The organism is Pseudomonas fluorescens (assembly GCF_005938625.1).
GTDB lineage: Bacteria > Pseudomonadota > Gammaproteobacteria > Pseudomonadales > Pseudomonadaceae > Aquipseudomonas > Aquipseudomonas fluorescens_BD.
Window position 1 is genome coordinate 1 of the sequence record NZ_VCNJ01000035.1, and the last position, 48,207, is coordinate 48,207.

At 57.6% G+C, this 48,207-nt stretch carries 33 protein-coding genes and 7 pseudogenes; 10 read left to right on the forward strand and 30 right to left on the reverse strand.

Annotated features, from left to right (window positions below):
* Window positions 1-66: ESPR-type extended signal peptide-containing protein (locus FGA82_RS32950; protein WP_141128632.1), on the reverse strand; the 66-nt coding region annotated here is incomplete at its 3' end.
* A gap of 109 nt (window positions 67-175) precedes the next feature.
* On the reverse strand, window positions 176-1,942 hold the full coding sequence (locus FGA82_RS21220) for a ShlB/FhaC/HecB family hemolysin secretion/activation protein (protein WP_141128607.1): 1,767 nt from the start codon (window positions 1,940-1,942) through the stop codon (window positions 176-178).
* A 296-nt stretch (window positions 1,943-2,238) separates the two neighbouring features.
* On the opposite strand from FGA82_RS21220, the gene FGA82_RS21225 reads away from it, so the two are divergent.
* The 5 genes from FGA82_RS21225 to FGA82_RS21245 all read left to right on the forward strand — a co-directional run bounded on the left by FGA82_RS21225 (window position 2,239) and on the right by FGA82_RS21245 (window position 8,011).
* Complete coding sequence (locus FGA82_RS21225) at window positions 2,239-2,811, forward strand: fimbrial protein (protein WP_141128608.1); 573 nt, start codon at window positions 2,239-2,241, stop codon at window positions 2,809-2,811.
* Window positions 2,812-2,874: 63 nt separating this feature from the next.
* A complete protein-coding gene (locus tag FGA82_RS21230) occupies window positions 2,875-3,420 on the forward strand; it encodes a fimbrial protein (protein ID WP_141128609.1) in 546 nt (181 codons plus the stop codon).
* A gap of 29 nt (window positions 3,421-3,449) precedes the next feature.
* Entirely contained in the window at window positions 3,450-4,226 is a 777-nt protein-coding gene (locus FGA82_RS21235; RefSeq protein ID WP_212760543.1) for a fimbrial biogenesis chaperone, read from the forward strand.
* A gap of 105 nt (window positions 4,227-4,331) precedes the next feature.
* The gene (locus FGA82_RS21240) at window positions 4,332-6,824 is read left to right on the forward strand and encodes a fimbria/pilus outer membrane usher protein (RefSeq protein WP_171057323.1); all 2,493 of its coding nucleotides are present in this window, start codon (window positions 4,332-4,334) and stop codon (window positions 6,822-6,824) included.
* A gap of 5 nt (window positions 6,825-6,829) precedes the next feature.
* Window positions 6,830-8,011, forward strand: a complete 1,182-nt coding sequence (locus tag FGA82_RS21245) for a hypothetical protein (RefSeq protein ID WP_141128611.1) — start codon at window positions 6,830-6,832, stop codon at window positions 8,009-8,011.
* Window positions 8,012-8,205: 194 nt separating this feature from the next.
* Here the strand turns inward: FGA82_RS21245 and FGA82_RS21250 are convergent, their stop codons facing one another.
* From FGA82_RS21250 to FGA82_RS21310, 14 genes are all read right to left on the reverse strand, one after another.
* A complete protein-coding gene (locus FGA82_RS21250) occupies window positions 8,206-9,258 on the reverse strand; it encodes a hypothetical protein (protein WP_141128612.1) in 1,053 nt (350 codons plus the stop codon).
* 251 nt (window positions 9,259-9,509) lie between these two features.
* Complete coding sequence (locus tag FGA82_RS21255) at window positions 9,510-11,318, reverse strand: contractile injection system tape measure protein (RefSeq protein WP_283242336.1); 1,809 nt, start codon at window positions 11,316-11,318, stop codon at window positions 9,510-9,512.
* A 33-nt stretch (window positions 11,319-11,351) separates the two neighbouring features.
* Entirely contained in the window at window positions 11,352-12,563 is a 1,212-nt protein-coding gene (locus FGA82_RS21260; RefSeq protein ID WP_141128614.1) for a tail fiber protein, read from the reverse strand.
* Window positions 12,564-12,853: 290 nt separating this feature from the next.
* On the reverse strand, window positions 12,854-15,223 hold the full coding sequence (locus FGA82_RS21265; protein ID WP_141128615.1) for a hypothetical protein: 2,370 nt from the start codon (window positions 15,221-15,223) through the stop codon (window positions 12,854-12,856).
* 630 nt (window positions 15,224-15,853) lie between these two features.
* Window positions 15,854-18,517 (reverse strand): hypothetical protein, encoded by a 2,664-nt coding sequence (locus FGA82_RS21270; protein ID WP_141128616.1) that lies wholly within the window; start codon window positions 18,515-18,517, stop codon window positions 15,854-15,856.
* 35 nt (window positions 18,518-18,552) lie between these two features.
* The gene (locus FGA82_RS21275) at window positions 18,553-19,047 is read right to left on the reverse strand and encodes a hypothetical protein (RefSeq protein WP_212760544.1); all 495 of its coding nucleotides are present in this window, start codon (window positions 19,045-19,047) and stop codon (window positions 18,553-18,555) included.
* Window positions 19,044-19,475 carry a GPW/gp25 family protein gene (locus tag FGA82_RS21280; RefSeq protein WP_141128617.1) on the reverse strand — a complete coding sequence of 144 codons (432 nt, stop codon included), beginning with the start codon at window positions 19,473-19,475 and terminating at the stop codon, window positions 19,044-19,046. The genes FGA82_RS21275 and FGA82_RS21280 overlap by 4 nt, the downstream gene beginning before the upstream one ends.
* Before the next feature lie 135 nt (window positions 19,476-19,610).
* A complete protein-coding gene (vgrG, locus tag FGA82_RS21285) occupies window positions 19,611-21,296 on the reverse strand; it encodes a type VI secretion system tip protein VgrG (RefSeq protein ID WP_141128618.1) in 1,686 nt (561 codons plus the stop codon).
* A gap of 2 nt (window positions 21,297-21,298) precedes the next feature.
* Window positions 21,299-21,991, reverse strand: a complete 693-nt coding sequence (locus tag FGA82_RS21290; protein WP_212760545.1) for a hypothetical protein — start codon at window positions 21,989-21,991, stop codon at window positions 21,299-21,301.
* Window positions 21,988-22,161 carry a DUF5908 family protein gene (locus FGA82_RS32160; protein WP_171057324.1) on the reverse strand — a complete coding sequence of 58 codons (174 nt, stop codon included), beginning with the start codon at window positions 22,159-22,161 and terminating at the stop codon, window positions 21,988-21,990. Before FGA82_RS32160 ends, FGA82_RS21290 begins: the two co-directional genes overlap by 4 nt.
* Window positions 22,158-22,625 carry a phage tail protein gene (locus FGA82_RS21295; RefSeq protein WP_212760546.1) on the reverse strand — a complete coding sequence of 156 codons (468 nt, stop codon included), beginning with the start codon at window positions 22,623-22,625 and terminating at the stop codon, window positions 22,158-22,160. Before FGA82_RS21295 ends, FGA82_RS32160 begins: the two co-directional genes overlap by 4 nt.
* On the reverse strand, window positions 22,622-23,836 hold the full coding sequence (locus FGA82_RS21300; protein WP_212760547.1) for a phage tail sheath family protein: 1,215 nt from the start codon (window positions 23,834-23,836) through the stop codon (window positions 22,622-22,624). Before FGA82_RS21300 ends, FGA82_RS21295 begins: the two co-directional genes overlap by 4 nt.
* A gap of 205 nt (window positions 23,837-24,041) precedes the next feature.
* Window positions 24,042-25,124, reverse strand: coding sequence for a phage tail sheath family protein (locus FGA82_RS21305; RefSeq protein ID WP_141128620.1), 1,083 nt, complete (start codon window positions 25,122-25,124; stop codon window positions 24,042-24,044).
* 27 nt (window positions 25,125-25,151) lie between these two features.
* Window positions 25,152-25,601, reverse strand: coding sequence for a phage tail protein (locus tag FGA82_RS21310; RefSeq protein WP_141128621.1), 450 nt, complete (start codon window positions 25,599-25,601; stop codon window positions 25,152-25,154).
* Between the two features lie 335 nt (window positions 25,602-25,936).
* On the opposite strand from FGA82_RS21310, the gene FGA82_RS21315 reads away from it, so the two are divergent.
* Complete coding sequence (locus FGA82_RS21315) at window positions 25,937-28,102, forward strand: ATP-binding protein (protein ID WP_141128622.1); 2,166 nt, start codon at window positions 25,937-25,939, stop codon at window positions 28,100-28,102.
* 10 nt (window positions 28,103-28,112) lie between these two features.
* Entirely contained in the window at window positions 28,113-28,679 is a 567-nt protein-coding gene (locus FGA82_RS21320; RefSeq protein ID WP_141128623.1) for a Pvc16 family protein, read from the forward strand.
* Window positions 28,680-29,279: 600 nt separating this feature from the next.
* Here the strand turns inward: FGA82_RS21320 and FGA82_RS21325 are convergent.
* The 6 genes and pseudogenes from FGA82_RS21325 to FGA82_RS21350 all read right to left on the reverse strand — a co-directional run.
* Window positions 29,280-29,630: pseudogene (locus FGA82_RS21325) on the reverse strand (IS30 family transposase); the annotation flags it as partial.
* 5 nt (window positions 29,631-29,635) lie between these two features.
* The gene (locus FGA82_RS21330) at window positions 29,636-29,845 is read right to left on the reverse strand and encodes a TraR/DksA family transcriptional regulator (RefSeq protein WP_141128624.1); all 210 of its coding nucleotides are present in this window, start codon (window positions 29,843-29,845) and stop codon (window positions 29,636-29,638) included.
* Window positions 29,845-30,298, reverse strand: a pseudogene (locus FGA82_RS21335) (phage protein). Before FGA82_RS21335 ends, FGA82_RS21330 begins: the two are co-directional and overlap by 1 nt.
* Before the next feature lie 6 nt (window positions 30,299-30,304).
* Window positions 30,305-31,415, reverse strand: a pseudogene (locus tag FGA82_RS21340) (DUF2586 domain-containing protein).
* A gap of 11 nt (window positions 31,416-31,426) precedes the next feature.
* Window positions 31,427-32,109: pseudogene (locus FGA82_RS21345) on the reverse strand (phage virion morphogenesis protein).
* Window positions 32,096-32,260, reverse strand: a pseudogene (locus FGA82_RS21350) (phage tail protein); the annotation flags it as partial. The pseudogenes FGA82_RS21350 and FGA82_RS21345, both read right to left, overlap by 14 nt.
* Between FGA82_RS21350 and FGA82_RS21355 the strand changes: the two are divergent.
* The 3 genes and pseudogenes from FGA82_RS21355 to FGA82_RS21365 all read left to right on the forward strand — a co-directional run.
* Window positions 32,260-32,612, forward strand: a pseudogene (locus tag FGA82_RS21355) (bifunctional DNA primase/helicase); the annotation flags it as partial. The pseudogenes FGA82_RS21350 and FGA82_RS21355 sit on opposite strands and share 1 nt — an antisense overlap.
* 256 nt (window positions 32,613-32,868) lie before the next feature.
* On the forward strand, window positions 32,869-33,132 hold the full coding sequence (locus FGA82_RS21360; protein WP_141128625.1) for a CopG family ribbon-helix-helix protein: 264 nt from the start codon (window positions 32,869-32,871) through the stop codon (window positions 33,130-33,132).
* Entirely contained in the window at window positions 33,095-33,385 is a 291-nt protein-coding gene (locus FGA82_RS21365) for a type II toxin-antitoxin system RelE/ParE family toxin (protein WP_141128626.1), read from the forward strand. Before FGA82_RS21360 ends, FGA82_RS21365 begins: the two co-directional genes overlap by 38 nt.
* A 382-nt stretch (window positions 33,386-33,767) precedes the next feature.
* Here the strand turns inward: FGA82_RS21365 and FGA82_RS32500 are convergent.
* The 8 genes and pseudogenes from FGA82_RS32500 to FGA82_RS32165 all read right to left on the reverse strand — a co-directional run.
* Window positions 33,768-33,987: pseudogene (locus FGA82_RS32500) on the reverse strand (hypothetical protein).
* Between the two features lie 810 nt (window positions 33,988-34,797).
* Window positions 34,798-35,736, reverse strand: a complete 939-nt coding sequence (locus FGA82_RS21375) for an RHS repeat-associated core domain-containing protein (protein ID WP_141128627.1) — start codon at window positions 35,734-35,736, stop codon at window positions 34,798-34,800.
* A gap of 126 nt (window positions 35,737-35,862) precedes the next feature.
* Window positions 35,863-40,080 (reverse strand): hypothetical protein, encoded by a 4,218-nt coding sequence (locus tag FGA82_RS21380; protein WP_141128628.1) that lies wholly within the window; start codon window positions 40,078-40,080, stop codon window positions 35,863-35,865.
* An 818-nt stretch (window positions 40,081-40,898) separates the two neighbouring features.
* Window positions 40,899-43,016: a biotin/lipoyl-binding protein gene (locus FGA82_RS21385; RefSeq protein WP_141128629.1), complete on the reverse strand. Its 2,118-nt coding sequence runs from the start codon at window positions 43,014-43,016 to the stop codon at window positions 40,899-40,901.
* A gap of 1 nt (window position 43,017) precedes the next feature.
* On the reverse strand, window positions 43,018-44,352 hold the full coding sequence (locus FGA82_RS21390) for an efflux RND transporter periplasmic adaptor subunit (protein ID WP_141128630.1): 1,335 nt from the start codon (window positions 44,350-44,352) through the stop codon (window positions 43,018-43,020).
* A complete protein-coding gene (locus FGA82_RS21395) occupies window positions 44,336-45,265 on the reverse strand; it encodes an efflux RND transporter periplasmic adaptor subunit (protein WP_171057325.1) in 930 nt (309 codons plus the stop codon). The genes FGA82_RS21390 and FGA82_RS21395 overlap by 17 nt, the downstream gene beginning before the upstream one ends.
* 142 nt (window positions 45,266-45,407) lie before the next feature.
* On the reverse strand, window positions 45,408-46,925 hold the full coding sequence (locus FGA82_RS21400; protein ID WP_212760548.1) for a TolC family protein: 1,518 nt from the start codon (window positions 46,923-46,925) through the stop codon (window positions 45,408-45,410).
* 14 nt (window positions 46,926-46,939) lie between these two features.
* Window positions 46,940-48,207: Ig-like domain-containing protein (locus tag FGA82_RS32165; RefSeq protein ID WP_171057326.1), on the reverse strand; the 1,268-nt coding region annotated here is incomplete at its 5' end.

Genomic DNA, 48,207 nt, shown 5'->3' on the forward strand with positions numbered 1-48,207 from the left:
TTCGGCCACGGGTATTAAAAACCCGAGCACCTTGCTGAAGATCAGCCTATAACACTTTCTGTTCATAACACTCTCTTACGAAGTTAACGTAATTTTCTGGGGGGGGGGGGGGGGGGGGTATTAATTGAAACGTGGCATGCAAAACATCACATGCCGTGAATAAGAATTTCCTTTCCTAGATGGACAATCCAAGGCTTATATAGGTTATATAGGGCGAGGTGGAAGATTCGATATAACTGGGCACCACCAGGGGGCGTGCCAAGGTAAATCCAATATCAAACTTGCTCCACGAGGCGCGCGCCCCCAGGGCCGCACCCGCGATGGTTGCGGTTTTGGGGGTATCGCGCGACGACACCACTTCGTTGACATGACCTGCATCCAGGCCTATAAACGGCGTAACTTTTCCAAAACGGTTCTGAATGGGCATGCTCAAGGTGTTATTGATATACAGCCCGCGATCACCCCACACAGCCGGGCCGTTAAACCCGCGAACGGTATATTCGTCGCCGATCGACTGTTTAAAGGCGGAGATCATGCTGTCACTGGCGTATTGGCCTCCGAGGTGTGTTGAATACTCGAAGTTGTGATTATCAACACTGAACGGGCGTAACCAGGCGGTGTTGAACACCGCTTTTTTATAGTTAACCGCCTTCTGTTTATCAAACGCGCCGGGCGCACCGTCAAACGCAGATAGACCATGAGTCAGACTCAGGTCCGAATACAAAGAGCCTTCCAGCAGCTGGGTGACGCTCAGTGCTCCGAAGGTCAGGGAGTTGTAACGCTTGCTGTTGGCCTCCAGAAAAACATCATCAATGTGGTTGACGCTCTCTCGGCGCTCGAGCTCAGAAAACAACGAAAATTTGCTCGCCCCGTTACGCCACATCACCCGGGACAGTTTCGCCGAGTAGGTTTTCAAATCACCATCAATGTCGTAATGCCCGTAGTAACCAAAGGCCCGGTTCGAGTTGCTGACCTCGCTGTAACGAAGATCCAGTCGATTGGCACCAAAGGGTACGCTGTAACCGGCCCCGGCCGAATATTCAGAATTATGCCGGTCGTCCTGAAAGCGCCGGCTGCTGCCGTTGACACTCAGGGTATCGTTGCCCAGCAGCAGATCGCTCAGGGAGGCGGAAAAGCTGTATCGGTACCGGCCATTGCTCGGTGAATTGACACCGGAGTTGTCCATGTTCAGCGACATGATCGGCGCCGCAGACGCAGCGGTATGGATGTTGAGAAACGAATAACCCAGTTTGTCTGCGGGCACGACTTCAATGGTCGCGGACTTGGCACCGTCATTGAGGTTCTCAATGGCTTGGTCAAGATCAAAAATGTTTAACGGTTTGTCCACCACATCCAGCAGCGTCAACGCCGTCATGAGGCGTTCACGCACCGACTCAGGCTCATGGCCGTTGATTTGCCAGTCCTGCACCAGGCCCCAGTCCACACGCAACGCGATGACGCCTTGGTGCATGTTGCTAGGATTCAAACCGATGGTGGTCGTGGAAAACCCGTGCTGGGCATAGCGATTGGTCACGTCGCGGATCAGTGCGAACAAATCGCGCCGCCCCAACAAACGCCCCTGGTAGGACGCCAGAATGTCGGAGACATCGACTGCTTGGCGCGGGAATTTTCCGGTGTCGATATCAATCCGGTTAATCTGAAATTTGGCCCCTAGATCAGGTGACGTCTGCTCCTGCGCCGCAGGCTGTCGGGAACCAGCTTCCTTTTCGACCTGGCGACGATGCTCTTCAATCGAGCGATCAATTTGATCCCTGAGGCGGATCACGTTTTGCAAGTTTTGTTCGCGCGTACCGGCCGAGTTCGGTGGCAGATCAGCAGAAAGAGCACACAGTGGATTGACAATAAAGATTATTGAAAGCGCATACTGAACGACCGACTCCAAACGCTTGCTCGAACCGGATATTTTTAAATGACTGAACACGGCAAATACAATCCCACGAAGTTAATGGCAGCATGATTGCGCACCGTAAAACGGGCTGCGCTTGGAGTTTCTCACGCCATTAAGGCCAGAAAAGTATTACTCGCTCCACTCCTTTGGGCGAGAAATAACAATCTTTAAATTATTTGATACGCGGCAAAACTTTCTGATCTCGATTGCTCATCAACTGACAACTATTAACACTTGTTGATTTTATTTTTCCGGGGCGATTCTCGTAGGGTGACGGCGCTCGATCTTGAGCAGCGATCTTCCTTTATACGTATATACGAGACGTAACCATGATTGATGTAAGAAAAACAGTTTTGGCCCTGGGCTGCGTTCTGGCGACAGGTCTGGCGGCAAGCAGTGCGATGGCGGCCGACAATGGCACACTGACCTTTACCGGCGAAATCACCGATACCACCTGCGACGTGGCAGTCAACGGCGGCCTCGCCGACTCAACCATTGCCCTGCCTCGGGTATCCACCAAGAGCCTGGCAAAAGCTGGCGACGTCACCGGTCGTGTGTTTGTTCGCATGAACCTGTCCAATTGCAGCCTGGCCAGCCCCGCCACCTCTTCTAAAATTCATGCGTTCTGGCAAGCCGCGCCTGAGATCAACGCCAGTGGCCGTCTGAACAACACCGCCACCGCCGGCGCGGCGACCAACGTTGAAATCGAAATGTTGAACGACGCCTTGGCGACCATCGATCTGGGTAAGGCTGATGGTTTCCAAAACTCCACCACCGCCACCATTACCGGTGCAACGGGCGGTACCGCCGAGCTGACCCATTACGCTCAGTACCACGCCATCGGCGCTGCGACGCCAGGTCTGCTCACGTCGAAGCTTCAGTATGTGTTGAGCTACAACTGATTGCCTACTTAACACAAATGACATCACTCTTCGCAGTGATGTCATTTTTTTATCGAGCTTTGTATGAACTTGCATAAAACCGCGCGCCTGATGTCCGTGGCGTGCCTGCTGCTGACCAGTCAAGTTTATGCCGACGACATCGGTACCATTACGATTAATGGTGCCCTGAAGTCGCCCACCTGCGATGCCAAGATCAATAACGGAGCCGCTAATGGCACGATCACCCTGCCCAGCGTCACGACCTCGGCACTCGCTTCGGCCGCTCAAGTCGCGGGCAAGACACCCTTTTCTTTAAATTTAACCGGTTGTGATCCCGCCGGTAGCGTCTACCCCTACTTCCAGAACAATCAGGCGACGGTCAGCGCTAGTGGTCGCCTGCTTAATACCGCCATCCTGGCACCGGCGGCCTTTGTCGAACTTCAACTGCTCAATGCCAACGATGGGGTGGTGAATCTCAGTGGTGGCGCGGCGGCACAAAACGCCGGGAAGAGCAAAATCGATGTCACGGGTGCGGCTGCATTAAATTTTTCCATTGAATATTACGCCGTACAGCAAACCACGGCCGGTGCCGTGAGCAGCACCTTAACGTACGTCATTAGTTATATATAAACCGATCATTACGCTTGTTCGAGGTATTTATGTTCATTCATCAGGCCGGCTTTCACAGGCGCGGTATTCGCGCTGTTTTGACTTCCATTATGTTCTTGCTGTTTGCGGGCGCGGCGCACGCCTCGATCGTTATCGACGGTACGCGGGTGATTTATCCAGAACAATCGGCCGAAGTTTCCGTGCGCCTGACCAATAAAAGTGAACAGCCCAAGTTGATTCAAGCCTGGATTGACGATGGCAATGAAAAATCCAGTCCGGAACAAATTGACGTGCCTTTCGCCATTTTGACCCCGATCTTTCGAATGGAAGCCGGCAAGGGGCAAGTCTTGCGTATCCGTTATACCAAGACCAAACCGTTGCCCAAAGATCGGGAGTCGGTGTTTTGGTTGAATGTGCTGGAGATTCCGGCCAAACCCAAAACCGACACCACCACCGATAACTACCTGCAGTTCTCCTTTCGCACCCGCATCAAGTTGTTTCTTCGCCCCGACGGGCTGCCAGGCAGCGCGGCCCAAGCCCCGGAACAATTGACCTGGAAGTACAAGCCCGGCGCCCTGCAAGTCACCAACCCGACGGCCTTCAACGTTTCGATCAAGCGGGTCAAGGTCGGCAGGGCCGCAGAGGGCGGCAGTGCTGAAGGTTTTATGGTGGCCCCCTTTTCAACGACAAATATTGCCTTGGAGAAGGCCACCACCGAACAGGCCGATCCGCAACTGTTTGTTTACCCCGTGAATGATTTCGGGGGGACGCCCGAGCTTAAAAGCAGCGCCACCAAAACGCCCTTCGCAAGTGTTACTCAGCCGTGAAAAAACCTAATGAACCTCTCTGCATGCATTAAACGTAAGCGATGGATTTGCGCTGCTGTTTGGATCGCGTTTTCTCCTCTGGCCTTGAGTGATACAGGTGCCTTGGTGGCCGACGTGCAATTTGACAAGAACATGTTGTGGGGGTCTGAAAAAGATCGAAGCCAGGTCGACCTGAGTCGTTTCTCACGAGGTAACCCGGTTTTCCCCGGTGTCTACACGGTACAGCTGTACATCAACAACGTCTTTATTCGTGAGTTGAATGTCATGTTTGTTTCGAACGAAAGTGGCAGGGACGCGACGCCGTGCCTGTCGCCGGACAAATTTATCCTGATGGGGCTCAACGAGGAAAAACTCGAGGCGGCGCAGGTGGCGTGGATGAGGCATGCGAGCGACAAGACGGTCGCTTCCCAGTGCCGGGCCATCAGTGCGGTCGTTCCCGCGTCCTCGGCCCGCTACGACTCAAGCGATCAACGCCTGGACGTGTTTATTGCACAGGCGTATCTGCTGGATCGGCCCAAGGATTACGTAGATCCTGCCCTGTGGGACAGCGGAATCACGGCGGCGCGCATCAACTACGCCCTCGATGCCTTTCAATCGACGAACCTGGGCCACCAGGAGACTCAGGGGTTCGCCCAACTGGACACCGGCTTTAACGTCGACGGTTGGCGTTTTCGGCAATTGTCCTCCCTGAGCCGCAACAACCATGAGCAGGTGTATCAGCGCCAGCGCAGCTATGCCCAGACGGACATCACCCCGCTGCTGTCCACGCTGACGTTGGGCGAGAACTATACCGATGGCCAGGTGTTTGACACCTTTGGCCTGCGCGGTGCGCTGCTGTCTACCGACGATCGCATGCTGCCCGCCTCGCAAAGGGGTTATGCCCCTGTGGTCCGGGGCACGGCCAACAGCAATGCCACGGTCACGATCACCCAAGGTGGCATTGCGCTTTATCAGCGTACCGTGGCCCCAGGGCCTTTTGAAATCAAGGACCTCGAGCCGATTGGCTACGGTACCGACCTGACGGTAACGGTCCGTGAAGCGGATGGTTCCAGTCGCACCTTCACCGTACCCTATGCCACCTCGGCGCAGTTGCTGCGCCCTCATCAGCTTCGTTATTACGCTGACGTCGGCCAGGCCTGGACACCCGCTCAGAACCGATACACCCCCACCGTCGCTCAAGTTTCAGGCCTTTATGGCCTGAGCAACGCCCTGACGGCTTACGGCGGCGTGATGAGCAGCGATGATTACCGCTCAGTGGTGATCGGTAACGCCATCAGCACACCGATTGGCGGGATTGCCGCCGACGTGACGTACGCGCAGAACCTGCTGAACAACGCTTCGGCCAGCAACGGCACCAGTGCACGACTGATTTACTCCACCTTTATCAACCCGACCAACACCAACATTACGGTCTCCAGCTATCGGTATTCGACCCAGGGTTTCTGGTCGTTCAACGACTTGGTGCAGACCGAAAACGCGCGCCTGGGGGGCAATAGCCATGTCTTCGGCTCACGGTTTTCGTTCAATGACCGGCAAAAGAGCCGTTTTAATATCAACCTCAACCAGAACCTGGGCGCTGGTTGGGGCAACATCTACCTGACCGGTGAGAGGCGCGATTTCTGGAATCGCCCGGGCACCGATACGATCTACCAGTTGTCCTACAGCAACGCGTTCAAGGGAATCAACTACAGTGTCGTGGCCGATCGCAGCCTCAATGCCAACGGCACTCGGGACAATCAGGTGTATCTCAGCTTCACCCTGCCCCTGTTTCCCTCTGACTCCGGCAGCCGCCATTTCTTGTCGGGCCGCACCTGGCATGACAGCGCCGGCAGCAATCAGGCGCAGTCCTCGCTCTCCGGCGTGGTGGGTGAACATCAACAGTACTCCTATGACGTGTCCACCACCCAATCGTTGGGCGGCGCTGATACGCAGAATATCTACGGGGTCAATGGTGGCTATCAAGGCTCGGCGGGCAACATCACGGCCGGCGCCACCACCGGCAAGGATTTCACGCAGACCAACCTGGGCGTCGCGGGAGGGATGCTTGTCCATAGTGGCGGGGTGACCTTCGGCCAAACCCTTGGCGAGACGGTGGCCCTGGTGGAGGCTGATCATGCCGCCGGCGCGCGCGTCACCAACAGTGTGGGCAACACGGTTGACCGTCACGGCTATGCCCTGGTGCCGTACCTGTCCCCCTACTCGCGCAACAACATCGAACTGGATCCTAACGGTCTGTCGGAAGACGTCCAGCTTGACAGCTCGACCGCGGACACTGTTCCACGGGCCGGGGCGATCGTCAAAGCCCGTTTTGAGACGAGCAAAGAAAACGCCGCCTTGATCAACGCCAAGATGCTCGACGGCTCTCCCTTGCCGTTTGGTGCGCCGGTACAGCAGGCTCAAAGTACAAGTAACGCCGGTTTTGTCGGCCAGGGTGGCCATATTTATGTCCGCGGCATTGCGAACAAGGGCGTGCTGTGGGTCAACCTGACCGCGACCCAGAAGTGCGCGATCGCTTATCAACTGTCATCGCTAACCCCCTCTGCCGGAGGTTTGACGTCAATGCCCCAGGCGACGGGCGTCTGCAAACCCATCGAGTGATGCACATGTATCAGTTCCTGAAAAACCTGAAAATCCATCGCACCATGATCAAGGTGATGTTTACCCTGATCTGTGGCGGCACGTTCAGTACCCTCGCCCATGCGGGCGGGTGCATCATGCAGCTGAACACCATCGATGGATCGCCCAGCTCTACCGCGAACTTCCGGCTGGCCAGCGTTTTCTCGGCAGGCACCTGGTGGGAAGTAGGGACGCTGCCCGTCGACAGCCTGATGAGTGATCGAACCTTTCAAACGACGTTTCGCACTAACAACTGCCTTTCGTTGGGGATGCCCCTGAGAAACAAGTTCCTGAAGACGGTTTACGAGGCCCCGCCTGGAGCGACACCCACGGCCAATGGTTTTATATTGCCCAGTAATATTCCAGGCGTCGGCCTTCGGCTGCAGTTTCCCGGTGCGGTACCGGGGCCGCAAGGCAATACGCTCGTCGTGTCCACCTCGTCGGCCAAGGTCAGCGCTGTGGGGATTGCGACCACACCCTCGTTCAGCATCCGGATCTCCATCATTCGCACAGGCCCGATTCCGCCTTCAGCGGTGGTGCGTAAAGTCAGCTTCCCGGCGGCAGGGGCTTTTCGCTATTACGCTGACGACAACACCCCCTCGCCCACCGACCGCAATCCAATGGTCGTGGTTGTCAGTGCTGCCGCCAATACGATCTCCATTGCCTCACCGAACTGCCGGGTGTTCAAAATTGGCTCGCAAACCGCCAGCCCCTATGTCTTCACGCTGGACAGCGTCAATGTGTCTGACTTCGATGGGGTCACCGGAACCGGCGCAATCTCCACCAACCAGTTGGCCACCAACTGGCAGTTCAGCTGCGAAGGGACGAACTTGAACCAGCCCCAGGTGAGTTTTCATGCGAGTTTTCCTGGCGCGGCTGACGGCGTCGGTTTGCCGGCCAGCGGCAGCCCGATCGGCATTCAGTTGTTGATGAACAACACCCCGGTCACCTTCGGGCAGACGTATGGGAACATGCCCTGGAAGCCGCTGGGGGTGAGCACCAGCGGCCAATACTCCAAGGATGATGGCAATACCTGGCTGACCCTCACGGCCGGTAATGGTGGCCCCGTCACCCCCATTCCGCTGACGTTTCGGTATTACAAGAATGGCTCGCCGCTGGTACCCGGGGCCTTTTCCGTCAACTTCACGATCACCATCAATGTGATTTAACGCCACAGGCCGTGTTCGGTGCGGTGAGGAGCTGTTTTACCGCTTGCTGAACCCCATCCCGTAGACAAGCACGGCGCAAGGCGATGAAGCAACGGGAAACAGGCCTGAATCACAACGCCCGCCTGGCGCAAAAGTCCTTGGTTGGACCTTTGCGCCAGGCGGGCGTCTTGTCTGCAGCAGATGAGGCGTGTCGGTTATGGATTGTGTGCCTTGTACACCGCCTTGGTGGGTGCCTGCAGGTTACGGGAGTGTTTGTACTGAGGCGGCTCCCACAACTCGGTGGTCGAACGCGTTGTGATCACCTTTCTCCTCGAGAAATGAATCGTTAAACAGTTCCCCGGCGCGTCTTCGATGTACGCCCCGGCAGGCACGGCAATCGTATTCCGCCCGTCCTTGACGATCGTTCCTTCGTCCGCATTGAACGGGCCGTAAGCTAACGGTATTTGCGCGCGAGACAGATAGCTTGTCACAGGCGCCAGAGGCGTTGCTCCGCCCTTGTACCTCAACCCTTCATCGTTTCGACTGAAGCAATAGCCGAGGATGACATGGTTGCCCAGGTCGCCCACCAGCCTCCTGAAGTTCGGCTCCGTCATCTTGGCGCCGTCATAGATCCGCAGCCGGCTTTCAAAACTGCCCTTTTTGGCCGAAGCAGACACATAGTATTCGTCGCCGCTTTTCGGATCTCTTTCCAGCACATAGCCCGTCAGGTCGCCTTTGACTTTTGACCCGCGAGAATAGCCTTCAAAGGCACCGGTCGGATTCGGTGTGAAGAGTGAGCCTAAGCGCTTCTCGGCGTCTTCCGTCAAAAAGGCCTGTTCATGCAGACCCTGGTCCCGCGCGCCGGTACTGTCCCAGTCGTTGCCGTGCCAGGCACCGTGGCTGCCGGACACAATGGCGATGGGCCGCTGGGTAAAGCTTTTCCTTCTCCTGAGCACGTCCAGCGGCATGGTACTGTCCGCCCGCCCGTTGCCCAGTTCATTGCCGTTAATCGGCCGGTCTGACCCCCAAACATGCTGATGCTTGTTTTTGGCGAAAAATCGCGGGCTGGGCTGGCTTTCCCGATGCCAGTAATCGTCTCCTCCCGGGCGCTCGTACTCATACTTCCAGCGCGGCGGCGCCAGGCCCGTGCTGCCATGAGAGGCGCCTTGTGCATAGGCCGGACCTCGGTAAGCACTTTCCTGCTCCCAGTCCATATCATCTGAGTAGGATTCTTGCCGGGCCAGGGGCGCGGCGGAATATCTGGGCATAGTTATCTCCTTACTGTTTATAGGTACATCCGAGTTTAATACCGGGTTCGGAAGGCAAAGAAGCGTGACGTGGGTCTGAAGTCAGGCACTGTTTATCGTTTCACCGGCTACAAAACCAACTTGTGACGAGGGCCGTATAGTTAAAAACGCGCACACAGCTTGGCCGCCCCCTAACTTTCCAGGTGATATTCAAAGCACTTCAATCGACTTTTACAGACAACTTCAAGACATACAGCGCACGGACGAGCGCTTCAAGGCCATATAACTTTCAGCGGACGGTTCATCCAAGGTAAGACCACCTGATTTTTTGACCAAGGTAGATCAAACAGCAAGACATCGCAGGCATCTTCCTCGACCTGTAACGTCCATTGCTGATCCTGGCAATGCAGCCACCCTGAACGTTGCAGAAACCAGCCGCGCGCATCCTGCACACTACAGCGGGCCAGGGTGGGGGTTTGCGCCAAAAAATCCTCCAACAGTTCATTCAGGCAGGCCATGGCCGGCGCCTCCGGTTCGACCCAGGGAAACACTGACGCCTCAAGATCCATGCCGCAGAGCAGTTTGCTGAGGGGCGTTCGCCATTCCCCTTGCGCCCCGTCATCCCATACCCCTTCATCGAGCCAACACACCGCCGAGCCTTGAGCGCGCCGATCCATGAATCGGCCTTCCTCCAGCAACCCCCAACGACTAAATAATCCGGGTAATAGCGGCCAAAGCAATACCAAGCCCGCATTACTGACGGGCCAAGGCCCAAGAGGCTCTCCTGCGTCGTGGCCAGCCCCCTTTTCCGACTCTGGCCCTGTCCCACTCCCGCCCCCATCCCTGGAGGCCTCAGGCGCTTGCCTTGCGCGAGCGGTCACTGAAGCATGCCGCTGTGCCGCGGAGGACGCTGACGCGTCCAGCGCCTGATGCCCTGAGGCGGATTTCGCGGTGTAGCTGGAGTCCTGAGCCTGGCCCCACTGCAGCGCTGGCCTCGGCTGCAGCCATCGCTGCAAGCGACGACGCTGGGCCTGGCGAAGGTGAGGCGCCAGGTGTTGCCACTGCCCTGACTCAAAGCACAGCAGGCGCAGCCAGACGCTCAAGGCACACGACGGCAACTCATCCCTGGCCGCTTGGGGCGACACCGGGGGGCTGGCACGTGCAGAGGCTGACGTGCCCGCCAGCCGATAAGACAACTGAACAATCGTCTGCGCGAGCAGCGCAAGTACCTGCGCCGGTAATCTGAGGGATGACATCCACGGTCTGAAATCGTCACGCTCAGGCGCCTGAAGCGTGGAGGGTGCCTGACGTGCCTGTGTCGCTAACGCCCCGACTGTCAGGCAAAAGGCCCAGGCACACTTATCCTGCCCCCCCCATCGAATCTTGCGCTCGAACAAGAGATTGCTAACCTCGCTTAAGCCGTCGTCACCGAGACTGTGCAGCAAACGCCCCCGCGTATGGGCGCTTAGGCAGCCTGCCGCCAGTGGCCCGCGCCAGGCCTGCGGCTGGGCCGTGAGCTGGGCGAGCAACCAACCATCGCAGGCGCGGGCCAAGTGTTCACTCAACGGTGCGGCAGCAATACCGCTCTGCAAGAAAGCGATAAACTGTGACAGCGCGGTGGTCGCCACCGCACGTGGCGACTCGTTATCGCGCATCGGGGCGGTGCTTGACACCGGCTGGGAGGGGCTGGGCGCTGGCACCTGACGCCCGATCGGGGTGTTGCGGTGTGTGGCAGTGCGCTCGCCGGTCACCTCGGCGTTGGCCAGCGCCTCCCACCTCATCGGCCGCAGCTTTGCAGCCAAGGCGGATATCAGTCGCTCACTGAACTGCGCCTCAAACTGCGCCAACGGGATTTCGCCCAGATCGAGGGTGATCGACGGCAACCGGACGGTGCCCTCGGCGTGCTCGCTGAACTGCTGGAGCAAGGTCGCCAGCTCTTTTTTCCATTGCTGATGGAAGAGTCGTCGACACTGCTCAAGCACCGGATCGGCCACGTCCATGCTGACATCCAGTACAAAGCGAAGTTGGTCAATGCGATTCAGATGCTGGCTCCCGCACGAAGAAGGGTGAGTGAACGTCATCAGGCGTCCACAGAACGGTCTTTGGGTCAGTCCTCAAAGCTTGATGATAAAGGCCAGGATGTAATAGGCAGGCAACGTCGTCAGGGTGTGACTGTGCATGCCTTGAGTGGCCGTACTTTTGGCGTGTGTATGCCCCTGCCCGCCCCCTGTTGAGCTCGTCCATGCAGCTGCTGCGCCCCAACCATTAGGCATTCCGCTCCAACTGATAGAATTGTTCACATAACTTGGATTAGTTATGCCATACACGGTGACTGAATCGAAGTGCGTATCGTTATCGCAACGGAAGCGCACCCCGTCTAAATGCTTATGAGAAGGGATTTGCGCTTCACTCAATACGGTGGCGGCGATATTGACCGAGATGGGGCCGGCCGATGCCGCGTTGGTCGTCACACTGTAACCTTTCGCAGCGCCCGTCCCCGTCAGCTGACTTCCGCCCTGGGTATTCACTTCACTGCCGCTGCCGCCCAGAACAAAGCGATTGCGCAAGTCCGGACGCCCCTCGGCGCCATCACAAAATGCCCAGCCGGCCGGCGCGACGGCGCCGGAAAACATCATGATCATGCCCGGGACGAGTAATTGCGTGCGATCAATACTCACTCCGGAGGTGCTGACGGTAATCCCGTTACCGGGCTGCACCGCCACCCCGTTGGCGCCCACACTTAGCCCCTTGCCAGGCTCCAGCGCCACCGCGACACCGGCCGGTCCGACAGACAAGCCCTTGTTCGGCTGCAGCGTCACCGCCACCCCGGCGGGACCGACGGACAGGCCCTTGCCAAGCTCGACAGTCACCCCCACACCCAACGTGCCGAGATTGATGCCGTTGCCTGGGGTTAGCGCGACCCCCTTAGCGCCGACAGCCAGCCCTTTGTTGGGTTCAAGCTTGATGGCCACACCGGCCGTGCTCACGGACAGCCCCTTGTTGGGCTCAAGGGTCACGCCCACCCCGGCGGGCCTGACGGCGAGGCCCATGCTCGTGTCGGCCGTCACGTTGATACCGACATCGCTCACGGCCATACCACCACCGGTTTTCAGACGTACGGCCAGTTTCTGCGCGGCATCGAGCTGCAGACCCAGGCCGGGCGTGCCATCCTGTTCCGGTGACAACCCTGCCGCTTTGCGACCAACGTCTGCCACATCAACCAGATCAGAGAAGTTGGAGGCCAGAGGGACTTGCTCGACCCCAAAGACATTCTTCAGCTGTTCGACGGTCGGCCCCACACCAGTCTGTTGAGTTGTATCAGCCATTTTATATTCCTTTTAAAATATGTTTAAAACACCACGTGCGTGAGGGCGAACTTCGCCGCTGACAACCTCACACTTACGTCTTTTCAATCCGTACGGGAACATCTAGCCTGTTTGAACCATACTTCACCAGAAAACAGGCGATCAGGTAAACAAAGGTCTGAATTCAGCCTTCTATTAAGCTTTATCAAGTTAAAGCCATTCACACTATTGGCCGCAAACAAAACAGCGCTAACTGACCATTGCCCCGTCATCGCTCCCGGATATTCACTCTCAACTTGAAGCCATTAAAACTAGACCGGTGGCGTATAGAACAAATAATTAGATTTAATGTAATCAAAGTCCCAATCCGGCTGTGTCGCAGTGGCCTGTTGTTGCTCGGTCGCAATGCGCATGGCGTTGATGCCTTTGCCCCCCTGGGGCAGCATGCCCAGTGCGAGCATCTTCATGAGGTGATAAGAAAGCTTCCCCAGGTTAGCCCGCTTGGTGGTCTGCCAACGCGTGTACGCCCAGGCGAAGTCCTTGAACGAGGTGCCGCTCAGCCACGTCAGGTTTGCCGAGACATGACACGGCAACTCATCCTGAATCACGTTTTTGATCCAGGCCTCAACCCTGTAGGGATCCGTGGCGCTGGTCAAGAGTTCGCTATTGAAGACCACGCTCACATTGAAAGAAAAACGATCCGTGACCTGCGTCTGAACCACATGCCACAGATATTGCGATTGCATTTCCAGGGTGGGCAACGCCGGTCCCGATTGCCATTGGATGCGTAACTTTCGACTGAATGCGTTGACCTCCACCACCTTGGCATACGTCAACACCTTGTCATGCCCATCGAGCGTGGAATCCAGGTAAATAGCAAGGGTATCGTTGATCTGCAGATCGCGTGGGAACGGCTCGGTTTGAATCCAGGGCTGGGGCTCATCAACCGCTTGTCCTGGCACATAAGCCAAATCGAAGGTCATGTCGTTTAGCCACACCATGCTGTTGCACCAGCGCAGGGTGTCTTGCTGCAGAGCCGCGATCAGCCTGTCGTGTTCGCAGTGCAACTGCCCGTTATCACTCACGTCAAAGTAAACGACATGGTCGACGACCTTGCCCACGATGCAGGTCGGCACTGTAAAAGGCTGGTTGTCGGGACGCAGAACCACCAGGTCCATCAACACCCCAGGTTTGAGGCCCGTTACCGCCTCGTCTACGGTCACCATCAGCCAGTTCGGGTGAACCGGATCGTCCAGGGCGATGGCTTTGATCGGTTGCAAATCGTCATAACGGACATCCGGCTCCGGCGGGAGCAGGCTGATATTTTCCATGATATAAAACGGCAGCTTGCGCAGGTCGATGGGGGCCGTATCGACGAACAATTCCTTGGCTACCCCCAGTCGCGCTGCAATGCGCCGCTGCAGGGCCGAGATGTTCGCTTTGGAGTATTGGCTTCGAGCGTATCCCAGCGCGCTGTATTGCTTCAGATATCCGCGCTGAATCGTCAGGAAGTCTTCCTCGGATCCCCCTTCCAGCAAGGTGCGACTGGAGCGGTTATCACCGAAATAGCCTAATAGATACCCAATGATCGACAGTTCCTTGTCGAAGTCCTGGCGCTGCTGCTCGATCCACACCTTGAGCTTATCGCTGTAAGCGGCATGAACGGTGTTGGCCAACGCCCCCTCGATGAAGGGCCATTGGCCGCCTCGTACCCGGGCTTGTTCAGTCACGTCGCGATCAAATGTCAGCAACTGCGGCAGATTGGCCAGTTGGTCACAGTCGTTGGCCAGCAACTGCTCGAACGTCAGCAGGAATTGATACAGCTGCTGCGCCGCAGTGGTCGGTGGCGATTGCTGCAGGCCATAGCACGGCGGAATCGTATCGCTGACGGGATAGTAGCGCGCCGGGTTGCGAAAGCGTCCGTAGGGGATCGGCACGGGAGTTTCGTTGATCAGTTTCACTTGGGGCAATGCCTGCTGAATCTGTGCCTTGGTCGCTTTGAGCTGCTGCCCACGTTTCATCAGCTTGATCTGGACGCCGTCAGCCAGAACCTGCAACGGATCTTCGCCCCACAGGCGTGCAGACATGCCTGCCGGTATACTGGTCTCCCAGCCTTGGGCGTTAAAGGCCAGCGTTTTCAGGTGTTTGACACCGTTCAGGGCCAGCAAGGCGTTGGTCAGGGGGTTGATGTTCAACGTGTACCCGGCGGCGGCGTCGCGCCGCGTGGGCAGCTCGGTGATCCAACCGTGCTGAAGTTGCGGGCCTTGATAAATCTCTTCGCTGCTCAGGCCTTGTGCGCTGAGGTCAGCGGCGCTGAAGCGTTTTGCTTGAGGACTGAGATAGGACTCCAAAAGCGTATACGCATTGGCCAGCAGCGTGGGCGCATCGCCAAAATCATCCTCCAGCTCCAGAACCAACTGCAGATTCACATCACAGGGTTTCAGCCACCCGACCTGATCGATCAGCTCACACACATTGCGGTTGTTGGCCAGGAAGTCCTGCAAAACCGGCTCGGCTTGCGCCTGAGTGATGCCTCGGTTCAATTCAACCAGCAGCGTGTAGCCGCCCCGCAACATAAACCACTGGGGGGACACTGTGTTGTTCGCCGAACCGCGAAAACGAAATTCGCGCAGCTGCTGGTCATACCAATAGCCGTATTTGACGTCGCTGTTCTCGTCCATCAACAACAGCTGTGCATCACGAAAATAGAAACGCTCACTGCCGGCACTGCCATGGCCGCTGCTGCGCAGGTCCAGTAGTGCCCGACGGTAGTCATCAGCCGTGACCGGTGAACCGGTCAGGGTCTGATGGGGGCCGAAGCTGACCGGAAACAACCCCTCCCCTGTCGGCTGCGCGGGCGTGAGCAGGTCGGGTAGTGGCAGGGTGTGACGATAGGCCAAATCCGATACGGCATAACTCAGGCCTTGTAACAGGGTCACCCCCGGATCATGGTCGGCGGTGTCGCTCCAACTGTCCTGAGCATACGTGCCCAGGTCCGACAGGGCCTGTTGCCACAACTGATCAAAGTGGATGGCGTCTGAAGTGGGTATTGCGGGTACGGTAGAATCCTTCATGTTATTTTCCTGAAGATAAACGTGGGCGCCAACCGGGTCGCTGTAACAAATGCGTCAGCCAACCCTTCGACGGCCAGTGCGTTTGGCAAAGGGAGCAATCGTGTTGTATCAGCGTACGCAGACATCGTTGATGAACGTTTCCATACACTGGGCGCGCGATCCGTATAAAACACTGTTTTATTCAGATGATTATTGAGACTTCAAGCGCACGCGGGTCAATCTTCACTACCGGTTGTTTTATTTGGAAAGTGACTCCCATTGCGGGATTAAGACCTGTGATGGCGTGCACTCAATCGAGTCCATGGCATCGTTCAAGGTAAACGTCACCACTTGCTCCACCAAGGGCTGACGCTGAATAAACGCCAACATCTCGTAATAATCGATGCGGCTTCCTGGAATGGCTTCACTGTGCCCGTCCCACGCCCAAGGTAGATAACGCTCAAGCAGCTTTTGAGCCAGCAGGCGGTAGCCATATTCAGGGCTGATGGAAGGACTGAACTGGATGTCGTACTTGCCTGTGACATTGATGTAGACCGGGTTGACGACGGTGAGCTTGGCCCAGGGCGACGCTTTGGCCTGCAGGAAACGGCGCATTGCCTCCAGGCGAGCTTGGTTGAACACCGGTCGCAGTACGTCGGTATTGTCCAGTTGGCCGTGCTCGGGAATGACCATCAGTGTTTGCAGATCAGAGGCGCGCGGTTGCAACGCCCCCTCTTGGGTGGGGGTGTACACTTCGTGAACCTCTGGAAACTGTGCCAGCAGCAAAGCACGCACGTCTTTCCAAGTCTGCCCGCGGCCACGATGGGCCAGTTGTCGCGCCACGCGCCGGTTGAAGACCGCTGGCGATTCGGCTGCCCGTCCCCCTGCCGAGGGCCATGGCTGCACCACACTGCCCAAGCCATCCATGGGCTGGGCCGCCTGGGTGATCGTATTGGCGGGCAAAGGTTGGTCAAAATACGAACTGTCGAGGCTCTGGGCCTGGCTTAAGGTGGCCGTCATGCAATTGACGAGCACCGCCTGCAACCAGGGATAGCTGGAGACAGCGCTGTCGGAGGTGCTCGCTGGCGGGGTGACCACTAGCCGAATCCAATGGCGCCCCGCCGGCATCGCCGACGCCTGGTTGGCCGCGTCGGCCGGCAAGGAGGCGGTCCACAACCCTGAATCGAACAGGCCCTCGGTGGCGTCCACCACGGTCGCATTGAGCGAACTCCACTGATTGGTGAGGTTCAGGTACTGCACATCCAGTGCCAACGGCTGTGGGCTTTGCAATTTCCAGTAGAGCGAGAGATGCTGGCCGGCCTGCATTGAACTGAACCCTAGATAAAGCTGTGGCAGGGCAGCGGCCTTGTCCTCGGCGGTGTTTGTATAACCAAAAGGCGTCAGCACATACTGTGTGCCCAAGGTGCTATCAACGGCGCTGTACTCAACGTCCAGACTTTTCCATTGCGGGGTATAAGGCGGGTTGAGCGCCGTTGCGGTTATCGACGAGGGGGTGAGCGGCGGCTGCAAAAAGCCCTGCCCTACCAGCTCCAACCGTACTCGGCTGTCCCAGTCTTCAGGATCATTGCTCTCGCTGGGCTGGGCCGGGAGCTGGCTGAACGGGGGCAGGGTCAACGCGATACCGGCCGGCGCTCCTGGCGCGTTGGCAAACAGCGACAGGGGCGCACCCAGGGTCTCCCAGCCGTTCTCGGTATAGACCTTCGGTTGCACAAGGAACCCCTGATTGCCGACGGGGGCATTCGGGTAATCCTGGTACCAGTCGGCAAAGCACTCACCGGGCAGCCCTTGCCATTGCGGGGTCACGGTGACGCTAATCGGGGTGGTTTTACGGCACCAATCGGCGGCCATCAGGCTGATGAAACTGACCCCAGCTTGCGGAGTTTGTCCGAAGGGGTAGCAGGCACGGTCCAGCGGGCTGCTACCGGCATCGGCATGAAAACGCACTTGCCGGGTCTGCGTCACCTTGACGGCAATGCTGCTCACCACCGGTACCGGCAAACCGTCCTGGCGGCTCAGTTTCAACAATGGCACGTCGGCCATATAGCCATCCAGCCCATTGGCGGGGGTGATTGCCGGGCCGTCCGCCTCCAGGACAAAGCTCGAGTCATTGCCCGGGGTTAACGCGATCCAGCCTTTTGCGGTGCTGACCTCGGCACGCATCGGGCCGGCGGCGGGCGTAGAGGCAAACGTGATGCGAAGGGTTCGCTTGCCTTCTGACAAGGCCAAGGCATCGGAGGCGACCACCCGACCGGTAACGACGGGCTGTTCGGCAGGCCCTTGCGCCGAAAACAGGCGACAGCCCCCTTGAGGCCAAGCCACGCGTTGACCGATATCCTGCAAGACGCAGGAGAACATCTGGGCACCGACTGGACGACACCAGCGTACATCCGACAACTGGCCTTGGTTAGCCTGCAAGGGTTGATCCAGCTGATATTGAACGAGATTGCCCTGAGCGTCCTGGCCGGCGCCAAACAAGGTGCCCGCTGGCAGCAGCAACTGCGTCGCGCTCTTTTTCAACCCAAAGGACAAGACCACGGTATCAGAGACGGCCTCGCGCTCCTTCAGGCCGAGAAAATTTCGGTAGTAAAGCTGCCGGTGAGCGTCGGCCAGGGCGTTGAACAGCGCCGTCGGCGTTTCCAGTTGATGGAGCAGTGCCAGCAGGAACGCCTGCTGCGGGGCCAAAAGACCATCGGCCAGCGCAGCAGAGGTATACAGCGTCACCAGCTGATCAATATCGTCAGCCCCACCGGGGAAAAGCACCTGGGCCCAGTTGTGCTGGGGACTGGCATCAAACGGAATCTGGCTCGCGTATTCGAATACGTAAGTTAGGCGTTGCTCAAGGGTTCGATCATCCAGCTTGAACGGCGCCTGCTCAGACGCAGTTATTGAGTTCGACTTCATTGCTGTTCCTTTCCATATCATTTAAAACCCTCAACCTAACGAGGGAGCCATGGGCCTGTACGGACGCCCCCATCCGGGTCATTCATCACCGTCACCTGTGAGAGCCACGCGCGCGCCTTGACCCGTTGCTGACTGGCGGTAAAACTGCCTGTTCCCATACTGGGACTGACAAGATCGGGGGTGGACGCCGGAGGGGGCATCAGGGCCGGCTGGCTGGGTAAAAATTGCGCCTTGAACGTTTTCCCTTCGATAATGACCGCCTCCCCGCTCGAGGTTTCTCGGGCCTGTTGACTGGGGTCCAGCGCCTCGATGGTGAGCGTTCCTGTGCCCGGCACGCTGTGCTTAGGCGTTGTATAAGGGACGTTCATGAGCCTCACCTGCTTCTCATCCCCCAGGATGCAGATTTTCTTATTGTTAATCGTGGCTTGGCCGCTGCCGGTGATCGTGGTGAGTGGGGCAATCACTGTGCGATCGTCAAACATTTGGTCAAACTTCACCGTGTCACCGTTGATAATGATCCACTCGCTCATGGGAAGCTGACTCCCTGGCCATCGGTAATGTCCAACAACGCACTGAGCTGAGCCTGGGTGTTGCTGCCACGAATCCGATAAGTGACCACGACATCCAGCTGGCTGGGGTTGTCCTCGTTTTGGGTCACCCGCAGCGAGGTCAAGACCACGCGGGGTTCATAACGAAGAATGCTCTCGGTCAGCTTTCGCTCAATATCGGCCAGCAGGTCATCGCACAGGTTCTCGAACATGACGCTGTTCAGGTCGCACCCATAATCGGCGCGCATCAGTCGCTCGCCGGTGGCCGTGTTGAACAAAATCTGCAGGCTCTGATTGATGTCCTGCTGATCCTCGACCATGCTCACCCCTTGGCCGGGACCCACTGGAAGGATGAAGGAGGGAGGAAACGCCCAACCGCGCCCATATATCCCGCTCGTTTTATTATTCATGTGTACTCCTGATAGCGTGAAATCCGAAAATCGTTCGCTCGATGTAAATCAAAGAGACAGGAATAGGCGCGCTGTGCTCTGTCTGACCAGCCGTTTGCTGTCGCTCTTATAAAAAAGGCGTGCTACTTGTTGGTATTATCCAAGTTCGATCGCACTCCCTTTTACTTTCACCGAATCATTGCCGGTCGCGCTTAAAGCCTTGGCGCTGACATCCAGTTTGTCGTCGCTTTTGAGCGTGATACTCTTAGTGGCATTAACCTTCACGTTCTCTGCGGACAATTGCATGTCCTGATCGGCACTTAACTTGATACCGCTTTTGAATTGCAATTGATCTTTTTCATATTGCAACAACACACTGCCTTCTTCCGTATCGAACAAGAGCTGTCGAGTCTTGTCGTCTTTGACCAGGACCAGACCTTTTTTGTTATTGGCCTGGCTTGGCGCAAAAGGTGCTGTGTTTTGCGGGTTATGCATCGAGCCCAAAATGACGGGATAGCGCGGATCCTCGGCAAAAAAACCGAGCACCACCTCATCCCCAGGCTCCGGGTACAGGCACAGGCCACTGTCTTTACTGGCATAGGGCATGGCAAAACGCGCCCAGAGCGATTTATCGCCCACGGCCGCGACGTTGACGCGTAACCGGTTAAGGCTGTCGGGATCCTCTTCGTACTCCTCGACAATGCCCACCTGCAGACCGGTCACGCTTGGCAGCAACGGCTCGTCGACGTCATTGAAGGTGTCCTGCCCCAACAGGACCACGGTGCGCCAGCTGCCTCGACTGAATTTGTGCTGCACTGAACTGATCAGGCCATTGCCATTAAAGTGCGTGCCAAAACCGCTCAGGCCCAGCGTCTGTCCCAATTGATAGCCCGCATCACCGGCTAAGGTAAAGCTGGCCTGCAGCCCCTTGGCCTGCAAGGCCAGATAACGGCTGTCCGCCCATGCCTTGGCCTCGTCTTGGATCAGGCTCAGCGTGGAGGTGAGCAGCCACTGTTGTTGGTCCGGCATAGCGAAGCGGCCGGGATCCAAGCCATCGCTGCCCAGGTTGCAGGACGTGGCCTGGGTATTGGGCGTCATGTCCTGTTGCTTCAGGTCCCAAGCGCTCACCGCCAGTTTGCCGGGCTGCTCCAGTCCATTGAATTGCCAGCAGGCATCGATGATCATCGGCTCGGTTTCACCCGGCTGGGCCGTTGCCTGTGACTGCTGCAGGGCATGCTCTGGCTCACCGCTGGCGAGCTTGGGCGGCTTGACCGATACGCCGCCATTGACCTCTGGCAGCAGCCAGACACCATTGGCATTGAGGCGGGCTTTGATGAACTGCCAGTCGGAGCAGCCAAACTGGACCATTTGCGGATGCTCGACCTCCAGCCCCGACAGGCTGTTGCCCTGGGCAATATCATGATCTTGTAACAGCTGTTGCAAAACCTGTTTATCGCTCATCTGCTCAAAGAGCTGGCTTCTGTGGGTGGCCACCAGTTTCTGCAAGGGATGGCGCAACTTCAAGGTCAGCTCCGAACGTCCCATCTGCACGCTGTAGCTTTGCTGCTGGACAATCCCGCTGAACAGCACATCCTGCGATTTGCTAGACTTGACCTTGATCACCACCTGGGTACCGGGCTGGCATTGCTTGGCCTCATCGGACAGTGTTTTGAGGTCGGCCGACGTGCCGCCAGGCGCGGACAGCACGACTTTGCCCGACGGCACCTGATTGATCGTTGACTTGGTCTCAAGCCAAACCGCCTGCAGGTAGCTCAAGGGCTGTTGAGCGGGACCAAACAACAATTGGATCTCCCACGCTGGGCTGGAGCTGGACGTACTCATGCTCACACCCCGCTCGCTGGGGGCACGATCAAGGTGCCCCCAGGGGAAAGATCGCTCAGACTATTCAGGTCATTGGCCGAGGCCAGCGACAGATAATCCGCCCCACTGCTAGCGATGCTGGCGATGCTGGCGATCAGTGCCAGGGAACACATGTCCGGCACCTCAATGGTGCCGATCTGCGGTGCGCTCAGCCCTTGCTGTGATTTTTGCAGCAACAAGCTTTCATCGGTGCTCAAGCTCAGAGCGACCTCAGCGCGCAACGGTGTGGCATTGCGATCGAACAGGCTGTAATTGACCGACATTGTGGCCATGCGACCTGCGTAATAGCCTTGACCACTCCAGTTCATCTTGCCCCATTCAACTTTCACAAAGGGCGTTTCCTTGGTTTCAGCCAGCACTGAGCAGCACAGGGCGCGCAGCTGCGCCAGCTGTCCATCGATCGGCTTGTGGTTGCCTGGCAAGTTGGCATCGAAAATCAACTTGAGGTCCAATACACCCGGACGAACCTGTTGATAGCGACTGCTTTGCTGGGTGCTGTTGATGTACTCATCGGACGCATACTCGGTGCTGTAGCTCAAACCAATGGACTGCGGGTTGTACATCGCCTGCAGGCTGCCAATCTGCTTGCGCAGCTCCCGATCCTGATACGCCGTGATCGTCAGCTTGGATAGACCTCGTTCTAATAACCCCATCATTGCGCCCGCTCATCACGTAAACTTTCCAGGACCCGCTGAGCGATTCGCTCGACAAGGCGGTCTTGCTCCATGCGCCCCAACGACGCCAGCGAGGCGCCACCGGCGTTCGTCTTAGCCGACGTGTCGGTGACCCGGGCCTGGACAATGAGTTCTTGAATTTCGATGGTCATGCCTTCACTCCCAGCCACTGCATATCGCTGTAGGCCAACTCAAGTCGATTAATAAGAATGGTATTGCTCATGGCATCCAGATCCCCGGTATGCCAGCTCAGCGGCAGGGCATCGGTGACCGTCCAGCTGCAAATCGGCAACGAGTGGTGGTTGAGCAGCATGATCACCAGATCAAGGTACTGGGGATCAAAGCTGCTCAGGACTTCATTGAACATCAGGGTTAAAGGGGTCACGACCATGACGCCCCGCTCCAACACCAAAGTGGGATGCGTGACCCGGTCCGGCAGGTAGAGGCTGCCTTCGTTTTCGCCGCCCTCACGGTGCTCGCTGACCCTCATTTCCCGGCCCAGACCGGAGATACGCTGAAAGCGAAGATCCAAGGGACTTGGGATGTTCTTGAAAAACATGGTGGCTAAAAATCGGTGCGACACCGACGGTTCAAACAGTTGGTCCAAGGCCTTCATAGTTCGGTTTCCTGACTGTCACCCTGCGGGGAGGTTTCCAAACGATCGAAGCGCAAGTGAATTTCGATAAACTCCGCCGGATACAGGGCGGCGACCTTGACCTTCATGATCAATCGGCCGGCCTTGATATCGTCTTCGGTCATGCTTTCATTGAGCCCGACGATCAGCTCAAAAGCGTCTTTCTCCATGCCGCCGAACAAGCCGCCTTTGAGCCACAATTTGCGTAACCAAGTGCGGGCCCGGCTTTTGAGTTTCAGCCAGGTGATCTCGTTGTTCGGTTCAAAGACGCTGAAGCGTCCGACCCGAATCAGTTTCGTCTCGATGTAAGACAACAGGCGCCTGACTTGAACGTAGCGCCAAGGCGAATTGGCCAAGGGGGTCAAGGTACGGCAACCCCAGATCCGGATCCCGCGACCGGGAAAAGACCGGATCAGGTTGATCGAAGGGCTATTGTGGTTGAGCAGCCCGTCGGCTTGAAGGTGTGAGATCGCCGGTTGGATCACATGGGCCAAGGCCATATTGGCCGGTGCTTTCCACACCCCGCGATCGCGATCGGTCTGCTGAATGACCGCCGCCACGGCTGCGGATGGTGGCAGGACAATCGGCTGGCCGCCGGCGCCTTTGTAATCGCTGATCAGCCGGGGCCAGTAGGCCGCCCCGTGTTCGCTCGCCACCAGGCCATCGGCCTTGGCACAAGCCATGGCCGCCTCCTCGGAGGCCGGCGCATCCAGCAGGCTGAAAAGCCCTGTCTTGCCTTGGCAGGCCTGCAACATCGCTCGCCACACCAGCACCCAGTTGTCCGTGCTGACATCGCCATCGAACAGCACGATATCTGGAATGGACAACAGTGTGAGGGTCGGCTCCTGCAGGATCGCCAACGACCCGGCCGCCGCGCACAGTGCCGCCGCAATCACGTCACTAGTGCAGGTGGTCATGACCGTGTAGCTGTCGACCGGATAGACGAAGCAAGGATGCCCGCCATTATCAAAGTAATGCTGGACGGCGTAATAAAGGATCGAGGCTTTGTCGCCTGAAGTATCCGGGCCACCGAGAAGGCCGGTAAAATCGGCCATCGATTCAATAAAAATTAAACTCTTCGCTACGCTATTTTCGGTATAACCGATAAACACCGGAACGGCGGTCTCTTCTTCCGATATCGGTAACGTGACCGTGGACTCGGAGAATGCAACCCCAGGCTGCAACATGTTCATCATGTTTTCCTTGTGGAGTGAGCGCAGTGGCGCACAAAGTGAGCATCGAGATTGTCATGAAGCCTGAAGTACCCCCTGCCCCATCAACACGGAGTGTCTTCAATGCCCCATGACAACATCGTCGACGGGTCCGGACGCACTGATCAATATCCGTTCGCTAGAACTCAATACTATGCAATGCGTGTACGCGAAATGACCTCTGTTATCAGGAGGTCGCGCCCACTTCCTGAGAGAAGCTCAGTACAATAAACTCAGCAGGACGAACGGCAGCCATACCGATTTTGACAATCATTTTGCCTTGCTTGATATCGTCATCGGTCATTGTGACGTCCTTGCCGATCTGCACGTAAAAGGCTTCTTTTTCGGTATTACCCATGAGCCCGCCTTGTTGCCACAATTTGCGCAGATAGTTTTCAATGGCCGCCCGTACCCGTTCCCAGGTCGGCTGGCTGTTAGGTTCAAAGACGGAGAACGCCATGGCCTTCTTGATGTCTTTTTCGGCACTGTTGAACAGGCGACGAACCGGTACATAACGCCAGTCATCGGAGTCCTGTAGGGTGCGCGCGCCCCAGATCAAGACGCCCGAGTCGGTGAACTGACGGATCATGTTGACCGCCATGCCCTTGTTGTATTGACCCTGTTCAAAATCGCTGACCTTGAACTTTGGCGTCACGCCGCCAAACAGAGGCACGTTGGCCGGTGCCTTCCACACACCGCGGTCACGGTCCACCGAGCAATAGGCCCCGGCGACCGCCGCGCTTGGCGGAATGTCGGTGTACACGGTGCCACCGTTGGTATCGGTGGTGCTGGCCCAGTTGGCCTTCAGCCACGGGTAATACACAGCCGCATTGGGGGTCTTGCCGTACGCGGATACATAGGTGTCATCGAGCTCGTTGGCCGGACCGTCGACAATGGCAAACATGGATTTTCCGGTACCGCACAGCGTGGTCACCGCGGCGCTGATGTCTTCGCCCGCTGCCACCAGCAAGGTGATGTCATCGTATTTGGGCACATCGCGCACTAGGTTCTCGACCTGCGCGACGTAGCAATAACCGCCACCATTCTCAAAGTAGGTCTTCAGGGCTACGTGCAGAGTGTTGGTCGGGTCGAAGGTGCCGACCTTGGTCGTAAAATCCAGCCAAGATACGATTTGGCGAGTGGTGTTGAAGTTTTTGTCAGTGTCTTTCACCGCAAACACTGGAATGGCCGTGGCGCCAGAAGAAATGGACAGCGAGAGACTTGCCATCTCTTCGACGTATACGCCAGGGTACGTGGTATCAGTCGTCATAAGCGTTCCTTAAAAAAACCAGATAAATTAGTGAAACTTAGTCGTGACGGCATCTGCCAGCAGACTCAGTTCTTCAATGGCTACTTCATTGCTGCTGGCATCAAAGTTGGGTGATGACAATTTGGTCGGGAACGCATTGCTAATGTTCCAGGTCACCAGCAGTTCGCTGCCCGACGCGTTGGTCAAACTGACCGAGATGTCTTTCTTTTCCACCTGATTCAAGGAAATCGAGCTGATCCAGTCATACAGCTGGCTTTTTCCGACGACCATGCCGCGGCGCAGCGTGATATTGACGGCCGCCCCCTGGCCAGGCATGCGAAATACACCGCCGGTGCCGTCTTTGTATTCAATGGTTTCATAGGAAACTTCCAGTCCCGACACGGCACTGAATGCCATTTCCTGATCACCGACCGCCACGCGATACCGGTAGGTCGGAATGGGGTAGGTCGTGGCGATCTGATCTACTGTAGTAGCCATTAAGTGTTCCTTTACTTGGTTAGTTTGTTGTAGTTGCGGCGCCGTCAACCCGTGAAATAATGACTCGCGGCCTGCCAGCGATTTAACGCAGAAGTAACGATGTGCGCACCGATTATCTTTTCCCATAAAAGCGGCGGTGCAATTGAACTGTACTCACAACATTTAAAAGCTTCAATGACACGTACTTTTTCAGACTTCGCATCGTTCGCCATCAACGTCAGCACGCCTAGTTATCACGAGCAAGTCCTATTGCCTACGCACCATCAACTGAGGTGTCAACTCAAGTATGAATTCATACTGGCGCTGCCAATAGCCACTTGAGAGTCTTTATAATTATGAGCCGTAATAATCTTGCCCAGCTGCTCGTGCATGACGGGCCACCGCGCTGTAGGGCGACGGACGCCTGCACAGAACACATTAATTGTTTTCAGGGAGACAGAATGGATTCGACAGACTTGGCGTTAGAACTCGAAATGAGTGCCAGTGACAACTACTTGTACACAGTGGAACATCTCAAGCGCGTTGATAAAACGCTGCAATTGCATCTTCACCGGCTCAACTTGAAGCATTCGGAACCCGCGCCGGATGACAGCCTCGCTCAAGTCCCCGCCTGGCTTGAGGAGCGACTCGATAGCAAGAATGTCACAGAGGGCGCAGAGACCCATCAAGGGTCTCGCCTGGGGCAATTGGTCAAGCAGTTTTGTTTGAGTAACACCGAGCGAGACCTTCTGCTGCTCGCCCTGCTCCCGCATTTTGATTCACAGTATTGCTGGCAGTTTTCCAATGCCCAACGTAACCACGAACTGCGTTTCCCCAGCTTCAGTTTTTTAGTGAGCCTGCTCGCCTCGGCGCCCCTGGAAAAACTGAAGTACGAAGCCCTTCTTCTACCCGACGCCCCGTTGCGAAAGCATGATTTGATTCATGTGGAAGCGCTTAAACCCCATGACCCGAGCGTGACCCAGGTCAAGGTTGACGTCTCCCTCTACCACTTTTTAATTGGCCACGACTACCTGCCCCCCCTGCTCGACACCTGCGCTCATTGGGCCAGCCCTCTGGAACCGGCCAGTGAACGCTTGCACGCCTTTAACCGGCAGTTGAGTCGCGCGCTGGTCCGCCCGCCGTACACAGCGGCGGCGCGCGTCACGCTCAAGGGCGCCTTTGGCAGTGATCGCGAGCACGCTGTCGGCGCGGCCGCCGGCATGCTGGATCTGCCGTGCCTGGTGCTGAACCTGGAGATGCTGGCCGGTAATGACGACGATGCTTTGCATACGATCTCACTGGCCTTGCGAGAGGTTCAGCTCAGGGACGCGTGCCTGCTGCTGCGAGGTCTGGCTCCCTTCAGTGCCTCGCGCAAGCGCCTGCATTATCTACTGGGGCAACACGCCAGGCCCTGCCCGCAACCGATCGTCATCCTGCAGGACAACGCGCAGCCGGCAGCGCGCCTGGGTGAGGCGGCGCACATCACCTTGCAGATGCCGGACATCACCCCGCGCGAGTGCCTGAATGTACTCAGCACCTACCTTGACCCCGAATCGGTGGATGAACAGGTGGACCTGCAGGCCTTGTCCCACCGCTTCTGCCTGCCTCCCTCCAGACTGGTGCAGGCGCTGGAGGAGGCGCAGCTCTATCGTCGGCAACGCGATCCCGAAGCGCGCTTGAGTCAGCGCGACCTAGTCACCGCCTTCAAGCATAACTCTCAGCAAAATTTCGGTGACCTGGCCCTGCGCCTTCAACCTGAGCGCACGTTGGCGGACCTGATGGTGTCTGAGGCCTTGCAGCAACAGCTGAACGAGGTACTGATCGCGATCCGCCATCGGGACTATGCGCTGGAACAAGGGTTTGGTCAGAAACTCAATTACGGACTGGGCGTCAGTACGCTGCTGCACGGCCCTTCCGGTGCCGGCAAGACCATGGCCGCCGAGGTACTGGCTTCGGCGTTGAACGTCGATTTGATCAAGGTCGACCTGTCCACGGTGGTGAACAAATACGTGGGTGAAACCGAAAAGCACCTGGCCAAAATATTTGATCTGGCGGCCAGGGACAGTGGCGTGCTGTTCTTCGATGAGGCCGACGCCTTGTTTGGCAAGCGCAGTGAGACCAAGGATGCTCAGGACCGCTACGCCAACATTGAGGTGTCCTATTTGCTGCAGCGCCTGGAGAACCATCCGGGGCTGGTCATTTTGTCCACCAACAACCTGTCGCACGTGGACAGTGCGTTCACCCGGCGCCTGACCTTCATCATCAAGTTCCAGCTTCCCGACGCCGAAACCCGCGCCCGCATGTGGCAGTCCATCTGGCCGGAAAAGATCCGCCTGGCCAAGGATGTCGATTTCAATCATTTCGCGCGCATTGCCGAGGTGTCCGGCGCAAACATCCGCAACGTGGCCTTGCTCGCCACCTGGCTGGCCAATGAAGAAGCGGCGCACGAAATCAGCACCCACCATATTCGCCATGCCTTGCAGCGTGAAATGACCAAAACCGGGCAAGTCGCCTTCCAATGAGGAACACACGATGATCATTCCATCCGACACCACTATTATCGAACTCAATCAGCACATTGAAAGCGCCATCAGGACCTATGTCCCCGAGGGCATTGAGCTGGACTTTAATATTCCTACGGCAGATGAGACGCCCACGACACCGACCGTCAACATCTTTCTGTACAGCCTTCAGGAGGATCTGGCCTTGCGTTCATCGGGGGCACGTCATTATTCGCCCAGCACCGGCACTCTGGACGCCCCTTCGGTCAATGTTCGATGCGACTATTTGATCACCTACTGGGACAGCAACAAGAGCAGCCACGTCACCGCGGCCAATAGCCAGTCGATGCGTGTCATGAACTGTGTGTTGAATGCACTGATCAACAATCGTGAAATCAGTGGCATGCCCGGGGCGTACACCCGCGTGATATCCCCCTCGGAACTGCATGGCTTGAGCATTTTCTGGCAGGCACTGGGCAACAAGCCCAGACTGTGCCTGAACTATTCCGCCACGGTGCCGGTTAAACTCACCAGCCTCAACGAACAACTGCCTGCGGTGCAGACGATGGACAGCACGTTCGACAACCTCAAGCAGTAGTGCGCGCCTTGTCCCTGTCAACTCCGTGATGGGCCTGTTCCCCGATGGCCGCGCCTGCATCCGTTTCGCGCGTCCATGGCCCGCGGCTGGGGGCTTGGCTGGCCCTGTCATCTTTAGCCTGTTTCGAGGTAGGTCGCCGGCAAACTGGGTGAGTCATCAATAACGCGTTGGATCAAGTTGCGACCAGTTCGACCCGCCCTCACCCGGCATGGGTAAAACCTAGGGCACCTGCGGATGTTCCTTGTGTTTTTTAACGCGCCATGACCGTCACGCCCTACCGGCTGCGGCGCTTCACGCAAACGCGTTGAACATCAACGGCCAACCCGAACCTGGGGAAATGCCGGCATACCACAGTCTTTCCCTGCCAAAGACCGCCAAACGAAAATTTCTGATTTCAGATCCAAGCTATGGCCTTTGCCATTTTTTAAATAAAGTAAAGTTACTCTTCCACTCACCTCCCCCAAGACTTGATTATACCCCTATTCGACTCCCTTCAAGCAGCGTCGCTTTCAAATGAAGTGAAGACGACCATGCAGACAAGTAGCACGAAAGGGACGGCGATTAATGACCCGGCGGTTGCAGGAGCTGAGTGCAACACTATTATTGAATTGAAGCAGGAGCCTCATGTTGCAAGCCCATGAGCTGAGTGAATACCTCGATCGGACACAGCCAGTGAAATCGCTTGCGTGGTCGGATGTTCAGCAAATACGCAAACTTATCCAGCTCCTCTTGGCTGTGCTTGGACAGATCGGTTCTCTTCGGCTAGAACTGGCGGACAATGCCGTTGGTGTTCTCGTTGGTCCCGCGTTGCCAGGGGCTGTGCGGGTCAGCAAAGTAAACAGCAATCCCCGTCTCCTGCGTGACTTCGGCGCGCCTGGCCATTTCCTTGCCCTGGTCATACGTCATGCTTTTACGAGCTGCCAGCGGCATGCCATTGAGCGCCGCGCTAAACCTCATCAGCGTTTACTCTGCTCAAAGCCCGTCTGATACGGGACACACCGCGTTTTACCGCCCAGTGCCTGGCGCGCCGGCGGGATCTCGTTGTCGCAGTCCTGGCAATGGGTCAGGCTTGGCCCGACCGGCACAGGCGTCAGCAACTGGGCTTTGATTGCCTGGTCACGTTGGCGCTGCTCCAGCTCCTGGGCGCGGTCGAACCAATCCACCATTAGTGGATCCCCTCGATCTCGGTAGCGTCGAGGTACGGAACGCCGTTGATGTGAATGAAGTCAGGACTGGTGACGTCAAACGGCACCTTGTGTTTGGTTTTCTCGCCACCTTTCGGGTCGATCGACAACAGGCTGGAGATCTTCACCTTGCAGCCGAAGGCTTCCACGCGCAGTTCCTCGTCTTCGCCGGCCTTGGCGAAGAACACAGCGTCAAATGGCTTGAGCTTGCGGAAGCTGCCCGCCGATCGCGCCGCGTCGATCAGCAACTGAAAGTTGGAGCTGTCCAATTCCAGTTCGCCGGCAGCGGCCACGTCGCCCTCCACGTATCCGTCAGGCACGCCCCGGGTTTGGGCCACAGCCGAGTTGTCAGTAACGTCCAAGGTGCAGCTTTCGACGTGCAGCGACAGATCGCCCAGGCTTCACGTCGAAGTTCTTGCCGCCAATTTTTGCCATGGGGCGTTACTCCGTTTTGTCGGTGGAAAGATCCAGGGCAATGTTCGCCGTGAGGTCTTTCGGGCAGTTGAGAGGTTTGAGCTTGATGAAGGCCGCGACCTTGGTTTTGCTCTGCCATTCCAGCACTAGGTCGCCATCCTTTGGCGGCTCGATGTCACCAGGAAACACCTCGCCGGCGAACTTGATGGACTTGGCCATGGCACGCAGCGGCGCCATTAGTTGGTTGGTGTTCACCGCCATGCTGTTGGGGGTGCTGTTCAAGCGGCGATCGGCGACACGGCGGATCAGCAGCGGGCGAATCAGGCGCGCGGCCTTGTCGGTAATGCGCAGGTATTCCACGACCTGAAAGTCACTACCTGGGGTGTCCAGCATGTTGCAGTCACCCCAGTACACACCTGGATAGTCCGGGTAGGTCTGAGTGACGGAGAAACGCGCCCGATCCAGTTCGCTGCGCACAGCGGACGGCAGCGGTATCAACTCCATATCGATAGGCACGTCGCCAAGCCCCAACACCGGACCGGTGGCAACACGCATCGGACTATCAGCGATGCTGACTGCCGAATTGGCCAAGCGGCAAGCCAGCACGCCCAGGTCATTACCGTGCAGTTGCGGCAGCGGTGAAACGCGCGGCGCTGCCAGACCCGCTACCAACGCTTTTTGCTCGCTCAGGTACTGTGCCCAAGGTCGACGGCAATGTCGGCGGTGCTTGCCAGAAAGAAAACACGACGGCCGTAGGTGTTGTTCAGCGCAACGGCGGCGTCATGCATGGCCGTCAGTTCGTCAGCCTTCACCACGGGCTTGGTGATAACCACCGCTTCTACTGAAACGCCCTGTGCTGGGTTTTCTGCAGCGCGGTGGCCCAGTCACCTTCTGGGCCGATCGGGGCCGCGATGCAGGCCCAACGTTGGCCACCGTTCTGGCGTGCGGCTGTAACTTACGTTTTAAGGTCGCTCGCTGGAATGCCAAGCGCGGCGTCCAGGTCGCTGTCGGTGTTCAGCGGGATGAACTGACCGACGTTTTTGGCCGCAGGGCCGATGAAAAGAAAGTAACGCTCAACCTCTGTCACGGCACCCTGGCCTAGATTGAGATTGTCGACGGTGACTTGACCGAGTGCCATGCAGTGCCTCGTTAGCGGGGTGAAGTTAGGATTTGTTGCAACACCTGGTTAATCAGGAGATTGGTTTCGCGTTCAGTTTCGGCGCCGATGAACTGGCGTTTCGGTAAGGTGATTTCCCAGCTTTGCGCGCCGGTGCTTTCGCTGCGCTGGTCGTTGAGGATCCGGATCAACAGGCCGGCTTTGGCGTAATTAACATGCTCCTGAATCCACGCCACAGACGGCCGGGTCAGCGTCTTTTTGCCTGCTTGGCGCACACGGAAGTCCAACGGCGCAAGCGCTTGGCTTGCTTGTCGGTTGCTGCCAAACCCGGTGGAGTCTTGTTCCATCGGCGCATCTGTTGGGCGGTGCGGCGCTCACTGACGCCGTTGTGCTGCTGCGCGGCGACCCATCGGGTCAGGGCGTTTTTCCAGCCCAATTCCGCTTCATCAGAGGACACCCGGGTGACCACCATCAACTTGGCCAGGCCGGCTTCCATCTTCTTTTTTCCCTTGCTGTCGCCCTTGCGTGGAGCGAAGGGCGTGCCGTCCAGGTTCTTCTGCTCACGTACTCGCTTGCGGCTCATCGTCCGCACGCGTTTGGTGACCTGGTTCAGCAAGCGGCGGCGTAATTGCGGCGGCAGGCTCAGCAACGCCCATTGTTCGCGTACGCTCAAGCGACCGCGAATGTCGAGTTCGAACATGCTACGCCCGGCCATCGGTGGCCACCTCGCCGCGCTCTGCAATCCACAGATCAAATGGGACAAACGCCCAGGTCTTACCGAAGGCTGCGATCTCGCCCGCAGGGTCTTCGGCCAGATACTGCGGCTCGACAAATTCAAGCGTGATTTCCACGTCGAACAGATCGCTACATCCGCGTGGAACGGATCAGCAAGAACCACCACTCTCGCTGCTGGATGGACTGCGCCTGGTGCTGAAATTGAGTGATCCGCAAGTCGCCGCCACGCAACGGCAAATCGTCCGTATGGCGATCGAGCGCCAGGCCTTGATCAGTTCCGACCACCCGGCCGTCGCTGAATTCTGGGAGGTCTACGACTACCTCGAATCCTTGAGTGAGGACCCTGTGGTCGACCACAGCAGTGACCCGGCCGTGATCGCCATTAACCTCAACGAATTCTGCGAGCGCGCCGCCGAACACAAACAGAAGCCGGCCGACGTGGCCACGTTGCGCGACCTGCTCAAAGCGCGATCGGTGCGTCAAACCAGATTACCGGGTCTGGCAGTCCTGTTTAGGTCAGCTTGGTTTCCGTGCCATCCAAAAAAGGCCCCCACATCTGGCTCAGATGTGGGGGCCGATTGAACATAGGCTGGAATTACAGGAGCCCAATTCGGAGCACCAATTCAATGACGGCTTCGGATTTGTATTCGGCTTTGTTGACATAGTTATTGTTTGGCTATAGTGTTGACACAGATATCAACTGAATACATTGTATACAAATCGTTTTGGAGTGTTTATCATGGTCTCGCCTGTCCTGTCCTTTCGTGTGGAATCTGAGTTGATCAATCAGCTCGATCAACTCGCCGAAGCAACCGATCGGGATCGCCAATACCATCTCAAGCGTGCGTTAGCACGTTACGTTGAGTCCGAGTCTTGGCATTTTCGAGCCATAGCTGAAGGTATTGCGGATGCAGAGGCAGGCAACCTAGTCGACTTGGATGCCGTTAAGGCTAAGTGGGTGGCCCGTGCCGAAAATCGCATTAACAAGCAAAGCGGACAGTGATCTCGATGGTATCTACGAACACTACGCGCCGTTTTTAGGTGCTGAATCCTCAGAAGGCGTCGTGTTTCATATCATCGAAGCATTGCAGATGCTTGAGACCTTTCCTCAAATGGGCAAGGCTTCAGATATTCCCGATTGCCGCGAGCTGATCATCTCGAAATACCCCTATCGAGCGATTTACACACTAAAGGGGGCGACGATCAGAATATACCGGGTGCTACATCAGCATGCCGAGCGTCCAGAAGATTGGTGACCAGAGAGCAAGAAAATCGCCGTATAGGCGGTTTCTTGTGTTCGATTAACAGAAGGTTTGTAACCGGAACAAAACCGCCTACCCACGCACAGGCTGACCATACAGCCCCTTCCCATCTTAGATATAGCGGCCTAATACGTAACAGGCCACCGGCGCCCTCTCCCCTGTGTTCGGTTCCGCCGAGGACACAACGGCGACAATTCGCCAGCCCTCTCGCAGTGCTTCATTGACCTCTGTGACACTGAACAGCTCTTGGACCTCATCCACATCGTATAACTGCATGGTGACTCCTTGTTCCCAAGCTGTTCCAGGTTGGCGCAGCGAGGATGCCTTCTATTCGCTCTGTCTACGCCATCGATCCAGACTTGCCTACCAAGGTGACTCAATAAAATTGCCGTATACGCGTTATCGCATCCGTAATCGCTTTCGCATTACCGTCCAGAGTTTCCATGGCCACGACTGCATTATCTGCAACGGACTTTACGCCATTCTGAAAGCCATTTAGTGACCTCCTCTATCGCCGCCGCCAAGGCATGCTGGTTGTGCAGAAGCAGTGTCAAAGCATCTGCTACGGCAACGTTGGATTGAGCGTCAGATGACATGGAGGTCGTTCTCGGTTTTGAGTTCGAAAAAGCTTAGCTCATCTCTTCGCTGGCGGAGGTCAGTCAACCATTCACTGGCCTCTATGTTGCGCACCAAAATAGCGCTCCAGTCCCATCTCAGTCCCATATGGCCTTTTTTCGGACGCAAAAAACCACAAAACCCCGACTTTCTCTAGGAAAATCATGGTGTTGCGTTTACTGAATGTGGCGGTGAAGGAGAAATTCGAAAGTCAGCAAGACCAACACTAGCGAGCCGATTGGGTGAACCGTTTAATGGCCATCGGCCAATCGAACAACATGCTCGGTCGTCGCTGTGGCTTTGCTCAAGGTATTAAAAACCCACCTAGCAGCCAGCAGCCACGTTAGCAGAGCTCCGGGCCGCACACCTACCCGATGTCCGTTGTGTTGAGGCGCGTTCTTGATCAGTGCGTGGCGAAACGATGACCGCCAGCACAGCCGCATCATGGGCCCACGCCGTGACCCACCCTTGTGTTGGCCCCTGCTAGGAGCCGCCGGGGATACGCTTTTTTACGCGGTTTTCTGACGGCCTTGCCGGGGACATCCCGTTGGCAGGCGTTGCCCCGCACATGAGCTACTTCAGCGTGGCGCATTCGCCACCCAGCGCCATGTCCTCCAACGACCCGCACGCCACTGATGTTGGATCGATCCTTCGCCCGCCCTGTTTCAGGCGGGCGAAGGTCATTTTCCCCGATAGTGCCGCCTACAGCACAAGCCCCCTCACCACAAGGTCATCGCCCCGAGGGTGTACTGCCCCGTTGCCCCGACCTTGCGGGTAAAGGCACCTTGTACCTACCACGGAAGAAACACCGGCGCCCCCGATCGCGCGGCGATCCCCGTACGCGTGGGCGCATAGCTCTGGTAACCGAAAACCCAGGTGTTTCCAGACCGGGCCCCGGCAAAACTGGCAATTTCCCCATAGGTCTCCTCGCGAAGGATATGTCTGGCCGTATGCGAGAGGCGCCAGGTCTGGCTGTCCATCACGTTGGCCGCGACATGCGACACCCTGATCGCTCCCCCCGTGCGGCTTACCGTCACCGCGCACCCCGTGAGTTGCTCGGTGGCCATGAACTGGGTCGAGTTATTGAGCGTGATGCTTTCGATCTTGCCGCTGGTGTACGGCAAATACTGAAAATCGGGGGTGGCATCGGTCGGCGCGCCTCGTTCAAGCACGGTGCGCAGACGTGCACGGGCCACCATCTTCTGCAAGGTCCGGCCCGCCTGGCGGGTGGCGGCGCGGGCCACAGAGCGTGCGATCACCGAAGCGCCGGCCCTGGCCAGGCCAATACCCACGGGCGTCACAAGCGAGCCAATATCAAACCCCAGACCAATCGTATCCAGGTAGTCAGCGTAAGCGGTCTGGCCCTGCTTGCGCCAATAACTGGCACCGATATGAAGTCCGACACCGATCAGCATCGCGGACAAGGAAATAAGGAACGTCACCGGAATATGCCCGGTTGGATCTTTAAGGTTCACCGGATCAAGGTGGCAATATTGGTACCGATTGAGGCCGGCGGCGCCGAATGGGCTCAAGCTGTCGGGCGAGTAAAACGCCCTCATCCGTGGATCGTATAAGCGATAACCGTTGCCCAAATAATAACAGTCACTGACGTGATCCATCAGGTACCCCTTAAAGCCGATGGCGCCTTTGGCCGCCGACAGCGGCGATGACGTCACCGACGTGACGGCTGAGTTGAGGGGCGCAGCGGTGAGCGCCGAATGATGGTTCATGGTATCTCCAGAAGGTCTTGATAATTTTTTTACGAAATGAGTCGGCGGCACGCGTGCTTAAGAACGCGTGCCGCCGTGCCACCGTGTGGCAGATCATGAGTGTCCTAGCCTAGGCATGAGGGGGCGCTAGCTGCGCAGGCTGCGCTCGCCAAAGTCCGTGTAGTCATAGTGCTCGCGACGAAGTTCAACGCCTTGGTCCGAAAAGGTGTGCGCGAACAGCACGGTGCCTGAAGCATCCACGCCAAAAAATTCCAGCTCTTGCGTCGTGGCCTTTTTGATATAGCGTCCCAACAGCACGCCGTTGGCCCAGAGGTAGAAGGTCTGGACTTTGAGGGTGTCGATCAGGGAAATCTCCCCCGTCAGGACACCGTCATCATAGATATAGGTCACGCTCTCGTTCTCAGAGACCACCTGCGCGAGCTGACCTTTCGGGTTGTAGAAGTACTGGTACTTTTTCGTAGAAGGCGTGGGGGTGGCGCTGGTCGAAAACTGGGTGAGCTGATGGGCGGCGTTGTACGTCAGGGTTTCAACGTTGTTGATTTTGGAGACATTGCCGTTGCTGTTGTAGTCATAGCGCAGGCTGCTCAAGGGGCCCCCTGCCCGCGTGGTTTGTGTCACCGTCTGAACCCGATCGCTCTGATAGCCGTAGCTGGTGACGGCGGTCGGTGCCGTGATGGTGTTGAGCCGGAAAAAGCCCTGTGTAGTGTATTGGGTTTCGCTCGAGCTGTTCGCCGGCACGGCAGCTGACGTCCTCAGGCTTTGGTTTTTATACACATAATCCCGGGGCGCTGCCGTACTGGGTGGGTGCGTGGTCTCAGTGCGCGACAGGCGCCCACTGCTGAAATGCTGCGCGCCACACTGCAATACGGTGGTTTGATTGATGGCATAGGTGCGACGCTGTTCAAAGCCAGAATTGGCGTACTCGATATCCAGCGTCATCTCCAGCGCCGGAGTGCGCAGGCGTTCGACGCTCAGCGTGATCAGGCTGATGTTGCCTAATCCGCTTGCTGCGCGGTTGTAGACCAGGGTGACCTTGACGGTGCCAAAGCCCCCCAGTTGATAGTCCTGCTGTTTGACTCGGCCAATAGCGTCATAGTGATACTGCACTGAAGCCAGCTGGTTGTTGTACTCGTGTCTGAACGTCATGCTTTTCAATCGCGAGGAAAAAACCGAATAGGTTTTGGCGGTCGATACGCGCAGAACATTTTGCCCTTGGGTGTAGGTTCTGTCCTCGCCAATCAAGGCCCCAAACACGTTGTGACTGTAGGTATGCGTGCACCACAATTGCCCTGAGGCCGTGCCGGTGCTCGAGTGCAATTGTTTGGTGACCGGATCAAAGACATACGCGTAAGCCGTATCGGCGCCGGTAATGCCGGTACTGCTCGATCTCACCAAGGCCCGGGTCAACGGGTCATAGGAGTTGTCAATGCGGCCCGCGTTCAGGGTAATCGCCGACGGTTCTTCGGCCGTATTAGACTCATACGCATAGCGCTCGGTGACGCTTTGGGTAACGGTGTCGGCCCCTGGGGCCGCTTGCGTGATCATCCGCCCGAACCCGTCAAACGTGCGGGTCGCCACGATGGCCGTGGCGCCATTAAAGGTCCCCTTCACACGCACCGGCATGTCCATGATCGGCAAATGAGTGCTGTATTCATAGGTCGTGACCTCATTGTCGAAGCGACTGCTGGTGACACGATCAAACGCATCCAGCTCAAAATGTCTGAAATGCTGATCAAAGGCGCTCAGGGTCATGACCAGACGCCCCAGGCCATCGTGAATATTTTGTCTCAAGCAGGTCTCGACAGCGTCCGGGCCCAGGGGGAGCAGGACAAACTCATCGATGATCTTTCCGTATTTGTCGTAACGCTCTCGATAGACCTGATCGCTGCTGAGTGAGCATTTGCGAATAGCCGGTGGGGTTTGAGCAAAATCATAGGTGATGTCGTCGGTATCGCGGTTGGGGTGCACCGTTTGCACCCGCTGACCCAGCAGGTATTGGTATTCGGTGATCTCGGTGATCGACGGCCCGTCCTCATCGCCGTCCAGGAAATCATAAGAAACATCGGCCGCAATCAAGGGCGTTGGACCGCTTCGATCATAGATTACCTGGCGGGAAATTTTGGAAAACTCCAGGTTGCCGATCCCGCCTTCAAGCCCCCCCGTCACCGCATACCCCTCATAGAGGGTCAGGCCATTTCGATTGAGAAAATCGTACTTCACCAAGCCGGCACTGTTACGTGTGGTCAGGACGTTTGCCCAGATCGTGTTTTCGGTAGTGTCGGTGTCCGGATTGTCCTTGAACGGGGCTGTCCAGTAGGTGAACTGATAGGTCTGCGTCTCTTCCTGGGGCGTTCCGGAAAAACTGATTTTCTGAGTCAACAACCCTTTGTCGTTATAGGTATTTTGGGTAATGGCCCCAAACGGGGACATCTCCTGATGCACGCGCCCGGAGGAAGGGCTGTAGGTCATACTTCCTCCCGATGCCGTCTGGCTCGGTGGCGTGGCTCGCTCAGGAGCGGCTCCGGCGCGGCGGCGATTATCGGTGCTCGCGAGCGGCTGTACGACGTGCGAGGTGGATACGGTCACGCGGCGCGCATTCAGGGTCCAGCTGTATTGGTTGGTATTGATAAAACCCGGTGAGGTGGTGCAACTGCTGATCAGCACTCCTAGCAACAAGGGGGTGTCCAGGGTGGTCCGGTAGGTATTTTCCCTGATCGTCAGGCCATTGGCTTTTTCTTTCAACAGCAAGGCCATGTAAGGCGAGGTCGACGCCCCGGTGATGGGGTTCGTATGGGGGCGGCCATTGACCTGGGTGTAGGTGTATTCCAGGGTCTTGGTAGTGGCTCGGTGCTCGGCGGACGAATCGGGGGTGATGGTGGTCTTTTTCAGATGGCGGATGAAGAACGGACTGGGCGGACACCCTTGCCGCTCCGTCGAATGACTGGGGTAATAAAGATGGGTTTGTTTAATGCCAGAATCCTGGGTCTCAGAGAGCAGGTTTCCATACAGGTCATATTGGCGAGCCTCGGTCACCGTACGGCTGGACGTGCCTTTGGTATAGCGGGTGCTTTTATGGGTCCACAATGAAAAGTTGGCCGGTTGCCTGTCAATGTTTCCAGACACCAAGGGGTAGGTATAGGTGGTGGTAATCAGCGTTTTCAAGGTTTCCGGTTTGGCCGTCACGACCTCTTCAACCAGCAAATGGAAGCGGTTGTAGGTGCGTTTGATGGTTCTGTCCGAATATTTTTCCCAGCAGCAATAACGATAATCGTCGATGCGCTGTATGCAGTTATCGATCCCGGCCACCGGCGTGCTGCCTGAGGCGTAACCGGTGCCGTTTTTGTCGGCGCTGTAGTCGTATTCAATTTCGGCGATGTCGTAGGTGTTGACCCGGAAGCCGAAAATATTCTGCTCTTGCACACGCTCGGCGACAGGGTACTGTGTCTCCTGGTTGAGTGGACGGGTGCCAAACTGCGCGACCACCTTGTACAGCCCCATCGGCGTGTTGACGCCAGAGAGGACATAGTAGTCAAGCGACGGCGGTTTCTGATACTCAAACGTGATCCAGTGCTCAAAGTCGTTGGGCATACTGACGCGGGAAATATAGTAAATCTGATTGAACGGGGTGGTACTTTCCACGCGACACTTCAAGTCGTACTTGGTAACCGTGGAAACGCCGTCCATCAGCTGGGTGACCGTCACCAACTTGTCGCCCAGGTTGCCGCCGGGAAGGTCCCGGGCGCTCCACTCGATATAATTGCTACTGTCTTCGTTACGAACTTTTTGCAAAGGAATTAGCCCATCGCCGTATTCAAACCACAGACCAGCCCCCGAGGCGGAGTACAGGTGGGTAATGCGACCTTCACTGTTGTAGTATTCAATTCGCCCGTCTTTGTATGAGATTTTGTAACCTAGCGTCAGGCGGGTGTTCGCGGTGTGGTGATAGCGCTCGATTTTTATATTATTGATTTTGTGATAACGCAGGGTGACCGTGTTTTGCGCAACGTTGTAAATCAGTTCATCAACTTCGCCGCTGGCAAAGTAGATCTTGGACAAGGCCGGATGGTCGGCATCGATCACTAGGCGCGGAATATTGAAGCCAAACTCGATCGCGTTTTGCGAAAGTGCACCAGAAATGAGCCGGCTGGTCAGATGAGCGGAGGTTCCCAGAAGCAGCGTCAAGCTGAAGACCGCCGGTTCCTCAAGGCCGCTGACGACCGTGCCCAACACGACGGACGCTTGGAAATTGCCCGTTCGGCTGTCCACCCCCGATGTTAAATGCGAAAGGCTGGTGGCAGCGCCGTATAATTGCGGTCGCGGTGAGATGTGATTCTGACTGCTCATTTAATTCCCTTTTAATCGTTTGCATTCTGTTGCACTTGTTACTGTTCACTGCAACAATAAACATGCCTGAAAGCACCGTTCAAAATATGGCGCACAGCCATATAATAATTGCCTGTCCCAGCGACCCGAGTCGACAGGCAGTCTGAATTCGGACTTCATCGGTTGTTTGCTGTGTTTTTTATCGCGGGGCTGTGTACAGTTCACACGTTGTTGCCTGCCCTCGCCTGTTGTAAGACTTTGCACCCGCCGCAGAGGGCGTCCTTGTTCGCCAGTACATATAAAACGCGAGGAATGGCAACATCTATACATGACGTACGAGATAAGTACCCGGGCACTTGCCCTGCATGACCGCCCCTCCTGCACAACCATGTATTATGAATACATAACCAGTACATGACTGAATGTCGGTTATGCAACTTGGCTTTAATTAAATGACACGCGAGGGATGATTGCATTCAAACGCGAACGCCTGAAGTTTTTAAAGTCCTGCAGACTTGCACGCGCGGCCCTGCCCCCGTCCAGTGCCGAGCTGGTGTACGGACGCAAAGTCCGTTGGCCATCGATGGCGGGCCGCTCTGCCAGCCAAACGGCCGCGTTTTTTTCCAGCGCCTGGACTGACGCCCCGCACTGGGTGGGGGCTGTGATTGAGCAGGACTGCGCAGAGGAGCGCTACCGCCCGGTCAAGTCGTCAACGCGTTGCACGCCACCACTTGATTCCATCCCTCCTGTTCCCCCCCTGTTCAGGTACCCCGCAGGCCCCAGGCGTGCGATACCGTCATCGCATCCACACGCCCTGCTCCTTTATCGTGAATTAGCGGTTACTGAACACTGGTTTCGCGCACCAGGACACGCGCGACCGCACGCCATACCCCATCGACCAGACTCTCCCCATCAACGGGTAAGGAAATACGCCCCAGAATCGGTCGAGGAAGGCCCGGAATTTCTCGTTGTTCGGCGGCCAGACGCAGCACCAGCATCGGTTTTTCCGGCATAAGGTCGTGGTCGGCCGACGGCTTGACGGCGATCGGCCCACCAAACTTCGAAGCCAGCATCGGTTGGTCCAGGCTGGACACTGCCACCCCCCCGACTTCATCCAAGCGAACAGGCCATGAAGGCATTGTGGCGTCGTCCGGTACAAATCGACCCACGACTCCGGTGTGCAGGCGCCATCCGCTATCTTCCGGTGCGTAGGCGCGCACGTCGTAATCCTGCGGGGTAATGATGTGAAGCAAGGGCGCCTGGCCCCCGGTCCAGACACCCGGTCCCAGGCTGGTGGGTTGGTCAACGACCTGACCATCGATCGTGGCGCGTGGCGCGAGCGCCGCTTGGCGCCGCATCAGTCCCTCCAAGCGATCACGCTCAGCCAGCAGATTACTTTTGAGCACCGTCAGACTGGCTCTGTCCTTTTCATCGGCCACGCCACGCGCAATCTGGCGCTCCAACTGAGCGATGCGAATCTGACTCTGGTGCTCTTCCAGATCCAGGGCTGGTGAGGACAGTTGCACCAGCAATTGCCCTTTCTTCACCCAATCACCGTTGCGCACCAGTACCCGTGTGACGACGGCCGGCTCGCCGGTCACCACGACCTGATTGCCTATCGGTGCGAGGATGGCCGGCACGTTCATGAAACGGTCAAGCGGCAAAAAGGACACCACCACCGTGACAATCACCCCACCCAGGAGCATTCGGGTGCGCCGGTTGGCAAGAATAGCCCGGCGTCGCAGGCTCCATTCCTTGAGCTCACTGAGCAATGGACGAATGAGAAACACAATAACCTCCACAATGAAAAGCGCAATTCCCAGCGCTTTGAAAAACGTGTGATACACCACCAAGGCGATGCCGATGTAGAGCACGGTGCGGTAGATCAGCGTCACCACACCGTAGCCAATCATGAAATGCAGGGTGTGACGGGGCAGGGACTCTGGGGGGGACTCGCCCAATGCAAATAACCCTTCGCGCAGTTTCCAGCGCAACAAGGCAAAGGCCCGGGGTGCCAGGTTGGGGATGCCGACGGCATCCGATAGCAGAAAATAGCCATCGAAACGCATGAAGGGGCTGGCATTGACGAGCAGCGTGGTCGCCAGACTGGTGGTGGCCAGCACAAACGCCACCGTACGCAATGGCCCTTCGGGCAAAAAGGACCAGAGAAACAGGGCCACGGCCGCCACACTGAGCTCGGCCAAGATCCCGGCCGAGTCGATAAGCATGCGCTGGCGACGTGAACGCAAGCGCCAGGCACTGCTGGTGTCCGTGTATAGCACCGGCAGCATCACCAACAGGCTCACGCCCATGGTGGGCACCCGACAACCGAACCGGGTGGCCGTGTACGCATGTCCGGCCTCATGCAGGCACTTCACAACGACCAGGGCGCACATGTAGGCGATCACACCCTGTGTGCTGGCGAGCGAGGCAAGATTATCGACAAAGTGGTCCCACTGCCGGGCCACCAACAGGATGCCGCTCAGGCCCAGGAACGCCAGAATCATCACCCCAGGCGGGGACCAGAGTCGGGAGACCCAAGGTAAGGTGCGCCGCAAGAAATCACCGGGGTGCACGAGCGGGATACGCACAAACAGGTAATGCTCCAGCAACCACTGCCACCAGCTGCGTTGCGCCGCGGCGCGCTGGCGCAGCTTGCTCGCAACGGCCTGGGCACCCGTTTCGTACAACAGTCCCTGAGTCACGGCGAAGCGGTGAAAGGCCTCCAGCGCCGCCGTGGCTTCGTCCCGGCCGACCCCATCGTTCATCAACGCCGCACGAATCAGGTCAGGATCGCGCAATTGCCATAACTGAAGGATGCGTTGCTCCAGCCCCCCCAATTGGAAAAACAGGCTGCGCAAGGGATCTGACAGGATATAGCCTGCCGATCCGTCAATCAGGGGGGCTCCCGGCGTCAGCAGCAGCTCCTGGCGAAGAGGGGGAAGGCGTGAGGTCATGTTACAGCCCTATCGTCTGGCGCAAGCTGGCGATTGGACGGCGCAGCAGCACATAGCCCAGTGGCGCGAGATGACCGCGAACACGGGCGATCCCCCGCGCACCGAGCCGCGGTGTGGCGCCCGGCACGGGCGTCGCATCAATGGCGAACGCCAGGGTGCCTTCTGGCGTCGGGCGGGCCAGGAAGCTGACGTCGACCAGGGTTGCCGACAACGAAGAGAGGGGCTGGGAGTCCAGCCACACGGTAATCGTGCTGCCGGGGTTCAGGTCCATCTGCTCCCGGGCCGGCAGATCAATGCGGTAGCGGACACGACCGGGATCAGCGATTTCCATGATCGGCTGCCCCACTTGTACGGCACGCCCTTGCCACTCACGGCGGTCCGAATACACCGCAAGCCCGGCGCGGGGGGCGGTCAATTGTGCACGGGCGAGCATGTCGGTGGTGTAGGCGTGCTCGGCTTGAGCAAGATCCAGATCGGCTCTGGCGATGCTGATGCCGCGCCCCTCGGTGGCATCGGCAAAGCTGGCAGAGCTCACTTCGTTCAACCGGGCCTGGGCGACCTGCAGCTTTTCTGCCGCAAGACTGGCTTCGTTGCGCAACTTGACGTCGTCGAAACGGACCAGGATCTGGCCGGCCACCACCCTTTCATTGGGCGCGACCGCGATCGAGGTCACGATTCCGCTGAAGGGGGCCGTGAGAATGACCGGCTCTGCCGCCACCACCTCCACCGGTGCCAATACCGACAAGTGCACCGGAAACAACAGCGCCCCGACACAGGCGGCCAGTAGGAGCATCTGGTGAGATTTTTTCAGGGTGGGCAAACGACGCACCGGCCGGTTACCGGTCAAGGCCAGCCATGCATGCGCCACCGTATCGGTGATGCGTTGTGCGCGCAGTTGCTCGTGCGCCGCAAATGGGCGACTGCGAGCAAACAGCAAGCCACAGAACGCGTGCGCGGCTCGGTCTCGCCCGGGCACCCACAGCCAGTGATCAAACGGGTAGTCCTCCAGCGCCGGATCAGGGGGCGCCGACAGCACCTGCATGTCCCCGTCCTCTGGAAGGGCTGCTTGCATGGCTCGAATCAGGGGCGCGCTTTGATCGATCGACACCAGGCTCGAGGCCGCCACAATTCGCCAGCCGTGGCGGGTCATCGAGCGTTTGACCACAAACAGCTGCGCATGGTCGACCAGGTGACAGGTATCGTTGGCCACCAGGTAATGCAGTTCCGGTACGCTGGCCGCTCGACGTACGGCCGCCTCCCAGGTCAACAACTGAGCCAGCAACTCTCCGCCTTCGCGCGCAGGCGAGCGCGCCGTGAAATCATGCACGTTTAGCATGTAAAGGCTCTTCTGTGGGCGTGCGCTGGGCCACGTCGAAGTTGGCTGTACCGCTCATCCCCGGCAGGATTTTGCCGATGGAGGCGATCTCCCCGACGATTCTGAGCGTCTTGGACACAGGGTCCACCGTGGCGCCCAGGCGCGTCACCCGGCCCTCCACCGTGTTGCCAGTCTCCTCGAGGCGAAAATTGAAACGACTGCCCGGCTCAAGCCACACCAGCCAGGCTGACGGTACGATCAGTTCAACTTCGTAGGTGCCGTTGCTCTGGATTTTCATCAGCGGCTGCCCGCTGGCGGCCACATCATGCGGATTGGCCTTGCGCTCGACCACCGAGCCATCGAACGGTGCATCGATTTGGCACTGGGAGGTGGTTGCTCGCAAGGCGGCCGCTTCGGCGGCAGCCTTGTTGACGTTCGCCCGTGAGACGTGCACTTCATTGATCCCAATGGCCTTGTAGTGATCAAGCTCCACGTTGGTGTCGTAAGTCGTCTTGTAAGCCTCAACGGTCGCCTCGGCGGCCCTGAGTTGCGCATACAACTGCGAGCAATCAAAGGCGACCAGTGTCTCGCCCTGCTTGAAGCTCTGCCCTGCTTGCAGTGGCATGAGGGTGATCAGCGCGGTCATGCGCGAGGCCAGAGTCGCCTGATCCTGCGAGCGAACGACGCCCGCCGCCAGCCGCTTCTCAGGCGTAGTGTCCGGCATTATCGGCGGCTCGAGAATCGGGGTATTCGGCGCCGGCACCGACTCGTTGCCGGGCGGGACCTGAGGCGTTGTGGTGGGCGGCGAAAAGGGCGCGGTCGGTGGCGGCGTCAATTCGGGCAGCGGCGTCTTCGTTTCGCTTGCGCCGATGGCCGTCGGCGCAGACGACATCGCCGTGACCTGGTCGCTCAGCGTGGGGACGTTGGCGAGCAAGTCGGACACCCGAGCGCGGGGCCAAACAATGGGCTCTGGATGGGTGTTAATGGCCACTGCCGCAAAAACTGCGCTGGTCCCCAGCATCAGGATGACAGCACTCCACCACCATTTCCTACGCGACGATATAGTCATGTGCGGATCACTCTGTAACCACGGTATTGGCACGCTGCGTCCACCGAACTTTCAGGGCAGCCGCCACTTGAGCAACGCTTTGCACGCTGGTTACCTCGGGGGCGAAACTGTCCATGCCCATCGCGGTAAACAGGTTGGCGTAGGCATTTTGTGCATCGGCATAGGCAAGGTCATAGCGCACCTGAGAAACCAGTGAGTTCATCTGTTCACGCAGCTGGGTCTGTTGGCTGACGGAGCCTGCGCGGTAGCCACCGTCGATTTGCTGCATGATTCGGCTTTGGACAAGGTTGCGCTGAGCGGCCGTTTGCAGCTCGGAGGTGTAGAGCGCGTATCGGGCATTGGCCACATGCACCTGGGTCATGACAGCCATCGCCGTGGCCAGCTCTTTGGCACGCAGCAGGTCCCCTTCAGCGGCCACGGCGTTTTTGGCATCCGGGAGCCGGAAAACATTCATCAGGTTGAACGAGGCTCGTGCCCCATACTGCGTCCAGTGATTGTTGTAGAGGTAGTTGTTGCCGTCATAGTTGACGCCGATAAACCCCTTCAGATTCGGGAACACGGAAAGAATCTGGGCATTGAGTTCGCGCTCGTTTATCCGCTGTTGGTAGCCGAGCTGACGCAATTCAGGTCGATTGCGAAGCGCAGTGGCCATCTCGGCATCCAACGCCATCCTGACCGTCGGCAACGCCTCCTCGCGGGGCGGCACCACCAGTTGGTACTGGGCCCCCGGATTGAGGTTCATCAACGCGGCCAACTGGGCCTTGGCGATCTGCAGTTCGCGTGTAAGGGACTTGACGTTACCCTCGATATCCAGCAGCTCGCGCTGGTAAGTCAACGCGACCAGGGGCGGGGTGTGGCGACGATCCGCCAGCTTTTCACTATTGGCCAAGGTGGTTTGGATGGAGAACTGCAACTCGCCCAGTTGGGCCAGCAGCCGCTGCGCAGACACGGCTCGCCAGTAAGCCGTACGCACATCCTCGATGACCCGGTTGGAGACCCGACGACGCTCCTCCTGGGCGATGAGCACCGCATCGGCTTTTTGATGCGCGCGGATATAACTCAAACCAAAGTCCAGAATGTCCCAGCTTAACGTCAGATCACTGGTGATCCCGTTGCGCTCGGTCGAGGTTGAGGGCTCCAGTGATTGCTTACGGGTCAGCAGCGAAAGCGAGGAGGCACCTGCATCGTTGGATCGTCCGTAGTAGCCGGCGTTGGCAACCAGCTGGGGAAGCATGTCAAAGGTCGACAGCTTAAGCTCACGCTCCTTGTGGACTTGGTTGAGCTGCTCCACCTTGTAATCAAGGTTGTATTTGAGAGCCCGCGCCATGGCCTCGTAAAGACTGATCGGACCCGAGACGGGTTCCTGTTGCGCCGTGACGGCCACACGATTCTGCTCGCTACGCGTCTGCAACTCCTTGTCCGTCATTGGCTGCGGGGTGATCGCGCAGGAAGACAGGGTCGTTATCAACGCCGCAGCCATGGCCACGGAGTGCGATACATGCCGGTACTTACTGATGCTGCCCATAAAGTCGTATCCCATTAAAAGATCTGCATGAGTTGCTGGACTTCCGCACTTTTCTTCATCGCCGGGGTGATGATGGTGGCGTCCAGTGGAAGGGCTGGACTTCGGCGCTGAGGCTCTCCGTCATTTGGCGCAGGGCGTCGCTCGATTTCGATTTCACCGGTGCTCGTCTGAATCACCACAGGCGTTGAGGTGCGCGTGCCATCGGCGTGTTTGACGTCGATGATCAGATGGAGCTCGTCCTGGCCTGCAATACGATCAATGATGGCCAACCCACGGGGGTCTACATGCAACCAAGAGACGTTGTCAGCCCCATTCACGGGGCGAATGGCAACCTGCTCGATAGGTGCCCACGCCTCCCCTTCCAGGTCGCGAATCACGACATAGATCGTGTTGTTGCGAACGATGGACTCGATCATCAGGCCCAGGCTTTGATCACCCACCATCGAGACGCCGGAGAAGCTGCGCATCGACAGATCCCGGCCTTGTGCACCGAAGAACAGGTTCCCGTTGCTGATCAACGGGTGCAGAGACTCAAGGTGACTCACTTCTCCCTGAATCGGAGCCGCCTCCTCCAGGTCACTGCCCTGTAACCATTGCATGGCATTGACGGCAGCCAGTACCGGCGAATCCACATTCAATCGCGCCGTATTGTTCAGCGAAGCCAGATCTTCGATCACGTCATTGAGCGATTGCGAGGTCGACTGCACGTTGAGCTGCAGTGCGCGCGGCGTACCCTCTGCCAAGCTCTGCTGATCCAGGCCTGCCCCCCCGAGGGCGAGCAACTGACCAATGTTCGCGACCGAGGTGTTGTCCAGCGCGATGTTGAAGGTGACGGTATGGGCACTCGGGTCGGTGTCTACCCCGCCCAGGGCAGTTCCCCCGTCATCGCGCACCTGGAAGGTAAAGGCGCCAAGGCCATTACCGCTGCGACCCGAGGCTGAGGTAAAGACCAGTTGCCCCAGATCCGCCACGGCAATGACTTGTCCTGCCACCACAGCCACGCCGTTCAGGGCCAGCGTACCGTCGCTGGCTGCCGGCAGGCTGGCGATCACCACCGCGCTGAAGGCATTGGCCGGGGTGTCATTCGGATCCGTGAAGCCGAAGTCGGCCGCGCTAAACGTGTACTTCCCTCCCTCGGTGAAACTGACGGTCTTGTCCGTACCCGCGGGCGCATCGTTCACCGAGGTGATGTTGAAGGCAAAGGTATTGGCACTTGGGTCGGTATCCACCCCACCATTGGCCACGCCGCCGTCATCGCGCACTTGGAAGGTGAAGGCCCCCA

What these genes read in the sequence shown, in the direction of transcription:
- FGA82_RS21260 (WP_141128614.1), bottom strand. Translation starts at nt 12,563, where the DNA reads ATGGCTGATACAACTCAACAGACTGGTGTGGGGCCGACCGTCGAACAG.
- FGA82_RS21255 (WP_283242336.1), bottom strand. Translation starts at nt 11,318, where the DNA reads ATGACGTTCACTCACCCTTCTTCGTGCGGGAGCCAGCATCTGAATCGC.
- FGA82_RS21375 (WP_141128627.1), bottom strand. Translation starts at nt 35,736, where the DNA reads ATGAACCATCATTCGGCGCTCACCGCTGCGCCCCTCAACTCAGCCGTC.
- FGA82_RS21290 (WP_212760545.1), bottom strand. Translation starts at nt 21,991, where the DNA reads ATGATGGGGTTATTAGAACGAGGTCTATCCAAGCTGACGATCACGGCG.
- FGA82_RS21270 (WP_141128616.1), bottom strand. Translation starts at nt 18,517, where the DNA reads ATGAAGTCGAACTCAATAACTGCGTCTGAGCAGGCGCCGTTCAAGCTG.
- FGA82_RS21390 (WP_141128630.1), bottom strand. Translation starts at nt 44,352, where the DNA reads ATGCTAAACGTGCATGATTTCACGGCGCGCTCGCCTGCGCGCGAAGGC.
- FGA82_RS21225 (WP_141128608.1), top strand. Translation starts at nt 2,239, where the DNA reads ATGATTGATGTAAGAAAAACAGTTTTGGCCCTGGGCTGCGTTCTGGCG.
- FGA82_RS21265 (WP_141128615.1), bottom strand. Translation starts at nt 15,223, where the DNA reads ATGGACGAGAACAGCGACGTCAAATACGGCTATTGGTATGACCAGCAG.
- FGA82_RS21300 (WP_212760547.1), bottom strand. Translation starts at nt 23,836, where the DNA reads ATGAACATGTTGCAGCCTGGGGTTGCATTCTCCGAGTCCACGGTCACG.
- FGA82_RS21400 (WP_212760548.1), bottom strand. Translation starts at nt 46,925, where the DNA reads ATGGGCAGCATCAGTAAGTACCGGCATGTATCGCACTCCGTGGCCATG.
- FGA82_RS21250 (WP_141128612.1), bottom strand. Translation starts at nt 9,258, where the DNA reads ATGCCCAGATATTCCGCCGCGCCCCTGGCCCGGCAAGAATCCTACTCA.
- FGA82_RS32160 (WP_171057324.1), bottom strand. Translation starts at nt 22,161, where the DNA reads ATGACCATCGAAATTCAAGAACTCATTGTCCAGGCCCGGGTCACCGAC.
- FGA82_RS21245 (WP_141128611.1), top strand. Translation starts at nt 6,830, where the DNA reads ATGTATCAGTTCCTGAAAAACCTGAAAATCCATCGCACCATGATCAAG.
- FGA82_RS21360 (WP_141128625.1), top strand. Translation starts at nt 32,869, where the DNA reads ATGGTCTCGCCTGTCCTGTCCTTTCGTGTGGAATCTGAGTTGATCAAT.
- FGA82_RS21235 (WP_212760543.1), top strand. Translation starts at nt 3,450, where the DNA reads ATGTTCATTCATCAGGCCGGCTTTCACAGGCGCGGTATTCGCGCTGTT.
- FGA82_RS21295 (WP_212760546.1), bottom strand. Translation starts at nt 22,625, where the DNA reads ATGAAGGCCTTGGACCAACTGTTTGAACCGTCGGTGTCGCACCGATTT.
- FGA82_RS21320 (WP_141128623.1), top strand. Translation starts at nt 28,113, where the DNA reads ATGATCATTCCATCCGACACCACTATTATCGAACTCAATCAGCACATT.
- FGA82_RS21230 (WP_141128609.1), top strand. Translation starts at nt 2,875, where the DNA reads ATGAACTTGCATAAAACCGCGCGCCTGATGTCCGTGGCGTGCCTGCTG.
- FGA82_RS21280 (WP_141128617.1), bottom strand. Translation starts at nt 19,475, where the DNA reads ATGAATAATAAAACGAGCGGGATATATGGGCGCGGTTGGGCGTTTCCT.
- FGA82_RS21315 (WP_141128622.1), top strand. Translation starts at nt 25,937, where the DNA reads ATGAGCCGTAATAATCTTGCCCAGCTGCTCGTGCATGACGGGCCACCG.
- FGA82_RS21305 (WP_141128620.1), bottom strand. Translation starts at nt 25,124, where the DNA reads ATGACGACTGATACCACGTACCCTGGCGTATACGTCGAAGAGATGGCA.
- FGA82_RS21310 (WP_141128621.1), bottom strand. Translation starts at nt 25,601, where the DNA reads ATGGCTACTACAGTAGATCAGATCGCCACGACCTACCCCATTCCGACC.
- FGA82_RS21330 (WP_141128624.1), bottom strand. Translation starts at nt 29,845, where the DNA reads ATGGTGGATTGGTTCGACCGCGCCCAGGAGCTGGAGCAGCGCCAACGT.
- FGA82_RS21380 (WP_141128628.1), bottom strand. Translation starts at nt 40,080, where the DNA reads ATGAGCAGTCAGAATCACATCTCACCGCGACCGCAATTATACGGCGCT.
- FGA82_RS21385 (WP_141128629.1), bottom strand. Translation starts at nt 43,016, where the DNA reads ATGACCTCACGCCTTCCCCCTCTTCGCCAGGAGCTGCTGCTGACGCCG.
- vgrG (WP_141128618.1), bottom strand. Translation starts at nt 21,296, where the DNA reads ATGAGTACGTCCAGCTCCAGCCCAGCGTGGGAGATCCAATTGTTGTTT.
- FGA82_RS21275 (WP_212760544.1), bottom strand. Translation starts at nt 19,047, where the DNA reads ATGAGCGAGTGGATCATTATCAACGGTGACACGGTGAAGTTTGACCAA.